Source organism: Erwinia sp. JUb26 (assembly GCF_003751505.1).
In the GTDB taxonomy this organism is placed as follows: Bacteria; Pseudomonadota; Gammaproteobacteria; order Enterobacterales; family Enterobacteriaceae; genus Erwinia.
In genome coordinates this window covers 748,419-805,911 of the sequence record NZ_RJVB01000002.1, presented here as the reverse complement: position 1 = coordinate 805,911, position 57,493 = coordinate 748,419, and the positions used below count along the sequence as shown (strand labels likewise).

The window sequence follows — 57,493 nt, the reverse complement described above, 5'->3', positions numbered from 1 at the left end:
AAATATCCGCGCATTCTGGAAGATGAGGTGGTGGGTGAAGAGGCGAAACGTCTGTTTGCCGACGCCAACGCCATGCTGGACCAGCTCAGCGCCGACGGCACGCTCAATCCGCGTGGCGTGGTGGGGATTTTCCCGGCCAACCGCGTGGATGACGACATTGAAATTTACCGCGATGAGTCACGTACCGAAGTTTTGCAAGTGAGTCATCACTTACGCCAGCAGACAGAGAAGACGGACTTCCCGAACTACTGCCTGGCCGATTATGTCGCGCCAAAATCCAGCGGAAAAGCCGATTACCTTGGTGCGTTTGCCGTGACCGGCGGGCTGGAAGAGGATGCGCTGGCGGAAGCCTTCGACGCGCAGCACGACGACTACAACAAGATTATGATTAAAGCCCTCGCCGACCGTCTGGCGGAAGGCTTTGCCGAATACCTGCATGAGCGGGTGCGTAAAGTGATCTGGGGCTTCGCGGCCACTGAGAACCTGAGCAACGACGAGCTGATCCGCGAAAACTATCAGGGTATCCGTCCCGCACCGGGCTATCCGGCCTGCCCGGAACACACCGAAAAGGCTACGATCTGGCAACTGCTGGATGTGGAAGCGCGAACCGGCATGAAGCTCACCGAATCCTTCGCCATGTGGCCGGGCGCTGCGGTGTCCGGCTGGTATTTCAGCCACCCCGACAGCAAATACTTTGCCGTGGCCCAGCTACAGCGCGATCAGATTGAAGATTACGCGAAGCGTAAAGGCATGTCGGTGAGTGAAGTGGAGCGCTGGCTGGCCCCGAACCTGGGTTACGACGCGGACTGATTTTTCTGCCGGGGTGAGTTATTCACCCCGATTAATTTTTTTATAAACGCTATTACCGCATCCATTAAAGTTAATTCTTAAATCCAGTTAAATACAACGTAGATCACATAAAACCAAATTATTTCTGGCTAGATTACCCCTGCTTACAGAAAGGAAAATAACTCAGGGAGAGTGAAATGACATGGGAATATTCGCAATCAACTGGCGTACTCAGGCACAACGGCAGCATTGTGGCGCGCGGGTATAGTGGGGTGGGTAATGGGCTTAATGCACCCTCCATGCAGCAAGTAGAAGGTGTAGGACCCATCCCGGAAGGGTTTTATCGTGTCAATGGCTATAATAATCATCGGGGTCCCTATACGGTGATTTTAGAACCAATAGCGGGAACAAATACTTTTGGTCGTTCTGCATTCAGAATACATGGTGATAATGCAAGTAAACCTCCTTATTCTTCCTCTGAGGGTTGTATTGTTATTAATGGTGCAGGGCTTCGTCAGTCAATAATAAATTCCGGAGATTCTATTCTACGGGTGGTCAAATGAAAGTATTACTGGCTCTGTTTTTTTCATTATATGTTACTTCGGCTTTCTCGTTTGGCCCTCTTCCATCATCGGTTTGTCAAAAGGTAACTGTTAGCGAAGTAAAAAATAAAATAAAAGAGTTAGGTTCTAAAGGGTATATAGATTATAGCCAGCCCGATGAACAATATAGTGAATGGGAATGTGTGATGGATAACATAACTAATGGATTGCCGGAGTGGCTTGATTTTGTACCGATACTTGCACCCTACACTGATGCTGGAACGGCAGAGGATTTGGGGCTGGTTCTCTCTATTGCGTTACAAACTAACCCAACCAGAGTATTGGATTTAATTGATAACCGAACTCAGGTTCTGAATGAAAGTGAGATATGCTCATTGCCTTTCTATGGCGGAACCAGGGAAGAGAGAAATCAGTATGTAGTTAATGTGATCGAAGCGCTTTATAAAGCCAGAAACGGAAAAAAATGCCTGTCTCACATTATCAGTGTGATAGGTAAGTCAACGGCTGAAGATTTTTATGAGGTGAATTAATATGGCTATTCCAGTCTATTTATTCTTGACTGATGACTGTGGTCGTATTGTTGAAGGTGGCGTCGATATTTCTGGTCGTGAAGGCAGTGTCGAAGTTCTGGGTGTTCATCACAGTATTACCCTGCCAACCGATGACTTAACAGGGCAAATAACAGGTAATCGCCAGCATCTGCCATTTATGATTGAAAAAGAAATCGACTGCTCTTCACCTTTACTCTATCGGGCTTTAACCAACGGCCGTGCGCTAAAAACTGTAGAAGCGAAATGGTATAACATTAATTATAACGGACAGGAAGTTGAATATTTTAATACGCTAATGGAAAATGTCAGGGTGGTCAGTATCTCCCCTGTGATGTTTGATATTAAAGATGTTAATAAAGAGAAATTCAATCATATGGAGCTGGTAGAGTTCCGTTACGAAAAAATCAGCTGGAAATTCATTGACGGAAATATCAGTCACACTGACGACTGGATTCGGAGATAGTCCATTGAGCATCAGGTCGTTACCGATGATTTACTCTGTACACCGTGTCAGTAAATTCACCGCACCGCCAATCTTAACGGGCTGGAGAGAACATTCGGGTAAGCGGGCCTTTTGAGCGCAAGGATGCGCGAGCCAGGCCCCCCTGTAAGGATTTACGGTGTGCCTGCGTACTGAATGATCTCTCCAGAGCCCGGCTGTAAACGGAAGTCACTAAAATCGACAACCGATCCGGTATGTCACATCACGCCGGTGGGAGCCTGATCCACCTCAACCGCGATATATAGCGCGTCGTAGCGCCAGTATTCGCAGTCGCAGTCTATCACCCGGTCGTGCTGGTCACGGTTAAGCCGGGTGATAAACAGCGCCGGGCTGCCCGCCGCTACCTTGAGCGCCGGTGCGGCAAAGTCCGGCAGCGGCGCGGGCAGCATGGTGAAGCCCACACGGCCATAGCGAATGCCGTACTCTTCCTGATAAAGCTGGGTCAGCGAGCGCGTTAAGTCGTGCTCCAGCAGCTGCGGGAAATAGCGCGGATTCAGATAGTGCTCCACGTACAGCACCGCGCGCTCGTCAATCCGCCGCAGGCGGCGAATGCGGTAAACGTCCTCTCCCTCCTGCATTTCCAGCCGTGCCGCCAGCCCGGCCTCTGCCGCTACCGTCTGCGCATCCAGCACCTCGGTGCGCGCGCTGCGCCCCTGACGTTCGGCCATCGCATGAAAATGGCTGCGTAAAAGCGGGTCATAGGCCAGCCGCGGCGGGGCGATAAACCAGCCCCGGCGCAGTTCGCGATAAATCATCCCTTCCGCTTCCAGCTGCCCCAGCGCCTCGCGCAGCGTAATGCGCGTGGTGGAGAACTGTTCGCTCAGGATGCGCTCGGCGGGCAGTCGGCCGCTGTCGGCGAAGTCGCCCTGACGAATACGGGCGGCCAGCGTCCGGCAAATGACATCCACAGTTAATGATTTCATCACATCAGAGCCTCAAATTAGTGCGAGCCTGCACATAAAACGCGCGCAGCCCGCCTTTCCGTACCGCTTACGATCCTGGCAGGTGTTGCTGGTCTAGTCCACAGCCTGCGCGTGCTGTCATAAAACATTCACTCTGCCAGGTTAGATTGGCTCGGTTCTTGCTGGACTAGTCCAGAAGGCCATTAACCCTATCACCTGGAGCATCAGTATGAAATCTTTGTTCGCATCCGTGTTAGCCAGTGCCATCGTTGTGTCGTTTTCGGCCAGCAGCTGGGCTGCCGACGCCGACCTGGCGGCGCTTGAAAAATCCGCCCGTGCGGAAGGTCAGGTCAACAGCGTCGGCATGCCAGACAGCTGGGCTAACTGGAAAGGCACCTGGGAAGATATCACCAGCAAGTACGGCATTAAACACAGCGACACCGACATGTCCTCCGCGCAGGAAATTGCCAAATTCGCCGCTGAGAAAAACAACGCCAGCGCCGATATCGGTGACGTGGGGGCTTCATTTGGTCCGTTAGCCGTGCAGAAGGGCGTTACCCAGCCGTACAAACCGAGCACCTGGGATCAAATCCCTGACTGGGCGAAGGATAAAGACGGCCACTGGGCGCTGGCCTACACCGGCACCATCGCCTTCATCATCAATAAAGACCAGGTGAAGGATATCCCGCACAGCTGGGCCGACCTGAAAAAAGGCAAATACGTCGTTACCATCGGTGATGTTGGCATCGCTGCACAGGCGGCGAACGGCGTGCTGGCGGCGAGCTACGCGCTTGGCGGCAACGAGAAGAACCTGAAACCGGCGCTGGACTTCTTTAGCGATCTGGCGAAAGAAGGCCGTCTGGGCGTGACCGATCCGGTGATCGCCAACATTGAAAAAGGTGAAATCCAGGTTGCCGTTGTCTGGGACTTTAACGGCCTGAACTACCGCGATCAGATTGACCGCAGCCGCTTTGAAGTGGTGATCCCATCCGACGGCTCCATCACTTCCGGCTACACCACCATCATCAACAAATTCGCCAAACACCCTAACGCCGCCAAGCTGGCACGTGAATATATCTTCTCCGATGCCGGTCAGATCAACCTGGCGCGCGGCTACGCCCGTCCAATCCGCGCCGAGCATCTGACCCTGCCGGAAGATGTGCAGGCCAAACTGCTGCCGGCCAGCGAGTACAAAAACGCTCACCCGATTGCCGACCAGGCCGCCTGGGATAAAGCCTCGAAAGCGCTGCCGCGTATGTGGCAGGAAAACGTCATCATTAACATGAAGCAATAAGGTCGGACGATGAAAACGATTCTGGTAGTGCTGGACGGTCTTAACTTTCAGGTTGCACGCGATGCAATGGGCTATCTTCATGCGGAATGTGCGCAGGGTAACGGGCAGCGCTACCAGATCACCTGCGAGCTGCCGTCGCTCTCGCGGCCGCTGTATGAATGCATTCTCACCGGCATTACGCCGGTGAAAAGCGGCATTATTCACAACGGCGTGAGCCGTCTGAGCACGCAGCAAAGCATTTTTCACTATGCCCGTGAGGGCGGCCTGACCACCGCAGCGGCCGCCTATCACTGGGTTAGCGAGCTGTATAACCGCACGCCGTTTGTGCCCGCTCGCGATCGCCATACGACAGCCGTTGAGCTGCCGATTCAATATGGCCATTTTTATTCCGATGATGTCTATCCCGATTCGCACCTGTTTGAAGATGCCGAAAGCCTGCGGCTGAACCATCAGCCCGACTTTCTGCTGATCCACCCGATGAATATCGACGATACCGGGCATAAGTTCGGTTTCTCTTCTTCGCAGTACCGCAACCGCGCGCGCATGGCCGACGGCTATCTGTCGCAGTGGATGCCGGAGTGGCTGCGCCAGGGCTACCAGGTAATCGTCACCGCCGACCACGGTATGAACGACGACCGCAGTCACGGCGGCACTCTGCCGGAAGAAACGCAGGTACCGCTGTTCGTCTTCGGCTCCGCGTTTTCCCTGCGCGAGGACGCCGCACCGAAGCAAACCGAGCTGTGCGGCACGGTGTGTCAGATCCTCGGTGTGCCGCACGATAAGCCGGTCTGTGCGCCGCTGCTGCGGTCGGGGGAGCTGGCATGACGAAAGGAAAGGGGCTTGCGCTGCTTTGCCTGCTGCCGTTTGCGGTGTTTTACATCGCGTTTCAGATCGCGCCGCTGGTCTGGATTGCGGTTAACAGCTTCTACAGTGAAATGAACGAGGCCTGGGGATGGGCCAACTACACCGACATCCTCACCTCCACGTTTTACCAGCAGGCGATACGCTTCTCGCTGGATATCTCATTCTGGTCAAGCGTGTACGGCCTGATTATCGCGCTGCTGGGCGGCTATTCGCTGCACCAGCTCGGCGGCGGCAGGCTGCACCGCTTCCTGATGTCGTTTACCAATATGACCAGCAACTTTGCCGGCGTGCCGCTGGCGTTTGCCTTCGTCATCCTGCTCGGTCTGAACGGCTGTCTGACGCTGCTGATGCGTAAATACGAAATCATGCAGGGCTTTAAGCTCTACTCTACCGACGGGCTGATCGTGGTGTACACCTGGTTCCAGATCCCGCTGGGCATTCTGCTGCTCTATCCGGCGTTTGACGCGCTGAAAAAGGAGTGGCAGGAATCGGCCGCCCTGCTCGGTGCCAGCCGCTGGCGCTACTGGCGTCATATTGGTCTGCCGGTAATGGCTCCGGCGCTGGTGGGCACCTTCGTGATCCTGCTGGCGAACGCCCTGGGCGCTTACGCCACGATTTATGCGCTGACCACCGGCAACTATAACGTCATCCCGGTACGTATTGCTGCGCTGGTTTCCGGCGATGTTTCACTCGATCCTAATATGGGCAGCGCGCTGGCGATGCTGCTGGTGGTGCTGATGTCGATTATCACCGTAGTTCATCAGTGGCTGGTGCGCCGCAGCTACCAGTACGCGCGCTGAGGCAGGAGGAACAATGTCGAAAAGTGAATACGTTTATCACCGGATCATCGTTTGGCTGGTGTTTGTTATCCTTGCGCTGCCGCTGGTGGCCACGCTGTTCTACGCGCTGGCAACCCGCTGGGGCGCAACGATTCTGCCCGACGGCTTAACCTTCAAATGGCTGATTCAGCTGTGGAGCGACCCGCGTTTTCTGATAGCGCTCTGGCATTCGCTGCTGATTTGCCTCGGCTCGCTGCTGTTCTCGCTGCTGCTGGTGCTGCCGACGATGTTTGTGATCGCTTACTATTTCCCGAAGCTCGACGCGGTGATGAATATCCTGATCCTGCTGCCGTTTGCTATACCGCCGGTGGTCTCTTCGGTGGGGCTGCTGCAGCTGTACTCTTCGCCGCCGCTGATGCTGACCGGCACGCCGTGGATCCTCATCGGTTGCTACTTCACCATCGCGCTGCCGTTCATCTATCGCGCCATCGCCAACAATATGCAGGCGATCAACCTGCGTGAGCTGATCGATGCCGCCCATCTGCTGGGTGCAAGCACCTGGCAGGCCGCGCTGCTGGTGGTGCTGCCTAACCTGCGCAAAGGCGCGACGATTGCCGTGCTGCTGTCGTTCTCTTTCCTGATCGGTGAGTTTGTCTTCGCTAACCTGCTGGTCGGCACCAGCTTTGAAACGCTGCAGGTCTATCTCTACAACGTGCGCAACAGCAGCGGGCATTTCAGCAGCGCGCTGGTGATCTCCTATTTCGTTGTTGTCCTGCTGGTCACCTGGCTGGCCAATACCCTGAATCGTGAACGAGGCTGAAGATGTCGTATTTAACTGTGACCCAACTGAATAAGAGCTACGGACCGACCAGCATCTTTCAGGATATTGAATTCAGCGCGGAAGAGGGCGAACTGGTGACGCTGCTGGGCCCCAGCGGCTGCGGTAAATCTACGCTGTTACGCTGCATCGCCGGACTGACCAGCGTAGACAGCGGCCGTATTCTGCTGAAGGGAGAGGATATTGTGCCGGTGACGCCGCAAAAGCGCGCCATCGGCATGGTGTTCCAGAGCTACGCGCTGTTCCCCAATATGACCGTTGAACGCAACGTCGCCTTCGGTCTGAAGATGCAAAAGCTGCCCGCCGCCGAGATCCAGCAGCGGGTAGCGGAAGCGCTGGAGCTGGTTGAGCTGCAGGATTTTGCCCGCCGCTACCCGCATCAGTTGTCCGGCGGCCAGTGTCAGCGGGTAGCGCTGGCGCGCTCGCTGGTGACCCGCCCGCGTCTGCTGCTGCTGGACGAACCGCTGTCGGCGCTGGATGCGCGTATTCGCCGCCATCTGCGCGATCAGATCCGCCGCATTCAGCAGGAGCTGAATCTGACCACGCTATTCGTCACGCACGATCAGGAAGAGGCGCTGACCATGTCCGACCGAATTGTGCTGATGAACAAAGGCAAAATCGTGCAGAGCGGCAACGCGGAAGCGCTGTACACCCAGCCCGCCGACCTGTTCGCCGCCGGATTTATGGGTAACTTTAATCTGCTCAGCGCCGAGCAGGCGCTGCAGCTGACGGGCCAGCGGTTCAGCGGTCAGGTCGCTATCCGCCCCGAGTCGATGCTGCTGTGCCCGCCGGGCCAGGGCATACCGGCGTCAATTCTCAGCCACAGCCTGCTGGGCAACGTGATTCGCTACCGGGTTCAGGCCGGAGATGTCGAGCTGCTGGTGGATGTGCTGAACCGCTCGGTCGACGATCTGCATCCGACTGGCTATCCGGTGGGGCTGGTGCTGGATACGCACACGATGCGGGAAGTCGCCTGATATCACGCTGATAAAAAAGATTTTTTCTGTATATCGGCTAAACTTAACGCTGTGAGACACAAAGCTTACGTGGCTTTGCGTTTGATATTGTTACAGACGTTGTGAGGTCGATATCCGGTGTTAACTCTGTTAAATCTTCTTTCTGCCGTCGCGCTACTGGTGTGGGGAACCCACATCGTGCGGACCGGCATCATGCGCGTTTACGGCGCCGATCTGCGGCGGGTGCTCAGCCGCAGCGTGGAAAAAAAACCGATGGCGTTCCTCGCCGGGATCGGTGTGACCGCGCTGGTACAAAGCAGCAACGCCACCACGCTGCTGGTCACCTCTTTTGTTGCCCAGGAGCTGGTCGGGCTGACGCCTGCGCTGGTGGTGATCCTCGGCGCGGATGTTGGTACGGCGCTGATGGCCCGTATCCTGACGTTCGATCTGTCGTGGCTGTCACCGCTGTTTATCTTCTTCGGTGTAGTGTTCTTCCTTGGCCGTAAACAGACCCGCGCCGGGCAGCTGGGGCGTGCCAGCATCGGCCTTGGGCTAATCCTGCTGGCGCTGCAGCTGATCGTGGCCGCCGCCGCGCCGATCACCCAGGCGTCCGGGGTGAAAGTGCTGTTCTCCTCGCTGACCGGCGATGTGATGCTGGATGCGCTGATCGGCGCGGTGTTTGCCATTATCAGCTACTCCAGCCTGGCGGCGGTGCTGATCACCGCGACGCTGACCGCCACCGGCGTGATTTCATTTAAGGTGGCGCTGTGCCTGGTGATCGGGGCCAATCTCGGCAGCGGGCTGCTGGCGATGCTCAACAACAGCACCTCGAACGCCGCCGGTAAACGGGTGGCCCTCGGCAGCCTGCTGTTTAAATTTATCGGTTCGCTGCTGGTGCTGCCGTTTATCGATCTGCTGGCGGACTGGCTGGCGAAGCTGCCGGTCAGCGATGAAGAACTGGTCATTTTCTTCCACGTTTTCTACAACCTAATCCGCTGTGTGATTATGGTGCCGTTTGCCGAGCCGATGGCCGGGCTGTGTAAGCGCCTGATCCGCGAGGAGCCGGAAAACGACCTGCGGCTGAAGCCAAAGCATCTGGATACCAGCTCGCTGGATACCCCGGCGCTGGCGCTGGCCAATGCCGCCCGCGAAACCCTGCGCATGGGCGACGTGCTGGAGCAGATGCTGGCGACGTTCAGCAAGGTGGTGCACGGCGAGCTGCGTGAGGATCGGGAGATCCGCAAGCTGGATGATGATGTCGACGTGCTGTACACGGCGATCAAGCTTTACCTGGCGCAGATGCCGAAGGAAGACCTGCCGGAAGAGGATTCGCGCCGCTGGGCCGAAATCATTGAAATGGCGCTGAACCTGGAGCAGTCCGGGGATATTCTTGAACGCATGAGCGGCGACGTGGCGGACAAATCGCTGGCCGCGCGGCGGGCGTTCTCGGTTGAAGGCATGCAGGAACTGGATGCGCAGCTTGAGCTGCTGACCAGCAATCTGCGCCTCAGCCTGTCGGTATTCCTCTCCCGCGATCTGACCAGCGCCAAACGGCTGCGCCGCTCCAAACATCGCTTCCGCATCACCAACCGCCGCTATTCCCATGCTCACGTCGACCGGCTGCATCAGCATAACGTGCAGAGTATCGAGACCAGTTCGCTGCACCTGGGGCTGCTGGGCGATATGAAGCGCCTGAACTCGCTGTTCTGCGCGGTGGCCTACAGCGTGCTGGAACAGGCGGATGATGATAAAGATGATGAGTAATACGATCGGATTCTGGTTCGGGGCACGTGGGGAAGGCGGTTGAATATCAGCGCACCGGCCCGCAGGGGGCGGTGCGCTGGGGTGATTGAGCGGCTAAATCAGCACCGCATACAATTCCATCAGGGCAAAATCGTTCACTTCCCTGTTGGCTGCTATGTCAGTCACGAAGTCGGGCACCAGTCCCGGTATCAGGCCTGGCGTTTCTGCGTATGCTCGGCCAGCTGCTGGTTGAAATGCACCGGCGTCCACTTCTCCTGCAACGCCTGTAACAGCAGGGCCTGCTGAGTCTGCGGCACCAGCCCGCCCAGCGGCGGATCGGTATCCAGATTGGTTGGAAATGAGTAGCCCTCCGCGGCGGATGCGATAACCGCACTGAGTTTATCTTCCGGCAGTTCGCGCTGAAGCAGGGCCGGATAGATACTCTGCAGCACCTTGATATGGTTGACCTTCTCCATGGCTTTGCCAAAGCTGGATGACACCTGCAGCAGGTTGGCGGTGCGCACGCGATCCTGCGTGACGTTATTGCCCGCCGCATGGAACAGCGCCGGGTTAAAGAACAGGCCGTCGCCCTTGTGCAGCGGCAGCTGGATGGCATGCTGCTGGAAATAATCAATAAACTGCGGATCCCGCCAGGCCAGATAGCCCGCCTGGTACTGCTGCGACCACGGCAGCAGCTGGGTCGGGCCGGATTCCAGCTGCATCTCGGTGTGCGCCACCGCACCCTGCAACGTCAGGTACTGTGACAGTTTTTGCAGCGGCAGCGGGAACTGCTCGACCACTTCGTTGCTCTGAAAACCGAGGTGATAATCGCGATGCGGCTGCTGTGCCTTACCGCCGGGACGCACCTGATTCACCTGGGCGGTGATCTCGTAGCCCGGCCCCAGCCAGCTTTCGCAGATAATTGCCAGCAGCGGATTGTCGTAGTAGTCAATAAAGGCGTCGGCGTCGCGCTCTGCCACCTTTTGCAGCGCGTTCCAGATGCGGCCGTTGCTGCCCGCTTTGGCGAAGTGATCGCCACCGCCGCCCGCTGCCGCTTCGTCTTGCAGAATCTCTTCGAAAAGCTGGCTGCTGCGGTCCACCGCCGCCAGGTTGTCATACAGCCCTTTCACCACGAACACGCCGGGTCCGGAAGAGAGCGCGCGGTGCAGCTCGCTCAGCACCGCTTTACGATCGTCGCGCGCGGCGCTTAACAGCGAATCGGCGCGGTAAATCAGCACGTTCAGCTCGCTGCTCTGTGCCAACGGATAATCGTCCTGGCGCAGCGTCTGGCGGCAAACCGCCGCAAAATCATCAACCTTCAGCTGCTTTTCCTGTAGATAGATAGCGTTCATAACGGCTCCTTACAGGCTCAGCGGCTGCTGGGGTTTTGGCGCGCCGTCGTCGCCACAGCCCACGACGTTCTGATCGAAATCGATCACCGCACCGGTCATCATCCCGGACTCTTCAGAGAGTAAAAACGCCACGCCGCGCGCCACTTCACGCGGCTTCAGCAGGCGGCCAAACGGCTGCTCGCGCTCGGCTTTCTCCAGCCAGCCATCGGAGGCCTGGTGATACTGCTTCTGAATATCATCCTCGTGCGGGGTATCCATCCAGCCGATGTTCAGGCCGTTGACCCGAATGCGGTTGCGCATGGCGCTGAATGCGACGTTTTTGGTCAGTGTCACCAGCGCGCCTTTGGAGGCAGCGTAGGTGGTGAGGAAGCTTTGGCCGCCGTGGGAGGTCATGGTGATGATGTTGACGATGCTGCCTTCCGTGCCGTTCGCCACCATCAGTTTGATCGCTGCCTGCATCAGGAAGAACGGTGCGCGGACGTTGACAGCAAAAATGGCGTCAAACAACTCCGGGGTGGTGTTGAGGATGGTGCCGCGATCGGACATCCCGGCGCAGTTGACCAGGCCGTGCAGCACGCCGAAGCGGCTTTCCGCGGCGGCGATCACCTGCTCGCAGGAGTGTGGATCGGTCAGGTCGGCGGCGACAAATCCGGCGTCGCAGCCCAGCGCACGCAGTTTCGCCACCTGCTCTTCACCTGCTCGCGCGTTACGCCCGCAGATAATCAGGCCGCGCGCGCCGCGTTCCGCCAGCAGCTCGGCCACCGCTGCGCCCAGGCCCTGGGTACCGCCGGTCACCACATACACTTTGTCCTGAAACTGCCTGTTGAAGTCTGAACTCATGATTAAGCGCCTTTATAGTTTTTTGTCGGATACAGGGTGAGGAACATTTGCTCTTAACCACCTTATCACTTACATTTTTTTAACAACACGCGCCGATGACCTCAAAAAGACCTCAAATTATGAAGTTCTCTATTAAACAGATCGCCGCGCAGTCGGGCGTCAGCAAGGCGACGGTGGATCGCGCGCTGCACAAACGCGGCAGCGTACATCCGCAGACCGAACGGCGAATTGCCGCCGCCATCCGCGATCTTGAGCTACAGCAGCGGGTGAATCTGGCCAGCGGCAGAACGCTGAATATCGACGTGGTGCTGCATACCCCCGAGCGCTTCAGTTCGCTGGTCAGCGCCGCGCTGCTCAGCCAGCTCGGCAGCCTGGCACCGTTTCGCCTGATGCTGCGCTTTCACGTCTTCGAGCAGATCGATGCAAAGTCGCTACGGCAGCTTTTACTGCGCTGTGGCAGCGACAGCTACGGGGTGATCCTCAAGGTCAGCGATGAGTCGCCGCTGAACGCCAGCGTGGAGGAGTTGCTGCATCAACGGGTGCCGGTGGTGACGCTGGTCACCGATCTGCCCGACAGCGCGCGTATTCGCTATGTGGGCATGGATAACGGCAGCGCGGGGCGCACGGCGGCTTATCTGCTGTCGCGCTGGCTGGGGCCGCAGCCTCATTCGGTAGCGGTGGTACTCAGCAGCGCGGGATTTCGCGGTGAAGAGGAGCGGGTGGCGGGGTTTAGCGACGGGCTGCGCCAGCTCGCGCCGCAGCATAATGTGGTGCGTATCAGCGAGGGCTACGGCGTCGACAGCCTGACGTTTGAGCGAGTGAGCGACGCGCTGGTCAGCGATCCGGCCATCAGCGCGGTTTACTGCGTCGGCGGTGGCAACCGGGCTATCTTTCGCGCGTTTACCAGCCAGCAGCGCTCGCTGCGCGCGTTTATTGCCCACGATCTGGATGAGGAAAATCGGGAAATGCTGGCCGAACGGCAGCTGGATGCGGTGATCGATCACGATCTGCGCGCCGATGCCCGCACTGCGCTCCAGGCGATCCTGCGCTTTCACGGCTTTTTGCCGCCGGAAGAGGAAGCGGGGGTGTTCTCGCGGGTGAACGTGGTGACGCCCTTTAACCTGTAGGCGTCACCCGCTGGATTCACTCTTTCAGACGCGCCATAAACAGCGCATCGACCTGCACGCCGTTGCGCACGCCGAAGCGAACGCCGCGGCCTTCGGTCACGAAGCCAAATTTCTCATACAGCGCGATGGCCGCCTGATTATCGGCGTACACGGTGAGTTCAATACGATCCACCTGCAGCCAGCTGTCGCAGAGATCGACTATCGCCGTCATCATCGCCTTCGCCACGCCCTTGCCACGATGGCGAGCGTCCACGCCCAGGCTAAATGTCGCCGTATGGCGGCGGCGCGCCGGGGTATTCAGCGCCACAAAGCACTGGCCGACGATCTGGCCGTCAATGCAGGCCACCAGCATATGCTGCCCGTCCGGCGTATTTTTTAGCTTCTCCTGCCAGCGCTGTAGTGAAGGGTAAGGGAGCTGAAGCGTATCGCTGTAGGTTTCCGGCTGGCTGTACATCTGATGCAGCGCCGCAGCGTCATCAGGCTCGGCGTGTCGAACGATAATCTCACTCACCTTTACTCTCCTTAGTGTTAGAAAACCTCTTTAAAATCAGGGTTTTTTATCATCAAATCAAGTAAAAATAATCAGAAAAGAGCTTTACAAGTGCGAATGATAATGATTATTATTGCTATGCGTTTTCAGCAGAGCTCTGCTACTGGCTGAGAAGGCACGACATTGCTCACATTGCTTCCAGTGTTTCTTAGCCAGCTCGGGTGCTGGCTTTTTTTTTGCCTGCGTTTCGCCCAACTCATCCAATCTTACCCAGTTACCCATTCCCAGTTACTCATTCCCGGTTCGGTGCAGATTTCCCTGCTGAAGCCATTTCTTCTGTCGTCGTGAATAGCGCTGTCGCTTTGTTGCCGCTATTCCAACCTGACTGATGCTATCGCCACTATTTCATCGAATAATTTGAACAGAGGAGACAATTTTCTCCGCTATCAACACGACCCGATCCGGCGCAGACTACGTTAAAACATTGAGGAGAATTGAATATGATCTACTTACGTAAAGCACAGGATCGGGGCCACGCAAACCACGGCTGGCTGGACAGCTACCACACGTTCTCTTTCGCTAACTATTACGATGCCAACTTTATGGGCTTCTCCGCGCTGCGGGTGATTAACGAAGACGTGATCGATGGCGGTCAGGGTTTTGGCACCCATCCGCATAAAGATATGGAGATCCTGACCTACGTGCTTTCCGGCACCGTGGAGCATCAGGACAGCATGGGCAATAAAGAGCAGATCCCGGCGGGTGAGTTCCAGATTATGAGTGCGGGCACCGGCGTACGTCATTCCGAGTACAACGGCAGCAAAGACGTGCCGCTGCACCTGTATCAGATCTGGATTATCCCGGAGAAAAACGGCATCGAACCACGCTACGCACAGCGCCGCTTTGATGATGTGCAGGGCCGTCAGCTGGTGCTGTCGCCGGATGCGCGCGACGGTTCACTGAAGGTTTACCAGGATATGACGCTGTCCCGCTGGGCGTTTAAAGCGGGCGAACAGGGCACGGCAGACGTCGCGGAAGGCCGCAAGATCTGGATCCAGGTGGTGAAGGGCGATGTCACCGTCAATGGAGAAGCGGCGACCACCAGCGATGCGTTTGCCATTTGGGATGAAGCGACTCTGGAGATTACCGCCAGCAGCGACGCTGAGATCCTGCTGTTCGATCTGCCGCCGGTTTAAGTTAGTCGAAGATAGCTGCATCACACTTTGGGCGCGGGGAACCGCGCCCTTTCTCTCTTTCCCCCGCATTTTTGTTACACTCAGCCGGATACCGACCAACCAGCTGAAGCCTAATGAAGAAAAAAAGACCGGTACTACAGGATGTTGCCGATCGCATCGGCATCACTAAAATGACCGTCAGCCGCTATCTGCGTAACCCCGAGCAGGTTTCCGCCGCGCTGCAGGGTAAAATTGCCGCCGCGCTGGACGAGCTGGGCTACATTCCTAACCGCGCGCCGGATATGCTTTCCAACGCCACCAGCCGGGCGATTGGCGTTCTGCTGCCGTCGCTGACCAACCAGGTGTTTGCCGACGTGCTGCGCGGCATTGAAACCGTGACCGATGCGGCGGGCTACCAGACGCTGGTCGGCCACTTCGGCTACAGTCCGGAGAAAGAAGAGCTGCAGCTGCGCTCCCTGCTGGGCTGGAATATCGACGGCCTGATCCTCACCGAACGCACCCATACCGCTGCCAGCCTGCGGATGATCGAAACCGCCGGGATTCCGGTGATTGAGATGATGGACAGCGTTTCTCCCTGCCTGGATATGGCGGTGGGATTCGACAACGTCGAGGCGGCGCGGCAGATGACCCAGGCCATTTTGCAGCGCGGCCACCGGCACCCGGTTTACCTCGGCGCGCGGCTGGACGAACGTACCCTGCAAAAAGAGCGCGGCTATGCGCAGGCGATGCGCGAAGCCGGGCTGGAACCCAAAACCGTGATGATGGAGGCCGCCTCGTCGTTTACCGCCGGCGCGATGCTGCTGCGCGAGGCGCAGAAGCGCTACCCGCAGACCGACAGCCTGTTCTGTACCAACGATGACCTGGCGGTGGGCGCGATGTTTGAGTGCCAGCGGCAGGGGCTGCGGGTGCCGGAACAGATGGCGATCGCCGGTTTTCACGGCCACGATATTGCCAAAGCGACCACGCCTCGTCTGGCTACCGTGCAGACCCCGCGCGAGCAGATGGGCAAAGAAGCCGCCACGATGCTGCTGGCGCGCATTCGCGGTGAAGAGGTCGATGGCGGTCCACGGGATATCGGCTTTACGCTCTCCGTCGGCGAAAGCATTTAACCCCAACGGGCGCATCCGCGTCCGTTATCTGTTTGTGCCTCTTTCCCTCTGAATTTACCGTTTCTTTGAAGTTCCTCACATTTACCAGCTTTTCCCGCCGCAGCTGTTGCCATAATTTGTACAGCACCAGACAATGTTACCGATAACAAATTGCCGTTCACACCTGCTATAGACTCTGACGGAGCAAAAATAATGACCTCATCGACCCCGTCCAATCACGTATTCGTACTGATGGGCGTATCCGGCAGCGGCAAATCCGCCGTGGCCAATGCCGTTGCACATGAACTGAAAGCCGCGTTCCTGGACGGCGATTTCCTGCATCCGCGCGCCAATATTGAAAAAATGGCCGGGGGCCATCCGCTGGATGACACCGACCGTAAACCTTGGTTGAAGTCGATTAACGACGCCGCGTTCGCCATGCAGCGCACCAACGACGTGTCGCTGATCGTCTGCTCGGCGCTGAAAAAGCACTACCGCGATATCCTGCGCGAAGGAAACCAGAACCTGTCCTTCGTCTACCTGAAGGGCGATTTCGACACCATTGAATCCCGCCTGCGCGCGCGCAAAGGCCATTTCTTCAAGCCGCAGATGCTGGTCACCCAGTTCGCTACGCTGGAAGAGCCGGGTAGCGAAGAGAAAGATGTGCTGGTTGTTGATATTAATCAGTCCCTTGATGACGTCATTGCCTCAACGCTGAAAGCCATTGACGGTGCCATCAACAAGACGAAGTAAGTAGGGTGTAATGAGTACTGCAACACTGGTTTTGACCGCAGCAGGTTCGGTATTACTGCTGCTGTTTTTAGTGATGAAGGCGCGCATGCACGCCTTCGTGGCGCTGATGTTAGTGTCGATTGGTGCCGGTGTGTTTTCCGGCATGCCGCTGGATAAAATCGCCCAGACGATGGAAAAAGGGATGGGCGGCACGCTCGGCTTCCTCGCCATCGTCGTGGCGCTGGGGGCGATGTTTGGCAAGATCCTGCATGAAACCGGCGCGGTCGATCAGATCGCCATCCGCATGCTGAAAGCCTTCGGCGAAAGCCGTGCGCACTATGCGATGGGCATTGCCGGACTGATCTGCGCTTTGCCGCTGTTCTTCGAAGTGGCGGTGGTGCTGCTGATCAGCATCGCCTTCGCCGTCGCGCGCCGCACCGGGGATAACCTGGTGAAGCTGGTGATTCCGCTGTTTGCCGGGGTTGCGGCAGCCGCGGCGTTCCTGCTGCCGGGGCCTGCACCGATGCTGCTGGCCTCGCAGATGCACGCGGACTTCGGCTGGATGATCCTGTTGGGGCTGTGTGCGGCAATCCCGGGCATGCTGATTGCCGGTCCGCTATTTGGCCGCTTGATCAGCCAGCACGTGCAGTTCACGCCGCCGGCGGAGAGCGAACATCCCGAATTTGATGAAAGTAAACTGCCGTCGTTTGGCTTCAGCCTGTCGCTGATCCTGTTCCCGCTGGTGCTGGTGGGGCTGAAAACCATCGGCGCACGCTTTACCGAATCCGGCTCCCGCCTGTATGAGTGGCTGGAATTTATCGGCCACCCGTTTACCGCGATCCTGCTGGCCTGCCTGGTGGCGATTTACGGCCTGGCCTACCGCCAGGGCATGGATAAAGAGCGCGTGATGCAGATCTGCGGCGCTGCACTGCAGCCGGCGGGGATCATCCTGCTGGTGATCGGTGCCGGTGGCGTGTTTAAACAGGTGCTGGTGGATTCCGGCGTCGGCCCGGCATTGGGCAATGCGCTGACCGGCGCGGGTCTGCCGGTTGCGCTGGCCTGCTTCGTGCTCTCCGGCGCGGTGCGTATTATTCAGGGCTCGGCGACCGTAGCCTGCCTGACCGCCGTCGGGCTGATTATGCCGGTGATTGAGCCGCTGCATTATTCCGGTGCGCAGCTCGCCGCGCTGTCGATCTGTATTGCCGGCGGCTCGATTATCTTTAGCCACGTCAACGACGCCGGTTTCTGGCTGTTTGGCCGCTTTACCGGCGCAACGGAAGGGCAAACGCTGAAGACCTGGACGATGATGGAAACCATCCTCGGTACCGTCGGGGCGATTATCGGCATGATCGCGTTCGAGCTGCTGTCGTAATTCATTCAGGGGCGGCGATTTTTTTGCTGCCCCTGCTGAATTCTGCATATTACCGCCGTATGACGAGGTTTCGGCTCCTGATACGCCAAAACCCCTATAATCCTCGGTAAAACCCGCTCTGAACGCTGATTTAACAACGATAATAGGGTTGTTGCCGTTATCAGACACCCCCGTTAATCCACCTGTCTCACGCCGTCTGCCGTGGATTATTAGTCCCTCTGCTAAAAAAATCCCCTCAATCGATTTAATTCACTTGCCACTTTTGCTGCACCTTGTAGATTTGGACAGAGTACATCCCGGTGAATTTAACTGAATTACGGGCGTTATCAGTGCGGGCCCGAGGTAAAGGTAGATATGAAAACTGTAGGACTTGTCGGTTGGCGTGGCATGGTTGGTTCCGTGCTGATGCAGCGTATGATCGAAGAGCGTGACTTTGACGTTGTGCGCCCGGTGTTTTTCTCCACTTCCCAGCACGGCCAGGCCGCGCCGGAGTTCGGCGGCCGCTCTGCCGGTACGCTGCAGGATGCGTTTGATATCGATGCGCTGAGCGCGCTGGATATCATCATCACCTGCCAGGGTGGCGATTACACCAGCGACGTTTATCCAAAACTGCGTGCCGCGGGCTGGCAGGGTTACTGGATTGACGCGGCTTCCACGCTGCGCATGAAGGACGATGCGATTATTATCCTCGACCCGGTAAACCACCAGGTTATCCACGACGGCCTGAACAACGGCATTAAAACCTTCGTCGGCGGTAACTGCACCGTCAGCCTGATGCTGATGTCGCTGGGCGGCCTGTTTGCCAACGATCTGGTGGAGTGGGCGTCCGTTGCTACCTATCAGGCGGCGTCCGGCGGCGGCGCGCGCCATATGCGCGAACTGCTGGCCCAGATGGGCATGCTGCATGACCACGTGGCAAAAGAACTGCACAACCCGGCATCGGCCATTCTCGATATCGAGCGCCGCGTGACCGAACTGACCCGCAGCGGCACCCTGCCAACCGATAACTTCGGCGTACCGCTGGCCGGCAGCCTGATCCCATGGATCGATAAGCAGCTGGATAACGGCCAGAGCCGCGAAGAGTGGAAAGGCCAGGCGGAAACCAACAAAATCCTGCGTACCGACAGCGTGATCCCGGTCGACGGCCTGTGCGTGCGCGTCGGCGCGCTGCGCTGCCACAGCCAGGCGTTTACGCTGAAGCTGAAGAAAGACGTGCCACTGGATGAGATTACCCAGCTGCTGTCTTCCCACAACGAGTGGGTGAAGGTGGTGCCGAACGATCGTGAGCTGACCATGCGTGAGCTGACGCCTGCTGCGGTTACCGGCACGCTGAACACCCCGGTGGGTCGCCTGCGTAAGCTGAATATGGGGCCGGAATATCTTTCCGCCTTCACCGTTGGCGATCAGCTGCTGTGGGGCGCGGCTGAACCGCTGCGCCGTATGCTGCGCCTGCTGGTCGGCTAAACGGCTGCGCGTTCCCCTGTCGCCTGCGGCAGGGGAACGTATCCTTTTGTTATATTTTAATTCAGTCATTATCACTTACGGCATTATTTGTTATTACCCGTTTTCTGAATATCCGATCCACCGTTTTGAGTTTTCCCGCCTGATTCGGGGCTTTCCCAACTGGCGTCTAAGAAGCTTCTGACGTTCCTGCCTTACGCCCTAACAGCAGTACAGTTTGATGTGAAAGAAATATTTTTACGCTTTCGTACCCGGCTATTGTTGTCACCTGGCTATGCTTAAATCAGTCGTTGTTCCACCAGCAAATAAAAGTTTCGCTTAAGGGTTTATTCTCGCGTGCTGCGGTGGTTTTTCCAGCGGATGGTCACCTCCCTGGCAGCATGCCATTAAGCTCAATGAAGAGCAGAGTATGTCCCGACGTTGTTAACACGTCCGGTCATCGCCTGCCGTCTATCAAGGGAAGAAAGTCATGTCAGAGCTTGCCGATCGTCGTGTGATTAATGCTTTACTTTCTGGTCACCTCGCTGACCCTTTTTCTCTTTTGGGTATGCATCAGACTGATAAAGGTCTGGTGGTTCGCGCACTGCTGCCGGACGCCAGTGAAGTCTGGGTGATTGAAACCAGCACCGGACGTAAATGCGCACAGCTGGAGTGCCTGGACGGACGCGGTTTTTTCCAGGCGGTGATCCCCCGCCGTAAGAATATGTTTCGTTATCAGCTGGCAGTGACGTGGCACGGCCAGCAAAACCTGATTGATGATGCCTACCGGTTTGGCCCGCTGCTGCCCGAAATGGACAGCTGGCTGCTGGCGGAAGGCACGCACCTGCGGCCCTACGAGAAAATGGGTGCGCACGCCGATGTGATTGATGGCGTAATCGGCACGCGCTTCGCCGTCTGGGCACCGAATGCCCAGCGCGTTTCGGTGGTGGGCGAGTTCAACTACTGGGACGGTCGCCGTCATCCGATGCGCTTCCGCCGTGAGCAGGGCGTATGGGAGCTGTTTATTCCGGCCGCCCGCCCGGGCCAGCTGTATAAATTCGAAATCGTTGATGCCCACGGCCAGCTGCGGATGAAGGCCGACCCGTACGCCTTTGAGGCCCAGATGCGGCCGCAGACCGCCTCAATGATTTGCGGCCTGCCGGAAAAGACCGAAATTTCCCCCGAACGCCAGCGTGCTAACGGCTTTGATGTCCCGATCTCAATTTATGAGGTGCATCTGGGGTCCTGGCGTCGCCATACTGATAACAACTTCTGGCTAAGCTACAAAGAGTTGGAGGAACAGCTGGTTCCCTATGCCGTGGAGATGGGGTTTACCCATCTGGAGCTAATGCCGATTAACGAGCATCCTTTCGACGGCAGCTGGGGCTATCAGCCGCTGGGCATGTACGCACCTACCCGGCGTTTTGGTACCCGCGACGAGTTCCGCTCGTTTGTCGCCGCGGCGCACAACGCCGGGCTTAACGTGCTGCTCGACTGGGTGCCGGGGCACTTTCCGTCGGACGAGTTTGGCCTGTCGAACTTTGACGGCACCCACCTCTACGAGCACAGCGATCCGCGCGAGGGCTATCACCAGGACTGGAATACCCTGATTTATAATTTTGGCCGCCGGGAAGTGAGCAACTACCTGGCGGGCAATGCGCTGTACTGGATCGAACGTTTTGGCATCGACGGCCTGCGCGTGGATGCCGTCGCCTCGATGATTTATCGCGACTACAGCCGCGCCGAAGGTGAATGGGTACCTAACTACTACGGCGGGCGGGAAAATCTGGAGGCGATCTCCTTCCTGCGCTACACCAACCGCACGCTGGGTCATGCCGCGCCGGGTTCCATCACCGTTGCTGAAGAGTCGACGGACTTTAACGGCGTCTCACGGCCGCCGGAAATGGGCGGTCTGGGCTTCTGGTTCAAGTGGAACCTCGGCTGGATGCACGACACGCTCGACTATATGAAGCTGGACCCGGTTCACCGCCGCTATCATCACGATTTACTGACCTTCGGCATGCTCTACAACTACACCGAAAACTTTGTGCTGCCGCTGTCGCATGATGAAGTGGTGCACGGCAAACGATCGATTCTCGACCGTATGCCGGGCGATGCCTGGCAGAAGTTCGCCAACCTGCGCGCCTATTACGGCTGGATGTTTGGCTTCCCCGGCAAAAAGCTGCTGTTTATGGGTAACGAATTTGCCCAGGGACGCGAGTGGGATCACGACAGCAGCCTGGACTGGCACCTGCTGGAGGGCGGCGATAGCTGGCATAACGGCGTGCAGCGGCTGGTGCGCGATCTTAACCATACCTACCGCGCGCAGCCTGCGCTTTATCAGCTCGACTTCGAACCCGCCGGGTTTGAGTGGCTGGTGGTGGATGACTTTGAAAACTCGGTGTTTGTGTATGTGCGCCGCGACCGCGACGGCAACGAACTGATCGTCGCCAGCAATTTTACCCCTGTACCGCGCTATGACTATCGCTTTGGCGTCTCGCAGGGCGGGCGCTGGCGTGAAGTACTGAACACCGATTCGGGCCACTATCACGGCGGCAATCTCGGCAACTGCGGCACCATCGAGACCGATGACTGGGGAAGCCATGGCCGCAGCCACTCGCTGAGCCTGACGCTGCCGCCGCTTTCCACCCTGTGGCTGGTGCGGGAGGCGTAATGGCACCGATACGCTCGGGTAAACCGCAGCCTCTCGGGGCCAGCTATGACGGCAAAGGCGTGAACTTTACGCTGTTCTCTCAGCACGCCGAGCGCGTGGAGCTGTGCCTGTTTGATGCCGGCGGTGGCGAAAAACGTATCGATCTGCCCGCGCGCACCGGCGACATCTGGCACGGCTATCTGCCGGCGATCCATCCGGGACAGCGCTACGGCTATCGGGTACACGGCCCGTGGGCGCCGGAGTTGGGCCAGCGGTTTAACCCGGCGAAGCTGCTGGTGGATCCCTGCGCGCACGAGGTGCAGGGTGAGGTGACCGACGATCCCCGCTTCCAGTGCGGCGAACAGGTGCCGGATGCCGTGGACAGCGGCTGCATTGCGCCGAAATGCGTGGTGCTGGCCGATGACTACGACTGGGAGGATGACACCGCGCCACGGGTTCCCTGGGGCAGCACGGTAATTTACGAGGCGCACGTTCGTGGCCTGACCTGCCAGCATCCCGATCTGCCGCCGGAGATCCGCGGTACCTACGCAGCGCTGGGGCATCCGGTGATGATTGCCTATTTTCAGCGGCTGGGGATCACCAGCCTTGAACTGCTGCCGGTCGCCTGCTTCGCCAGCGAACCGCGCCTGCTGCGCATGGGGCTGACCAACTACTGGGGCTACAACCCGCTGGCCTGCTATGCGCTGGATACGCGCTATGCTGCCGGGCATAACGCGCGCGAAGAGTTCCAGCAGGCGGTGAAGGCGCTGCATCGGGCGGGCATTGAGGTGATTCTGGACGTGGTGTTTAACCACACGGCGGAGCTGGAAGAAACCGGCCCGATGCTGTCGATGCGCGGCATTGATAACCCGAGCTATTACTGGCTGACCGGGCAGGGTGAATACCAAAACTGGACCGGCTGCGGCAATACGCAAAACCTCAGCCATCCGCAGGTGATGGCGTGGGTGCTCGACTGCCTGCGTTACTGGGTGGAGGTGTGCCACGTTGACGGCTTCCGCTTCGACCTGGCCACGGTGCTGGGCCGTACGCCGGATTATCGGCGCGATGCACCGCTGTTCCAGGCGATTGCCGCCGATCCGCTGCTCTCGCAGTGCAAAACGATCGCCGAACCCTGGGATATCGGGCCGGGCGGCTATCAGGTGGGGAATTTCCCTCCGCCGTTTGCCGAATGGAACGATCACTTCCGCGATGCCGCCCGCCGCTACTGGCTGCACGGTGAGCTGTCCAACGGCGAGTTTGCCCGGCGGTTTGCCGGTTCCAGCGATGTTTTCCAGCACGACGGGCGGCCGCCTTCCAGCAGCATTAATCTGATTACCGCGCACGACGGCTTTACCCTGCGTGATGTGGTCAGCTTCAACCAGAAGCACAATGAGGCCAACGGTGAAGACAACCGTGACGGCAGCAGCAGCAACTTCAGCCATAACCACGGCGTTGAAGGGCTGCGTGCGCCGCTGCTGATCGTGGAGCATCGCCGCCGCAGCGTACACGCGCTGCTGACCACGCTGCTGCTGGCGCAGGGAACGCCCATGCTGCTGGCGGGTGATGAACACGGCCACAGCCAGCACGGAAATAATAATGCCTATTGCCAGGATAACCCGCTGACCTGGCTTGACTGGCGGCATCACGATAGCGGGTTGTTTTCCTTCACCGCCGCGTTAATTCATCTCAGGCGTCGTATTCCGGCGCTACAGGTCGATCGCTGGTGGCAGGAGGGCGATGGAAACGTCGAGTGGCTGAATTACCAGGGTCAGCCGCTCAGCGCCAGTGAATGGCAGCAGGGAGCGCATCGTTTGCAGATCCGGCTTTCACAGCACTGGCTGATCGTGCTCAATGCCACCGAAGAAGTGTGCGATCTGGTGCTACCTCCGGGGCAATGGCGGGCCATACCGCCGTTTGCCGGGGAGGATAACCCGATACTGTCAACTGTCTGGCATGGTGCAGTGCATGGTGTGTGTGTGTTCCAGGAAAAATCATATCAGGAGTAAGGCATGGCCAAATTAGATAAGAATGATTCCCTGATGCTGGCAAGACAACTGCCAACGCAAACTGTTGCCCTCATCCTCGCGGGCGGACGCGGTACGCGACTGCGCGATCTTACCGCCAAGCGCGCCAAACCGGCGGTTCACTTCGGCGGGAAGTTTCGCATTATCGACTTCGCGCTCTCCAACTGCCTGAATTCAGGGATCCGCCGGATCGCGGTGATCACCCAGTATCAGTCGCATACGCTGGTACAGCACATTCAGCGCGGCTGGTCATTCCTGAATGAAGAGATGAATGAGTTCGTCGATCTTCTGCCTGCGCAGCAGCGGCTGTCGACCGAGCACTGGTATCGCGGCACCGCGGATGCGGTCACGCAGAACCTGGATATCATCCGACGCTATCGCGCACAGTACATCGTGATTCTGGCGGGTGACCATATCTACAAAATGGACTACTCGCGCATGCTGCTTGACCACGTCGAAAATGACGCGCGCTGCACCATTGCCTGCCTGCCGGTGCCGCTGGAAGAAGCCAGTTCATTCGGTGTGATGAAGGTGGATGAAAATAACCGCGTGGTGGAGTTTCTTGAGAAACCCGCCGATCCGCCGTCGATGCCCGGTGATGACAGCAAGGCGCTGGCCAGCATGGGCATCTATGTGTTTGACGCCGCCTATCTTTACGGTCTGCTGGAAGCGGATCAGGAGCTGCCGGAGTCCGACCACGACTTCGGCAAAGATCTGCTGCCGAAGATCGTGGCCAGCGGCGAAGCGCTCGCTCACTCCTTTAATCTTTCCTGCGTACAAAGTGGGGAACCTAGCGAGCCATACTGGCGCGACGTCGGTACGCTGGAAGCCTACTGGAAGGCGAATCTCGATCTGGCCTCGGTGACGCCGGAGCTGGACATGTACGACAGCACATGGCCGATTCGCACCCATATGGAACCCCTGCCGCCGGCGAAATTTGTCCAGGATCGCTCCGGCAGCCACGGTATGACGATGAATTCACTGGTGTCGGGGGGCTGCATTATCTCCGGCTCGGTGGTAGTGAACTCGGTGCTGTTCTCCCGCGTTCGAATTAACTCCTTCTGCAATATTGAGTCGTCGGTATTACTGCCGGATGTGGAGGTAGGACGATCCTGCCGCCTGCGCCGCTGCGTGATCGACCGCGCCTGCGTGCTGCCAGAAGGGACGGTGATTGGCGAAAACCCGGACGATGATGCCCGGCGTTTCCACCGATCGGAAGAGGGGATTGTTCTGGTCACAAGGACCATGCTGGCGAAGCTCGGCTGGATCAGCTAGGCGGAAACGCGTGGTGCCCTGACGGCATCACGCTCTGGCACTGTTAAGGAGCCGATAATGCAGGTGTTACATGTCTGTTCAGAGATTTTCCCGCTGCTGAAAACCGGCGGGCTTGCTGATGTTGTTGGGGCATTACCGGCGGCGCAGATTGCAGCGGGAATTGATACGCGCGTGTTACTTCCGGCCTTCCCCGATCTGAAAAAAGGGATTGTCGATGCGGTGGTGGTGGCGAAACTGCAAACCTTCGCCGGTTATGTCGAACTGCTGTTCGGGCATTATGACGGGGTGGGGATCTACCTGATCGACGCGCCGGGTCTTTACGACAGACCGGGCAGTCCGTATCACGACGAGTCACAGTTTGCCTACACCGATAACTATCTGCGCTTTGCGCTACTGGGCTGGATGGGCTGTGAAATGGCCTGTGGTCTGGACACATTCTGGCGTCCCGATGTGGTTCACGCCCACGACTGGCACGCCGGTCTGACGTGTGCCTATCTGGCCGCCCGTGGCCGCCCGGCGAAGTCGGTGTTTACCGTGCACAACCTGGCGTATCAGGGGCTGTTTAACGCAAACCATCTGGAGCAGATCCAGCTGCCGCGTTCGTTTTTCAATATGTACGGCCTGGAGTTTTTTGGCCAAATCTCCTATCTCAAAGCCGGGTTGTTTTACGCCGACCATATCACGGCGGTCAGCCCGACATATGCCCAGGAAATCACCCAGCCGGAGTTTGGCTACGGCATGGAAGACCTGTTGAAGCAGCGCCAGCTGGAAGGTCGGCTGAGCGGCATCCTGAACGGCGTCGATCCGGCTATCTGGGATCCGCAGCACGACCCGTTGCTGACGGCGCGCTACAACCGCGATGTTCTCGATTCGAAGGTGGAGAACAAGCGCCAGCTGCAAATCGCCATGGGTCTGAAAATTGACGAGAAGGCACCGATTTTTGCCGTAGTCAGTCGCCTGACCAAACAAAAAGGGCTGGATCTGGTGCTGGAGGCGCTACCGGGCCTGCTGGAGCAGGGCGGCCAGCTGGTGCTGCTGGGGGCCGGAGATGCGGTCCTGCAGCAGGGATTCCTGGCCGCCGCCGCCGAGTACCCGGGCCAGGTGGGCGTGCAGATCGGCTATCACGAGGCGTTCTCCCACCGCATTATGGGCGGCGCGGACGTAATTCTGGTGCCCAGCCGCTTTGAGCCCTGCGGCCTGACTCAGCTCTACGGACTGAAATACGGCACCCTGCCGCTGGTACGGCGCACTGGTGGCCTGGCCGATACGGTTAACGATTGTTCGCTGGAGAACCTGGCAGACGGGATCGCCAGCGGTTTTGTGTTCGAAGATAGCAACGCGTGGTCACTGCTGCGCGCTATCCGACGTGCTTTCGTCCTCTGGTCCCGTCCTTCGCTCTGGCGCTATGTTCAGCGCCAGGCCATGGGGATGGATTTTAGCTGGCAGGTGGCTGCTGTGGCCTACCGCGATCTCTATCAACGTTTGTTGTAACCTGATGAAGGGAAACTGATATGAACGCACCTTTCTCCTATGCCTCACCGACGCTCAGCGTGGATGCACTCAAGCACTCAATTGCCTATAAGCTGATGTTTACCATTGGTAAAGATCCGTCGATTGCCAATAAACACGAGTGGCTTAACGCCACATTACTGGCGGTACGCGATCGTATGGTGGAGCGCTGGCTGCGTTCAAATCGTGCCCAGCTGTCGCAGGATGTCCGGCAGGTTTACTACCTGTCGATGGAGTTTCTGGTTGGCCGCACCTTATCCAACGCTCTGCTGGCTATGGGGATTTATGAGGATGCGCAGACGGCGCTGGAAGAGATGGGCTTCAACCTTGAAGAACTGATCGAAGAAGAGAGCGATCCCGGACTGGGAAACGGCGGTCTGGGCCGCCTGGCGGCCTGTTTCCTGGACTCACTTGCCACGCTTGGCCTGCCGGGGCGCGGCTACGGCATCCGCTACGACTACGGTATGTTTAAGCAGAATATCGTCGACGGCCAGCAGGCGGAATCCCCGGACTACTGGCTGGAATACGGCAACCCGTGGGAGTTTCAGCGCTTCAACACCCGCTACAAGGTGCGCTTTGGCGGGCGTATCCAGCAGGAAGGCAGCCGTTCACGCTGGGTCGAAACGGAAGAAGTGCTGGCTATGGCCTACGATCAGATCATCCCCGGGTTTGATACCGATGCCACCAACACGCTGCGGCTGTGGGGCGCGCAGGCCAGTAACGAAATCAATCTCGGCAAGTTTAACCAGGGGGATTACTTCGCGGCGGTGGAAGATAAAAACCATTCGGAAAACGTGTCCCGCGTGCTGTACCCCGATGATTCGACCTATTCAGGCCGCGAGCTGCGCCTGCGTCAGGAGTATTTCCTGGTGTCCTCCACGGTGCAGGATATCCTCCATCGCCACTGGGCGATGCATCAGACCTTCGACAATCTGGCGGATAAAATCGCCATCCACCTGAATGATACCCATCCGGTGCTGGCCATCCCTGAGCTGATGCGCGTGCTGATCGATGAGAGCAAATTCAGCTGGGACGACGCGTTCGGCGTGGCCTGCCAGGTGTTTTCCTACACCAACCACACGCTGATGCAGGAAGCGCTGGAAACGTGGCCGGTGGATATGATTGGCAAGATCCTGCCGCGCCATCTGCAGATTATCTTTGAGATTAACGACTACTTCCTGAAAACTATTCAGGATCAGTACCCGGAGGACTGGGAGCTGCTGTCGCGCATCTCGATCATTGATGAAAATAACGGCCGCAAGGTACGTATGGCGTGGCTGGCGGTGGTGGTGAGCCACAAGGTGAACGGCGTCTCAGAGCTGCACTCTAACCTGATGGTGCAGTCACTGTTTGCCGATTTCGCCAAACTCTTCCCGGGCCGTTTCTGCAATAAAACCAACGGCGTGACGCCGCGCCGCTGGCTGGCGCTGGCTAACCCGGCGCTGTCCAACGTGCTGGACGAGGCGATTGGCCGCACCTGGCGCACCGAGCTCAGCCAGCTGGAAGAGCTGAAGCAGCATATTGATTACCCGAATTTCATTGGCAAGATTCGCGATGCCAAACTGGCAAACAAAAAACGGCTGGCGGTGTTTATCGCCCAGAAGCTGGATATCGTCGTCGACCCGCACGCCATGTTCGACGTGCAGATCAAGCGCATCCACGAATACAAGCGGCAGCTGTTGAATGTGCTGCACGTGATCACCCGCTACAACCGCATTAAAGCGGATCCGGATGCCGACTGGGTGCCGCGCGTCTGCATCTTCGCCGGTAAAGCCGCCTCGGCCTATTACATGGCCAAGCACATCATTCATCTGATTAACGATGTGGCGAAGGTGATCAACAGCGATCCGCAGGTGAAGAACCGGCTGAAGGTGGTGTTTATTCCTAACTACGGCGTCAGCCTGGCGCAGATCATCATTCCGGCGGCCGATCTCTCCGAGCAGATTTCGCTGGCCGGTACGGAGGCCTCCGGCACCAGTAATATGAAGTTTGCTCTGAACGGTGCACTGACCATCGGCACGCTGGACGGCGCTAACGTCGAGATGCAGGAGCACGTGGGGGAAGAGAATATCTTTATCTTCGGCAACACCACGCCGCAGGTCGAGGCGTTGCGCAATAATGGCTACAGCTCGCATAAATACTACGAGCAGGATGCGGAGCTGCATCAGGTATTGACGCAGATCGCCACCGGAACGTTCAGTCCGCAGGAGCCAAACCGCTACCGTAATATTTTCGATTCACTGGTTAACCTCGGCGATCACTATCAGCTGCTGGCCGACTACCGCAGCTACGTCGATACCCAGGATAAGGTCGATAAGCTGTATCGCAATAAGGACGAGTGGACGCGACGGGCGCTGATTAATATCGCCGGTATGGGATATTTCTCTTCGGATCGCACCATCCAGGAGTATGCGGACGAAATTTGGGGCATTCAGCCCATCCGTCTGTAGAGCGTCGGGGAAAAAAAGGCGACCGCTGTCTGGCGGTCGCCCTTTTTGTTTGCAGCGCTCAGCCCCTTATCAGATAAGGGGAGCGTGATTCGGTTCTGGTACGCCAGCCGATTTCAACCGGCAGCGTTCAGGACACCAGCGACAGTACAGGCTTGGCGTGCTGTTCCAGCCACTCGGCAACGCGCGCCTGCTGCTGCGCGTTCAGCCACATACCTTCTTTCGTCCGGCGCCATATTGCATCTTCTTTAGTGCGAACCCACTCTTTCTGCACCAGATAACGCAGCTCCGCCTCGTAGAAGTGGTGGCCAAACAGCTCGCCCAAATCATCCAGGCTTTTCGCCTCTTTCAGGAACAGCTCGCTGCTGCTGCCGTAGGTGCGGGCATAGTGACGGGCCATCTCTTCGGTGATAAACGGATAGCGGCGGCGCAGGCTGGCCGCGTAATCTTCACGGCTGCCGGCAAAATCCCCGCCCGGCAGCACGCAGGTTTTGGTCCATGCGGCACCGATACCCGGGTAGTATTTGCTGAGCTTCTCCATCGCATGCTCGGCCAGCTTGCGGTAGGTAGTCAGCTTGCCGCCGAATACCGACAGCAGCGGCGCCTGTCCCTGCTCGTCGTGCACGTCCAGCGTATAGTCGCGGGTAATCGCCTGCGGAGAATCGGACTCGTCATCGCACAGCGGGCGCACGCCGGAATAGGTCCAGACGATATCGTCCTTCGCCAGCGTTTTCTTAAAGTGGGCGTTGAAAACCTTCAGCAGATAGTCGATCTCGTTGTCGTCGATTTTGACGTCTTTCGGATCGCCCTTGTACTCCACGTCGGTGGTGCCGATGATCGAGAACTCATCCATCCATGGGATGACGAACACAATGCGGTGATCTTCGTTCTGCAGGATATAGGCCTGCTTCTGGGTATGCACGCGCGGCACCACGATATGGCTGCCTTTAATCAGGCGGATACCGTAAGGGGATTTCAGCTTCAGCCCGTCATCGAACAGCTGTTTTACCCACGGACCGGCGGCGTTGACCAGGCCCTTCGCCTGCCAGGTGTGAACTTTACCGCTGTCGATATCTTCGGCTTCCACGGTCCACAGGCCGTTTTCACGCCAGGCTTTGGTCACGCGGGTGCGGGTGCGCACTTCTCCGCCGCGTTTCTCAATTTCCTGAGCGTTGAGCACCACCAGGCGGGCATCGTCCACCCAGCAGTCGGAATATTCGAAACCGCGCACGATTTCAGTGTTAAGTACCGATTCTGCACCAAAACGCAAACCTTTACTTCCCGGCAGGCTGGTACGCTTACCGAGATGATCGTACATAAACAGGCCAATACGGATCATCCAGGCCGGGCGCAGATGCGGGCGGTGCGGCAGGCGGAAGCGCATCGGGAAGGCGATATGCGGGGCCATCTTGAGCAGGACTTCACGCTCGGCCAGCGCTTCGCTGACCAGACGGAATTCATAGTGTTCCAGATAGCGCAGGCCACCGTGGATGAGTTTAGAACTGGCGGAAGAGGTAGCGCAGGCGAGGTCCTGGGCCTCCAGCATCAGCACCGACAATCCGCGTCCGGCTGCATCGGCCGCAATACCCGCGCCGTTAATACCGCCGCCGATTACGATCAGGTCTTTGATTTCCACGTCATCTCCTCCGATGTTCGGAATCGTTCAATAATGTTCGTTTTCGAGCATTATAGTAATCGCAAACCAACATTGACGCCAGCGTTAACCGGATAAAAACATTTATGCGTGATGCAGGTAACATAATTGTATTAACAATTACGCAAATTACTCAGGATAAGTCTGGTTAAAGCGTGCCTGCTTCAGGCTACAATAGGATTTATTTTGCGATTTTTGACTGTTAACGAGACCCCACCATGGAACAATTTGAGTGTATCAACGTCCAGGAAGCCCGGCAGAAGCTGGCCGAAGGTCAAACCCTGCTGGTTGATATCCGCGATCCGCAAAGCTTCTCTGCGGCGCATGCGACCGGCGCTTTCCACCTGACCAATGACTCGCTGCCCGCCCTGATGGCCACTGCCGATCTGAGCGGTGCGGTGCTGGTGATGTGCTACCACGGTAACAGCAGCAAGGGGGCCGCCCAGTATCTGCTGAACCAGGGGTTTGCTGAGGCCTACAGCATCGACGGCGGTTTTGACGCCTGGTACACCGCGTTTCCGCAGCAGGTAGAATCTGACGCTCGCTGACCGACGTGCGGCGGTGGAAGCCGTTGATCCTGCACGCGTCGGTGTGACCGGGTATACTGCCGCTCTCGTTTTAAACCACAGGGAATCTGCCTTCAATTATGCGCATCACCCAATTTACCCATCTGCGCCTGGCGCAGGCGTTTGTTGACTACATGGCGACGCGCGGCGTTACGCTGCGTATTGAGCAGGAAGGCGGCTACACGCTGTGGCTGGATGATGAATCTCAGTTAAGCGTGGTCGAAAACGAACTTAACCAGTTTATTCGCGAGCCGGATCATCCGCGCTATCAGGCGGCGAGCTGGAAAACCGAAAACACCGACAGTGGCATTCAGTACGTCAGGCCTGCCGGACCGCCGCTGAAAGAACGGCTGAAGGAGATGGCCGGGCCCCTAACCATCGGTGTGAGTGTGGCATCCATACTGGTCTACCTGCTGATTGCGCTGGGCGGCTATGCACAGGCGATTGCCTGGCTCGGCTGGCCGAAAGACAGCATGCAGCATTTCCAGGTATGGCGCTGGTTCAGCCACGTGCTGATGAACTTCTCGCTGCTTGCGCTGCTGATTAACCTGCTGTGGTGGTTTTATATCGGCGGGCGCATCGAAAAACAGCTCGGCAGCGGTAAGCTGTTTACCATCGCGCTAATCTCCGCGCTGCTGTGCGGCTTCGCGCAGTCCCGCTTTAACGGCTTCTGGTTCGGCGGGCTGTCTGGCGTTGATCATGCGCTGGTTGCCTATGCCTGGCTGCACGCGATGCGCGACGAGCGCAGTCCGCTAAATATCGGCGGCGGGCTGATGGGCATCTTTGTCGTGTGGGTGGTGCTGGAAGCAACGGGCGTATTTGGGGCGAATACCGGCCTGCCAAGCCACATTGCCGGGCTGCTGGTGGGGCTGGCAATGGCGTTTGTCGACACCCGTCAGAAAAAACGATAACAGGGGAACTCTTTTGAAGCAGACACAGCGTCATGACGCGATTATCGAGCTGGTGCGTCGCCAGGGTTATGTCAGTACCGAAGAGCTGGTGGAGCATTTTGCCGTCAGTCCGCAAACTATCCGCCGTGATTTAAACGATCTGGCCGAGCAGAATAAAATTCATCGCCACCACGGCGGTGCTGCACTGCCGTCCAGCTCGGAAAATACCGCCTGGCAGGATCGCAAAATGATGTGGTCTGCGGAGAAAGCGCGCATCGCCCAGCGAGTTGCCAGCCAGATCCCCGATGGGGCTTCGCTGTTTATCGATATCGGCACCACGCCGGAAGCGGTGGCCCACGCGCTAATGAACCACAGCAATCTGCGCATCGTCACCAACAATCTGAACGTGGCGGTGCTGCTGATGGCCAAGCCCGATTTCCGCCTGATCCTCGCTGGGGGCGAAGTGCGCACCCGCGATGGCGGGATTATGGGTGAGGCAACGCTCGACTATATTTCCCAGTTCCGCCTGGATTACGGCATTTTGGGCATCAGCGGCATCGATCTGGACGGTTCACTGCTGGACTTTGACTACCACGAAGTGCGCACCAAGCGGGCGATTATTGAGAACTCACGCTGCGTGATGCTGGTAGCGGACCACTCCAAGTTTGGCCGTAACGCGATGGTGAATCTGGGCAGCATGAATCTGATTGATTATCTGTTTACCGATGAAGCGCCGCCGCCGGAAATCATGAAAACCATTGAGCAGCATGAGGTGCATCTGGAACTGTGCTGAGCGGGTCAGCGAGGAAAGGGTGCTGAAGCAGGCCACTCTCACCCGGAGAGTGGCCCGTTGTGAAGGGCCGTTACTTCTTCTTGTCTTTGATCGTTTTGCCTGACCAGTAACCGGCCAGCAGCGAACCAGACAGGTTGTGCCAGACCGAGAACAGCGCGCCCGGCAGGGCCGCCAGCGGGGAGAAGTACAGCTTGCCCAGTGTTGCCGCCAGGCCGGAGTTCTGCATCCCCACTTCCAGCGCCAGCGTGCGGCAGGTGGACTCATCGAAGCCAAACAGCTTGCCGCCCCAGTAGCCGCCCAGCAGGCCAATGGCGTTGTGCAGGATCACCGCAATAATCACCACCAGACCAACCGAGCCGATAAAGCTCTGGCTGCCTGCGACCACCGCGCTGATAATCAGCAGAATACAGACCATCGAAAACGCCGGCAGATACGGTTCCACGCGCTTCACCACGCCGTTCAGGGTGTGATGGATAATCAGACCCAGGCCAATTGGTACCACCACGATTTTCACGATGCTGAGCAGCATGCCCACCACATCGACCTGAATATGCGTATCGACGTAGAACTTGGTCAGCAGCGGGGTGGCAAACACGCCCACCAGCGCGGAGACGGAAGAGATGGTCACCGACAGCGCCACATCACCCTTCGCCAGATAGATCATCACGTTTGACGCCGTACCGCTCGCCACGCTGCCCACCAGAATCATCCCGGCAGAAAGATCGGGCGGCATATTAAAGAGTTTGGCCAGCGCCCATGCCGCCAGCGGCATCACCAGATAGTGCAGGAAGGTGCCGGCAATCACCGGGGCCGGGCGGGTCAGCACGCGCTTAAAATCATCCACGTTCAGCGTCACGCCCATGCCGAACATAATCAGCATCAGCAGATAGGTGACGTAAGGCCCGATGCCGGTAAAGGTGGTCGGCGTGTAATAGGCGGCGACGGAGAGCAGGACTGCCCAGAGGGGGAACAGTCGGGTAACAGTAGCAAGCATAGAAAAGCATCCTTTTAACCCCTTGAACTCCCTGGCCGCACCAGCGGAATAAGCCGATCCGAAAATCAGCCGCGATGTTCCGCCAGCCGTCGCTGAGAGGAGAGTGGGGCGTTTATGTTGTGTTATTTACCTGAAAATTTGCCATAGCACAGCCGTACTGACCGGAACGAGGACAATACGGCCCGCCGCATCATAGCATCAAACAAATGGGGTGTCGGGCCAGCCGTGACTGGCCCGATGAGAGGTTACTCGAACAGATTGCGGTGCAGCGCCTGCACCACTTGTTCCGCATCCTGGCCCGGCACCAGGAAGCACAGGTTGTAGCTGCTGGCCCCGTAGCAGATCAGGCGCAGGCTGAACGGCTCAAGCACGCTGAAGACGTCTTTACCGACGCCGCAGGCTTTGGATAGCTCGTTACCGATAATGGCGACCAGCGCCAGATTCTCTTCCACTTCCACGCGGCACAGCGAGGAAAGCTCGGTCAGCAGCGCCTGAGTCAGCAGGCTGTCGCCGGTCGAGGTTGAACCGGTGGTGTCCAGCGTCAGCGCCACGCTCACTTCGGAAGTGGTGATCAGATCGACAGAGATATTGTGGCGCGCCAGGATGTTGAACACCTCGGCGAGGAAGCCACGGGCGTGCAGCATATTCAGGCTGGTCAGCGTTAACAGAGTCTGCTTGCGGCGCAGGGCCAGCGCGCGGAACAGCGGCGGATTCTGGGTTTTGTTGCTCACCATGGTGCCGCCCGCAGACGGATCCTTGCTGGAGCCGACAAACACCGGAATATCGCTACGCACCGCAGGCAGCAGGGTGGCCGGATGCAGAATTTTCGCCCCGAAGGTGGCCATTTCTGAGGCTTCTTCGAAGGTAATCACATCAATGCGTTTCGCGGCAGGCACCACGCGCGGGTCGGTGGTGTAGATGCCCGGAACGTCGGTCCAGATATCCACTCGGGCGGCATGCAGCGCTTCGCCCAGCAGCGCGGCGGTATAGTCGCTACCGCCGCGGCCGAGCGTGGTGGTGCGGCCCTTTTCTTCGCTACCAATAAAGCCCTGAGTGACGATCAGCGCTTCGGCAATACGGGGTTTAAGCTGCGCGGCTGCCAGCTCGGCCAGCGTGGCCACTTCCGGCTCGGCGCGGCCAAAGCGGTCGGTGGTGCGCATCACCTTACGCACGTCAAACCACTCGGCGGTCACCGCGCGCTCGCGCAAAATTTCCACGAACAGCAGGGTAGACATCAGTTCACCGTGGCTAACCAGTTCGTCGGTCAGCGCGGCAGAGGTCGCCAGCGCGGCGCCTTCGGCCAGCGTGGCAATATTGTCCAGCATGCGGTCGATCTCTTCACGGATCACCTGGCTTTGCTGCAGTTCATCCAGAATGGCGTACTGAATACGGCGAATATCGTCCAACAGCGCGGCGCGCTGCTCCAGCGGCTGGCCTTCAGCCAGGGAAACGAGCAAATTGGTGACGCCCGCAGAGGCGGAAAGCACCACCAGACGAACGTCAGGATTGGATAACACCACATCGGCGCTGCGGTTCATAGCGGCAAAGTCGGCAACGCTGGTGCCGCCAAATTTCGCCACGATCAGATTTTGAGACATTACGATGACTACCTTCGTGTCAGGATTTATTCCATCAGCTTGGCACAAGGTAAGGGCAGGAAAGGGATATAGCGTAGAGCAAGCCGCTACGCGTCACCCAGAAGCGCCCCACCTCGCCGCCCGACTACCGGACGTTGCTGGTGACAACCCAGAGGATTCAGCCCCTGCAGTCGATACGCCCCACTCCGCGTGGTTTATACCTCGGCGTCGCTCCCCCTGATGTGTTATCTACGGATACGGATCCTCAAACACACTGCCTGGGCGACGCGCCTCTTCTGGCTTGCGCGCAGATGCACGCGTTATTCAGGCGTGTAGAAATATCGGGTTATGTCGCTGGTGTCAACGCCGGGAGGCTGATGATTATTCATTTTCCTTATTACCCCGGTCGTATCAATCTTACTAATCATCCGCGGCTAAAAAAGCGCCGTCGATTGACGCCGGGGGCATTTATAAGCACGGTACGGGCTGTAAATTTTTTTCTTTCATCGTCATACTGAAATGCTTAGTGTGAATCATCCTCACCGACAGAATGCGAAATAGCGCCCGGGCAAACCGCAGTTTTTCCGCTGTTGATAGCCGAAACCTGTTACAGGAAAAGGGGAGACGATCCCCGCAAACAGGTACGATGTTGTCCGGTCTGATTTACGATTCTTAAATAAAAAGAGTGTGTTGCTATGAAAAATATCAATCCGACACAAACCGCTGCCTGGCAGGCTCTGCAGCAGCATTTTGAACAAATGAAAGACGTTCAGATTGCTGACCTTTTCGCCAGGGATAACAACCGGTTTGCCACGTTCTCTGCGACCTTTGACGACCAGATGTTGGTCGACTTCTCCAAAAACCGCATCACCGCTGAAACGCTCAGCAAGCTGCAGGCGTTGGCCAAAGAAACCGACCTGCAGGACGCCATCAAATCGATGTTCTCCGGCGAGAAAATCAACCGTACTGAAGATCGCGCCGTGCTGCACGTTGCGCTGCGTAACCGCAGCAACACCCCAATTGTGGTCGATGGCAAAGATGTGATGCCGGAAGTTAACGCGGTGCTGGCGAAGATGAAAAGCTTCTCCGAACGCATCATCGGCGGTGAGTGGAAAGGCTTTACCGGTAAAGCGATCACCGACGTGGTGAATATCGGTATCGGCGGTTCTGACCTCGGCCCGTTTATGGCCACCGAAGCGCTGCGCCCGTATAAAAACCATCTGAAAATGCACTTCGTTTCCAACGTTGACGGCACGCATATCGCCGAAACGCTGAAGGGCCTGAGCCCGGAAACCTCCCTGTTCCTCGTGGCGTCTAAAACCTTCACCACTCAGGAAACCATGACCAACGCCCATAGCGCGCGCGACTGGTTCCTGACTTCAGGCGAGCAGGGCGACGTGGCGAAACACTTCGCGGCGCTGTCGACCAACGGACAGGCGGTGGCGGAGTTCGGTATTGATACCGACAACATGTTTGAGTTCTGGGACTGGGTGGGCGGCCGCTATTCACTGTGGTCGGCGATTGGCCTGTCGATCGTACTGTCCATCGGCTTCGATAACTTCGAGAAGCTGCTGAGCGGTGCACACGCCATGGACCGCCACTTCGCCGATACGCCGGTGGAGAAAAACCTGCCGGTGCTGCTGGCGTTGATTGGTATCTGGTACAACAACTTCTTCGGCGCTGAAACCGAAGCGATTCTGCCGTACGATCAGTACATGCACCGCTTTGCGGCTTACTTCCAGCAGGGCAACATGGAGTCCAACGGTAAGTACGTTGACCGCAGCGGCAACCCGGTTTCCTACCAGACCGGTCCGATTATCTGGGGCGAGCCGGGCACTAACGGCCAGCATGCCTTCTACCAGCTGATTCACCAGGGCACCAAGATTGTGCCATGCGACTTTATCGCCCCGGCGATCTCGCATAACAAACTGGGCGATCACCACAGCAAGCTGCTGTCTAACTTCTTCGCTCAGACCGAAGCGCTGGCGTTTGGCAAGTCACGCGACGTGGTGGAAAAAGAGTTTGCCGATGCCGGTAAAGCCGCCAGCGCCGTTGAGCACGTGGTGCCGTTCAAGGTGTTTGAAGGCAACCGTCCAACCAACTCCATCCTGCTGCGCGAAATCACCCCGTACAGCCTGGGTGCGCTGATTGCCCTGTACGAGCACAAGATCTTCACTCAGGGCGCCATTCTGAACATCTTCAGCTTCGATCAGTGGGGCGTGGAGCTGGGTAAACAGTTGGCTAACCGCATTCTGCCGGAGCTGGAAGATGCGAAAGACGTCGACAGCCACGACAGCTCGACCAACGGCCTGATCAACCGCTATAAAACCTGGCGTTAATTTTCGTATTCAGTGCTAAAACCCCCGGTTTTTCGGGGGTTTTTTATGGGCAAATGAAAGCTGTTTTACACAGTCGCTCACTGTCGTTTCCCCGTATTGCCCCCTCAATCTCGCCTTTTCCTGCTCCACTGCCCTGAGGTTTTTCCTGAAAACAGCGAAAGTTCATCCCGTATGGGTGAGATTAATCCTAAAAAAATCGCGTCAGAATGGATTACTTCACTGAATTACTTGAGAAAAAAACGGCAATAACACCATGATTTAAAACATTTTTGTTTATCTTTAGCCTGTTTGAAAATACGATATTACACTCTGCGCCTGTTTTAACGGCATAGTGCTGGTTTTTAGTACAAATCAGCATTATGTTCTGCCCATGGTGCTTGATGGCATGTTACAAACTTGAAAATATCTTTTTCTAAAAAATAGAAGTGTAAAAAACTATTTTATCAATACCTGGAACGGGCGCTGATTTCTGGGAGTTATTTCCCCATAATGAAGATGCCAGGAACCATCCAGGCCCTGGTGTCCATTCATACTGTGAAGGGAAAGTGTAATGAAAAAAGTCTTATGTGCTACTGCAGCCATACTGTACTTAGCAACCGCTTCAGCTGCTTTCGCCGCTCCTGGCGATGTCGCTGCAACAACAACTGCGACTGACACCACTGGCGGCACCGCTGCTGGTGTTGAAGCGGCAGCACTGTCTGCTGGCGCATCTACTGCCATCGGTATCGGTGCGGTAGCGGCGTTTGCAGGTGTTGCGCTGGCTGCGTCAGGCGGCGGCGATGGTTCCAACACCGGAACCACGACCACCACGACCACCAGAACTCGCTAAGTATCAACATTAAACATAACCACACGAAAGTGTGGTTATTTTCACACTGCTTTCTTTAGCTCAGGGATCCCACTGGTGCGAAACCTACCATTGCTGCTGCTTTGCCTGTTGCTTCAGGCCTGTACACAAACTCAAAAAGGATTGGGTGAAACCTTTAAGCTGGCTGTGCTCGGCGAAGACGACATTCAGTTAACCAATCAACAGATCGCTAAAATTCCCTACGCCAGCATGTATCTGCGCCTTAACGGCGGTCAGCAAATCTTCGTGGTGATGGGCTTTAGCGAAGATGGTCAGCAGAAATGGATCACTCAGGATCACGCGACGGTGGTCACGCAAAGCGGCCGCTTGGTGAAAACCCTGGGCCTGACGGATAACCTCAACGAGGTGACCAATCTGCAACAGGATCCGCTGCGCGATGCGCTGCGCCTGACGGACGGCGCCGGCTGGACTCGCGTGATGAGCTGGACGGAAAAAGGCCAGCTGCGCACCGGCACCGCGGTCTCTCACTTCACCCGCCTGAAAGATGAAGTCCTGCAGCTGGGCGGCCGTCAGGTTGCCAGCCGCGTCTGGCAGGAAGAGGTCGAGCTGACGGAGAGTGGTAAAACCTGGCGCAACACCTTCTGGGTGGATACCTCGAGCGGACAGGTACGCCAGGCCGTGCAAATGTTGGGAGCGGACTACTTCCCTGTGGCAACCACTATTCTGAAGCCTGCGAAACCATGAAAAAAATCACAACTCTTCTCGCAGGGATAGTGGCATCGCTGTCGCTGCAGGCCATGGCGGACAGCCAGGTCACGGTGTTTTATCCGGGGCAGTCGCAAACTGCCGTCGTCAGCCACGCGGAAAATCTGGCACAGCTGGTCGCCAGCCCGGCGCTGCAGGGAAAAACCTGGTGGCCCGGTACGGTGATCGGCGAAAAGCTGGCCACGGCGGTGGCGCTTCGCCAGCAGCAGGAACTGGTCGCTCGCTTACAGGTGTGGCGCGATAACCTGCGCAGCGATAACGATCTGGCCGAAGCCGCGGTGGTCGACAATGTCCGCCAGCAGGTTGCCTCGCTGAAGGTGACCGGGCGCCAGCTGGTCAACCTCGATCCCGACTGGGTACGTACCCGACCGCAGGCCAATCGCCGCCTGGTCGGAGAATACAGCGTTTATACCGTCGCTAAACCGACCTCGGTCAGACTGGCCGGCGCCGTCGATGGTGCGGGCACCACGCCGTGGGTTGCCGGACGCCCGGTAGCGGATTATCTCGACTCACGCGCGCATCAAAGCGGCGCAGAGCGCAACGTGGCGCTGGTAATCTCCCCGGCCGGTGAGGTAACTGAGGTTCCCGTTGCCTACTGGAATCGCCGCCACGTTGAGCTGGAGGCGGGCAGCACTATCTTTATTGGTTTCTCATCCTGGGCGCTGCCGAGCGACCTTGCCGACCTTAACCAGCAGATCGTTTCTGTTTTGACGCACCGGATCCCTGACTGATGAAAAAACGTTATCTTCTCAGCCTGCTTTCATTTTCCGTTGCCTGTGCCTGCCAGGTTCAGGCGGCTTCCTATCCCGAGCCGGTTGGACCCTCGCAGTCCGACTTCGGCGGTATTGGCCTGCTGCAGGTGCCAACGGCGCGTATGGCCAAAGAGGGCGAATTCAGCCTGAACTACCGCTATAACGACCAGTACCGCTTTTACTCCACCTCGCTGCAGTTGTTTCCATGGCTGGAGGCTACAGTACGTTATACAGACGTCAGAACTCGTTTGTATAACCCTGTTGAAAGTTTTAGCGGACATCAGACGTATAAAGATAAAGCCTTCGATCTGAAACTGCGTCTTTGGGAAGAGGGCTTCTGGCTGCCGGAAGTCTCTGTGGGCAAGCGGGATATCGGCGGTACCGGCCTGTTTGACAGCGAATACGTGGTGGGCACCAAGGCCTGGGGGCCGTTTGACTTCACCCTTGGCGTCGGCTGGGGCTATCTCGGCAACAGCGGCAACGTCACCAACCCGTTCTGTACCGCCAGTGAAAAGTACTGCTACCGCTCTGAAGGCAACGGGTCGGCGGGATCGATAAGCCTGGGCGATTCCTTTAAGGGCCCGATGGCGGTATTCGGCGGGATTGAATACCAGACCCCGTGGCAGCCGCTGCGCCTGAAAATGGAATATGAAGGCAACGACTATCAGGGCGATTATGCCGGCAAGCTGGAGCAGAGAAGCAAGGTTAACGTCGGTGCCATCTACCGGATTACCGACTGGGCGGACGTCAACGTCAGCTACGAGCGCGGCAATACCTTTATGGCCGGCTTCACCCTGCGCACCAACTTTAACGAGCTGACCCAGCCGCACCTTGATACGCCGAAGAAAGCCTACGATCCGCAGCCGCAGGGCCGCTTCCTTGATTCGACGGTGACCGCCAGCCAGCTGACCGACCTGAAGTACAACGCCGGCTTTGACGCGCCGCATATTCAGCTGAAGGGCGATACGCTGTACGCCAGCGGCGAGCAGACCAAGTATCGTGATAACCAGGAAGCGGTTGAGCGCGCCAACGTCATTCTGGCCAATCATCTGCCGGCAGGCGTGAAGACCATTGAGCTGACCGAACAGCGTCAACATATGCCGCAGGTGACCACCAAAACCGACGTGGCCAGCCTGCAGCGCCAGCTGGAAGGCTACCCGCTGGGGCGTGAAGAGACGCTGCAGCAGCAGCGGATCAACCCGGTTGCCCCGGAGCACACCGAACAGGGTTACTTTATTGATGGCCGACGCCTCGATTATGGTTTGGCACCTGTTCTGAGCCAATCATTTGGTGGCCCGGAAAGCTTCTACATGTACCAGATTGGCGTCATGGCTAATGCCAATCTTTGGGCCACCGAGCACCTGCTGCTCGACGGCAGCCTGTTCTTTAACGTGGTGAATAACTACGACAGATTTAATTTTAATGGTCTGCCGGGTGACTCTACATTACCTCGTGTACGTACCCACATTCGTCAGTACGTTGAAAACGACGTCTACGTGAACAACCTGCAGGCCAACTACATGCACTACCTGGGCGGTGATTTCTACGGCCAGGTGTACGGTGGTTATCTGGAAACCATGTACGGCGGAGCCGGTGGTGAACTGCTGTATCGTCCTCTGGATTCCAGCTGGGCGGTGGGCGTCGATGCCAACTACGTGAAGCAGCGTGACTGGGACAATATGATGAAGTTCACCGACTACAGCGCGAAAGTCGGCAACCTCACCGTCTACTGGCAGCCGACGTTTATCGATCAGGTGCTGGTGAAGGCCAGCGTCGGTCAGTACCTCGCCGAGGATAAAGGCGTGACGCTGGATGTTTCTAAACAGTTCGACAGCGGCGTCAGAGCGGGCGTCTACGCAACCAAAACCAACGTCTCGTCGAAAGACTACGGCGAGGGTGACTTCACCAAGGGCTTCTATATCTCGGTGCCGATGGATCTGTTCAGTATTCGCCCAACCCGCAGCCGCGCAAACATCAACTGGACACCGTTGACGCGTGATGGCGGCCAGCAGCTGGGACGTAAGTACGAGCTGTATGATATGACTACCGACCGCGATCGCAATTTCCACTAACTGCACGCGCGATAGATAAAGGGCCGTTAACCGGCCCTTTATCTTTTTCATATCTAAATCCAGAATCCACTATCTTGTGATCTGCATCACACTAAAGCATAGTGTTATCTGTCGGCATATCCGACAGATAACAACTATTTAGAGGTGTGAACATGACTCCCCCCGTACGAAATACTCCGGCCACCCGTCTGGCCTTTGCACTACAGATGGTGCTGAACGCTGGCCTGATTGCGCTGGCCGTTATCCTGGTGATCTTCCTCGGCAAGGAGACGATTCATCTGGCGAACGTCCTGCTGAACACCGGGGAGCAGACGTCGTCGTATCTGCTGATTGAAGGCATCGTGATCTATTTTCTCTATTTCGAGTTTATCGCGCTGATCGTCAAATACTTCCAGTCGGGCTACCACTTCCCGCTGCGCTACTTTGTCTATATCGGCATTACTGCGATTATCCGCCTGATCATCGTCGATCATAAAAACCCGTTCGATACCCTGGCCTACTGCCTGGCGATTCTGATCCTGGTGGTTACGCTATGGCTGGCGAACAGCAACCGGTTGAAGCGTGAATAAAAAAACAGGCGGCCGTCGGGCCGCCTGAAACACAGGATGTAACGAAGCAAAAAACAGCAGCAGTGGCAAATAAATCGGACTAGCCCTTCACGCCCCCGGCGGTTAAGCCGTTAACCAGCCAGCGTTGAGCGATAATAAACACCAGGGTAATCGGCAGCGCCGACAGCACGGCGGCCGCGGCAAAATCACCCCATAAATAGTTCTGCGGATTGAGATACTGCTGCATTCCCACCGCCAGCGTGTAGCTGTTCACGTCGCGCAGCAGCAGCGACGCCACCGGCACTTCGGTAACGGCCGCAATAAACGACAGAATAAATACCACCGCCAGAATCGGCACCGACAGCGGCAGCAGGATCAGACGGAATGCCTGCCACGACGTGGCACCGTCCAGCGCCGCCGCCTCTTCCAGCGAGCCGTCAATCGTTTCGAAATAGCCCTTAATCGTCCACACGTGCAGCGCAATCCCACCAAGGTAGGCGAAGATCAGACCCGCGTGGGTATTCAGCCCGATAAACGGCAGATACTGTCCCAGCCTGTCGAACAGCGCATAGAGCGCCACCAGCGACAGCACCGCCGGGAACATCTGGAAAATCAGCATCCCTTTCAGCAGGCTGGACTTGCCGCGAAAGCGCATGCGGGCAAAGGCATAGGCGCAGGTGGTGGAGAGGGCGACAATGCCGACCGCGCTGATGGCCGCTACCTTAATTGAGTTCCACAGCCACAGCAGCACCGGAAACGGCGGCGGCGTCACGCTGCCGTTTTCATGCACCACCGGAATACCCAGCGCCAGCTTCCAGTGGTCCCAGGAAATATGCTCCGGCAGCAGTGAGCCGATGGCGTAGTTGCCCGGGCGCAGCGAGATAGCCAGCACCATCAGCAGCGGATACATAATGACGGCCACAAAGCTCAGCAGCAGCAGATGGCTGAACAGCAGGCGCAGTTTCTGCGATTTCGGTTGTACGATAGCCATGTTTACCTCAGTCGACTTTAATGCGGGTGGCTTTGAGATTCAGCACGGCCAGTCCGCCTACCAGCAGGAAAATCAGCGTAGCAATCGCTGCAGCCAGGCCGAAGTCCTGCCCGCCGCCGCCTTCAAAGGCGATGCGCCAGGTATAGCTGACCAGCAGGTCGGTATAGCCCGCCGGCGTGGTGGTGCCAAGACGGTCCGGTCCGCCGTTGGTCAGCAGCTGGATCAGCACGAAGTTGTTAAAGTTAAAGGCAAAGCTGGCGATCATCAGCGGTGCCAGCGGCTTCAGCAGCAGCGGCAGCGTGATGCGGAAGAAGTTCTGTACCGTGGTGGCACCGTCCAGCGCCGAAGCCTCATACAGGTCGTCCGGAATCGCCTTCAGCAGCCCCATACAGAGGATCATCATGTAGGGATAGCCAAGCCAGGTATTCACCACCACCAGCATGCTGCGCGCCAGCGTCGGGTCACTGAACCAGGCGGGCTTCAGGCCAAACAGGGCGTTGAGCATGATGTTGATTTCACCGAAGCTCTGGTTAAACAGCCCCTTGAAAATCAGAATAGAGATAAAGGCCGGTACCGCATAGGGCAGGATCAGCAGCAGACGATACACCGCACGCCCCTTTAACGCCTCCCACTGCATCAGACAGGCCAGCACCATTCCGACGGCCGTGGTCAGGATCACGGTCAACAGCGCGAACACAATCGTCCAGATAAAGATGCCGATAAACGGTTTCTGAATGCCGTCGTCGGTCATCACGCGCAGGAAGTTTTTCCAGCCGATGCTCACCGTGTAGCCGGGGCTGAGACGCTCGCCGCTCCACTGCTGGCTGGCATCCTTCGCCTGATAGAAACCAATCTCATCGTTCGGCCAGTAAACCGTGCCGGTTTGCTGATTGGCCAGGCTGCCGTCCGCCGCCAGCTTATACAGCGGCTGCGTGCCGGAAAACTGGCGCAGCGAGCTCATCCGCACGCTGCTACCGTCGGGCAGGGTGGCGGTAATCAGCCCCAGCGCCTGGCGGTTCTGCGTCACGACGCGCAGCATCGCGCGTTCGCCCTGAGGGGTTTCCGCGCTCTCTTTCAGCGTCAGGGTTTGTGGCGTTTTATCATCGAAGCTGAACGGCTCGGAGAGATAGCCGGGCTTGCCGTCGGCGGTCAGCTGCAGGACCCACTGATTGCCCTGCGGCCACAAATTGAAGTTATAGCGCTCTCCCGCCTGATACTGGCGGTCCAGCAGCACCGTCTGCGCCCGTTCAAAGGTCAGCTGATTGGTACTGCTGTAGTTGGTAAAGGAAATGGCGATGGTCGCCGCCAGCGGGAAGAGGACAAACAGCGCCATGCCCGCCAGTCCCGGATAGACATAACGCCAGGCGCTGGCCCGACGCTGAGCAAAAATCACCAGCCCAACGCTGAGTACAATCAGCGTCAGCGCGGCGAACAACACTTCACCCTGCGCATACATCAGCACCACGAGGTAGCCGGTAAACAGCGCAAACAGGGTAACGATCAGCCACTTCAGGCCATGCTTACCGGCAACGTTCGCCATAGAAATTCCTTACAGCAGCGGCGGGCGCTTCCGCCCGCCTGGCAGACAACGGGGATTATTTAGTGATACGCGCCTGGGCGTCCTTCAGCGCGGCATCAACCGTCTGACGGCCGTTGATCGCGTTCAGCACCGCGGTGCGTTCCGCGTACCAGAATGCGCTCATCTGCGGCACGTTTGGCATCACTTCACCCTTCTGCGAGTTCTCCATGGTGGCGGCAATCTTCGGATCCTTCGCCAGCTTCTCCTGCATCGATTTCAGCGCCACCGCGCCCAGCGGCTTATCGGCATTGACCTTCGCCAGTCCGTCATCGGTCAGCAGGTAGTTTTCCAGGAACTCTTTCGCCAGCTCCTTATTCGGGCTGGCGGCATTAATGCCCGCGCTCAGCACGCCCACGAACGGTTTCGACGGCTGGCCTTTGAAGGTCGGCAGCAGGGTCACGCCGTAGTTAATCTTCGCGCTCTCGATATTGCCCCACGCCCACGGACCGTTGATGGTCATCGCGGTTTCGCCCTTGTTAAAGGCCGCTTCGGCAATGGCAAAATCGGTATCGGCATTCAGGTGCTTGTTCTTAATCAGATCGACGAGGAACTGTAATCCTTCCTGCGAGCCTTTATTCGCCACGCCAACATCCTTCAGGTCATAGCTGCCGTCGGCGAGTTTCTTGAAGGCGTAACCGCCGTTGGCGGCGGTGAGCGGCCAGGTGAAGTACGGTTCCTGCAGGTTAAACATGATGGCGCTTTTGCCTTTGGCCTTGAGCTTTTTATCCAGCGCCGGGATCTCTTCCCAGGTTTTTGGCGGCTCGGGCAGCAGGTCCTTGTTGTAAATCAGCGACAGCGCTTCGGCGGCGATCGGATAGCCGATCAGCTTGCCGTTATAGCGCACCGCGTCCCAGGTGAAGGGATAGAGCTTGTCCTGGAAGGCTTTATCTGGGGACACTTCGGCCAGCAGGCCGGACTGGGCATAGCCGCCGAAGCGATCGTGCGCCCAGAAAATAATATCCGGGCCGTCACCGGTGGCCGCCACCTGCGGGTACTTCTCTTCCAGCTTGTCCGGATGCTCTACCGACACTTTGATACCGGTATCCTGCTCAAACTTCTTACCAACTTCCGCCAGGCCGTTATAGCCTTTATCGCCGTTAATCCAGATAACCAGCTTGCCTTCTTCAATCTTTGCCTGCGCCAGCGCAGGGAGTAACAGGCTGGAAAGGGTACACAGCAGCAGTGTTTTACTCGCTAATCTGAACTTCGCCATTATTCGTTCCTCTAAGGGTATGAAGTCGGGATGTGGATGCAGTCTGCTGTTAAGCAAGGGGAACTGCGTCATCCCCGGCTCTACTCCCCCCAATCACTTTCTGTGATCGAACTAGCAAAAAATCCATTTCTGCGTTCCCGGCCACAAAAAACACCCATTATTTTTGCCAGTGACGTCACGAAATTCGCCTGCCGACCCAATGACGGATGTCGGGTGCGTTTTTCTCATCCTCCTTTCTCCTCCCCCATAAAAAATCCAGCGGTGGAGGAGTTACCTTGCCGCGCGCTGCCGCACACTCCGGCCATCAACAGTCAGTGGACGGGAGAAGCGGATGGCCAGCGTAGTGCTGAATAATGTCACCAAAGCATGGGGTGACGTGGTGGTATCAGATGCGATTGACCTGACGATTGCCGAAGGGGAGTTCGTGGTATTCGTGGGGCCGTCGGGCTGTGGCAAATCAACGCTGCTGCGCATGATTGCCGGGCTGGAGGAGATTACCTCGGGCGAGCTGCTGATCGGCGATCGGCGAATGAATGATGTTCCTCCCGCCGGGCGCGGCGTCGGCATGGTGTTCCAGTCCTACGCCCTGTATCCCCATCTTTCCGTCGCGGAAAATATGTCCTTCGGCCTCAAGCTGGCCGGCGTGGCGAAAGCCGAAATCCAGCAGCGGGTGAATAAAGTGGCCGAGGTCCTGCAGCTGGCCCACCTGCTGGACCGGCAGCCAAAGGCGCTCTCCGGCGGCCAGCGCCAGCGCGTGGCGATCGGCCGTACGCTGGTGGCGGAACCGCAGGTGTTTTTGCTCGACGAACCGCTGTCCAACCTGGATGCCGCGCTGCGTGTTCAGATGCGCATTGAGATCTCCCGCCTGCACAAGCGCCTGCAGCGCACGATGATTTACGTCACCCACGATCAGGTCGAGGCGATGACCCTCGCCGACAAAATCGTGGTACTGGAAGGGGGGCGCATTGCCCAGGTTGGTAAACCGCTTGAGCTTTACCACTATCCCGCTAACCGCTTCGTCGCCGGATTTATCGGCTCGCCAAAGATGAATTTCCTGCCGGTCAAAGTCACCGCCACCGCCATCGACCAGGTGCAGGTGGAGCTGCCGAATCGTCAGCAGATCTGGCTGCCGGTAGACAGCGCTGACGTCCAGCCCGGTAGCAATATGTCGCTCGGCATTCGTCCCGAACATCTGCTGCCCAGCGACGTCGCCGACGTCAGTCTTTCCGGCGTGGTGCAGGTCGTCGAACAGCTTGGCCACGAAACCCAGATCCATATCCAGATCCCCGCCCTGCGTCAGAACCTGGTGTACCGCCAGAATGACGTGGTGCTGGTAGAAGAAGGTGCCCATTACGCCATCGGCCTGCCGCCGCAGCGCTGCCATCTTTTCCGTGAAGATGGAAGTGCCTGCCGTCGGCTGCATCAGGAACCGGGTGTAGAAGCACTCCAGCTAAAGCAGTGATAACAGGAGCACAATAATGATTAAGCTGAAATATCCTCTGGCAGTGGCCATTGCGATGGCCATCTCCGGCCAGGCGGCAGCGGTTGATTTTAAAGGCTATGCGCGTTCGGGTATCGGCTGGACCGGTAGCGGCGGCGAGCAGCAGTGTTTTCAGGCGACCGGTGCCAACAGCAAATACCGTCTGGGTAACGAATGTGAAACCTATGCGGAGCTGAAACTGGGTCAGGAACTGTGGAAAGAAGGTGACAAGAGCTTCTACTTCGATACCAACCTGGCATATGCCGTTTCTCAGCGTTCAGATTTCGAAAGCGTCGACCCGGGCTTTCGTGAGGTGAACATTCAGGGTAAAAACCTGATCGACTGGCTGCCAGGTTCTACCCTGTGGGCCGGTAAGCGTTTCTACCAGCGTCACGATGTTCATATGATCGACTTCTACTACTGGGACATCTCCGGTCCGGGTGCAGGTGTGGAAAACATCGATCTGGGCGCGGGTAAACTGTCCATGGCGGTGACCCGCAACGGTGAAGCGGGCGGCTCCTACGGCTTTATCGATAACCAGCAGAAACAGGTTCCGACCGTTAACGACACCTTCGACGTGCGCGTGGCCGAGCTGAACGTGAACCCGGGCGGCGTGCTGGAGCTGGGCGTTGACTACGGTCGCGCTAACGTGCAGGACGGCTATTCTCTGGCGGACGGCGCCACCAAAGATGGCTGGATGGTGACGGGTGAACATACCCAGACCATCTACAACGGCTACAACAAGTTTGTCGTGCAGTACGCCACCGATGCGCTGACCTCCCAGCGTAACGGCCGCTCGGAAGGTTCGAGCATCGATAACAACGGCCATATGCTTCGCGTCATCGACCACGGTGCGCTGGACTTTAACGACAAGTGGGGCCTGATGTACGTCGCGATGTTCCAGGACCTGGATCGCGACAATAAAAACGGCACCACCTGGTACACCGCCGGCGTGCGCCCGATGTACAAATGGACGCCGATCATGAGCACCCTGCTGGAAGTGGGCTACGACAACGTCAAGTCGCAGGAAACCGGCGAGCGCAACAGTCAGTATAAAGTGACTCTGGCCCAGCAGTGGCAGGCCGGTGACAGCATCTGGTCGCGCCCGGCGATCCGCGTGTTTGCTACCTACGCCAAGTGGGATGAGAAATGGGGTTACGCCACCTCTGACGATACCGGATACACCTCCGGCACCGCCTACAGCGATACCAGCGCCAAAACCTTCAGCCGCGGCAACGACGATGAAGTCAGCTTCGGCGTGCAGATGGAAGCCTGGTGGTAACAGTCAGTCGCGGGTGGGCCAGCTCAGGCCCGCCCGAATCTCTTTAGCCCCGAAACTGCATTGCCTGGCGGGATCGGGGTGGCCCGTTTAAGGAACATACAATGAAAAAAAATCTGCTGTCACTCTGCCTGCTTGCGGGACTGGTTTCCGCATCGATTCTGCCCGCTACGGCGGCAACCTTTACTTCGCCACAGAACGTGGCGGTGGCCCCGGCCATTCCGGCTTCTGCACTGCAGCGCCTCTCCTGGCTACCGATCACGCCACCGGCCAGTAACGACATTGCACTGAACGCGTCTTCCCAGAGCCTGAATCAGGGCGAAGTGACCGGCCCGGTTGCGGCCGTTACGCTGCCAGCCGATCGCGGTTCGCTGGAAATTACCCTCACCAGCGTGGTGAAAGATCGCCGCGTCTATGTGCCGAATGTCCTGGTGCTGGACGAACAAATGCGCCCGGCTGCCTTCTATCCCGGCAGCTACTTCCCGTATCAGAAACCGGGTGTTGTCTCGCAGGATCGGCTGGAAGGGACACTCAAACTCACGCCTGCACTGGGGCAAAAACAGATTTACCTGCTGGTGTACACCACCCGTCAGGATCTCACCACCACGACTCAGCTGAAAAATCCGGCGAAGGCCTATGCTGAAGGCGTGGGTAACGCCGTGCCGTCGATTCCCGATCCCGTTGCCACTCATGTGAGTGACGGCCAGATTACGCTGAAGGTGAAAGCGGAGCAGGGCAGCGGCAACGTGATGATCGGCCAGGTGTTTAACCAGCCGCAGCCTCAGCCGGTAGTCGTCGGCAGTACGACCGCACCGGCAGCCGTCGCGGCGGCACCGGCACCGGCTGCGCCAGCGGCGAAAGCGGAGCCGATGCTGAGCGACACCGAAACGTACTTCAACCAGGGTATCCGTCAGGCGGCGAAGGCGGGTGATATCGACAAAGCGCTGCGTTTGATGAATGAAGCCGAGCGTTTGGGCTCCACATCGGCACGGCAAACCTTTATCAGCAGTGTGAAAGGCAAGGGATAATATCCCCATATTGCTGGGCTGGCTCCATGACTGGTGCGCCGTGCGGCGCACCTTTTTTCCTTCCCGCCGTGCTACCCATAAATTTCTGCGTAATTGCCCCGCTTTGATAGGTTTGGCTCCGGTGTCTGCGTTACACTCTGCTTCTGAATTTTTTGCGGAGAAGTGCTATGGCTGAGAACGCGCTGCCGCTGTTGCGCGCTATCGACTGGCTACCCGAATCATCGCCCCTGTTAACCGCTTCCCTGCTCGACTGGCTGATGGAAGAAGACTCGATGACCCGGCGTTTTGAGCGCCACTGTCAGCAGGTGACCGTAAACCTGCTGCGTGAAGGATTTATTACGGCCCACGAGGCCGGAAGCGAGGCTAAACTGTTGCCCGCAGACCGCCGTTTCTGGCTGCGCGAGATCGAACTCTGTGGCGACGGTATCCCCTGGCTGGTGGCACGCACACTGGTGCCGGAATCCACCCTGATCGGTCCGGAGCAGAAGCTGCAGCAGCTGGGCACCGTGCCCCTCGGGCGCTATCTGTTTGCCAGCTCAACCTTAACCCGCGACTTTATTGACGTTGGCCGCAGCGGAAATCTGTGGGCGCGGCGCTCGCGCCTGCGCCTGTCGGATAAACCGCTGCTGCTGACGGAACTGTTTTTACCGGCATCTCCCCTGTATGCCCATCCGAACGCTGAGGAGAATCAGTAGCGTGGAGACCAGTCTGCAAATGAGTAAGCTTTCTGCCTATATCCGCCTGATGCGGGTTGATAAACCGATTGGCACGCTGCTGCTGCTGTGGCCGACGCTGTGGGCGCTGTGGCTGGCGGGAATGAAGATACCGCCGCTTAACGTGCTGATTGTCTTTGTACTGGGCGTGATTTTTATGCGTGCGGCAGGCTGCGTGGTCAATGACTTCGCCGACCGAAAAATTGACGGCCACGTAAAACGTACACGAGGTCGCCCGCTGCCGAGCGGCGCGGTCACCAGCAATGAAGCCAAAGTGCTGTTTATCGGCCTGGTACTGGTTTCCTTCCTGCTGGTGCTGACCATGAACAGCATGACCATCTGGCTGTCGCTGGGCGGGCTGCTGCTGGCGTGGATGTATCCGTTTATGAAGCGCTACACCCATCTGCCGCAGGTGGTGCTGGGCGCGGCGTTCGGCTGGGCCATTCCGATGGGCTGGGCGGCAGTAAACGAAACCCTGCCGTTAACCTGCTGGCTGCTGTTCCTGGCCAATATTTGCTGGACGGTGGCGTACGACACGCAGTATGCGATGGTCGACCGCGACGACGACCTGAAGATTGGCGTGAAGTCGACGGCAATTCTATTCGGCCGCCAGGATAAGCTGATTATCGGGCTGCTGCAGCTGGCTACGCTGGTCCTGCTGGCGCTGACCGGCTGGCTAAGCGGTTTAGGCGGCATCTTCTACTGGGGGCTTTTACTGGCTGCCGTACTGTTTGTACACCAGCAGAAGCTGATTGCCGACCGCCAGCGCGAGAAGTGCTTCCAGGCGTTTCTGAACAACAACTATGTTGGGCTGGTGCTGTTTGTCGGGATTGCACTGAGTATCTGGTAACAGCAATCATTCTGCATAGCTATGTGATGGGTGCTGCTCGGTAGCAAAGCAGCGATGGCACGGCAGAAGACGCTTTCACATAATAAAAAAGGGGCAGACCGCAAGGTCGCCCCTTTTTTCATGCTCAAACTCACCGGCTTTATCAGTCGTGTGCGACGGCACTCTCAATCGTCATGCGAACATCCTGTGTCACCAGCTCTGCGAGTAGCTGATAAACCTTCTGGGTCTGCTCAACCTGCGCATCACCGGAATCGCTGATATAGCTTTCGTCTCGCAGCGTCAGCACCAGCGAGGTGAACACCGCTTTATCAAAGAACTCAGGGGCATTGATGCCGTGCAGCACCGACAGGCGCTGAGCCATGGTCCGGCTCTCTTTCTCCAGCGTACCGCGGTTAATCGCCGGGTTAGCGCTGAGGATTGAGAAGGTAATGGCATAGCGCTGCAGGGTTTCACGCACGCCAGCGGCCAGCAGCTGCAGCGTACGGAAGCGGCCCGGCGTCAGGCGCAGGCTGCTCTCTTCGGCCAGCAGCAGTCCCTGACGTGCCATTTCGGCGACCAGCGCATCCAGCACGGCAGGCAGCTCGCTGGTTTCCCAGCGCAGGAACAGCTCACTCTTCAGCATTGGATAAACCACGCTGACCTGGCGCAGCAGCTCCTCGCGGCTTACTTCACGATGCTGCATCAGGATGGCGGCAATCAGCGACGGCATCACCAGCATGTGGTGAATGTTGTTACGGTAATAGGTCATCAGTACCGCCTGCTCGCGCGGCAGAATGACGATCTCACCGATGCTGTCCTGCTCCAGCTCGAACTTGTTCATGCTCAGCGCGTGTTCAAGCAGGGCTTCAGCGCTGACGTCCGGCACGGTAGAGTCGCTGGAATAAGGCACGTTGCGCAGCAGTTGCAGGTAGCAATCCAGCTGCTCGGTCAGCTGCTCGCGGGTCATAGAGCGCTGGCGTGATGCCAGCAGCGCCGTGACGCACAGGTTGATGGCGTTCGCCGCACCGGCATTGTTGATACGCACCATCACTTTCTGGGCAATATCGTTGACCGCCGGGGTCAGCCACGCCGGGCGCTGGGCCTCAATCGGATCGATAGAATCACGCCATTCCGGCACGCGCTGGTTCAGATAGGTCACCAGCGGCAGAGGTTCACCAAAGTTGACGTAGCCCTGGCCGAGGTTGCGCAGCTTGCGTAGGCCGCGAACCATCGACATAAAGCCTTCTTTCTCTTTGGTCGCACCGCGCAGCTCTTTCGCATAGGTACCCACCTCCATCACGTGCTCGTAGCCGATGTAGATCGGCACCAGCGTGATAGGGCGGTTGCCGCCGCGCAGCATGGCCTGAATGGTCATCGACAGCGTGCCGGTTTTCGGATCGAGCAGGCGTCCGGTGCGCGAGCGGCCACCTTCCACGAAGTACTCAACCGAATAGCCTCGGGTAAACAGCTCACCCAGATACTCACGGAATACCGTTGAGTAGAGCTTGTTGCCCTTAAAGGTACGGCGAATAAAGAACGCGCCCAGACGGCGGAAAATCGGGCCGGCAGGCCAGAAGTTCAGGTTGATACCGGCGGCAATATGCGGTGGCACCAGGCCCTGGTGATAAAGCACGTAGGAGAGCAGCAGATAGTCCATATGGCTGCGGTGGCAGGGCACATAGACGATTTCATGACCGTCCTGCGCCAGCTGGCGCACGCGCTCGCCGCCGCTGACGTTAAGGCCCTGATACAGCTTGCTCCAGGTCCAGCCCATCACGCGATCGGTCAGGCGGATAGCCTCATAGGAGAAGTTCGCCGCAATTTCTTCCATTAGTTCAACGGCGTTCTGCTGGGCCTTCTCATGGGAGATTTTCTTGCTGCGCGCTTCATCCTCCACCGCTTTGGCGATGGCTTTGGACTGCAGAAGCTTATTGAACAGGTCCTGACGCACCGGCAGACGTGGGCCGACGGCGGCCAGGCGCTGACGGGCGAAGTGCATACGCGCCACGCGGGCCAGTTTCTGCGCGATGGTCTTATCGGTACCGTGCTCGGTCGCCATGCGGCGCAGGGAGACGATAGGCGAGAAGCGTACAAAGCTGTCGCGGCCCAGCCAGATCACCGCAAAGAACTTCTGGATGCCGTTCAGCACGCGCAAATGCGGCTGCTCAACACCCTGCACTTCACGGCCCGGCGCACGGCCAAACATCACCGAGACCGGCACCATCTGCACATCCAAATCGGGATGATTGCGGTGCAGGTCCAGATAGTCATGGAACAGCTTGACCGACTCAAGGTTCGGAACGAAATAAGGGAATACGCGCGGACCGTCATGGATAAACACATAACGGGGCAGCACGGTGCCGTCGATCTCCAGTGGATGCAGGGGATCGGGGAGATCCTGTTTGCGGCACTGTTCGCGCAGAGCCAGGAGATCGGCCTTTGAATCATAAGGCAGCACATACATAATAGGGCGAGAAGTATCCAGCCCAAGTTCGGCAACCGGTTCGGCCGGGATTGCCTTACTTTTTACCAGGAATTTCACTGGCAGATTCAACATTTTATAATATAAATTACGCCAACCTGACATAGACAACATGAAGCCTCTTGTTAGCAAAGCGCGGCAAGCATACCAGAAAGCGCTAGCAGAATCTGTGGTGTTGCAAAATGTGCTACACCCTCTCATTGACGTTAAACTTCCCAAAGGGTTCCCTGATTATGGCAAATAACGCCACCGGACTGACTCGAATTGTAAAAGCAGCAGGCTATTCCTGGAAGGGGATCCGTGCTGCCTGGCAGCATGAAGCGGCATTTCGTCAGGAAGCCATTGCCGCCATCATCGCCATCCTTATTGCCTGCTGGCTGGACGTTGACGCCGTCACCCGCGTGCTGCTGATCGGCTCGGTGGTGATGGTGATTATCGTCGAAATTCTCAACAGCGCGATTGAAGCGGTGGTTGACCGTATCGGCAGTGAAATTCATCCCCTGGCCGGACGGGCGAAAGATATGGGATCGGCTGCCGTCTTGCTCAGTATCTTATTGGCAATCTTCGTGTGGGTAATGCTGCTGATTTCACATTTGCGATAGGTTTTCCAAAAATCAACAAACTGCTGTTTTTTAGCCAGCTTTGGGTTTTCAACGCGCAAATACCTGTATATACTCACAGTCGACTGTATAAACAACCAGGGGGCGGGATGAAAGCACTAACGGCACGGCAGCAGCAGGTTTATGACCTGATTCGCGACCACATTAACCAGACCGGTATGCCGCCAACGCGGGCAGAAATTGCCTCGCAGCTCGGCTTCCGTTCCCCTAATGCTGCTGAAGAACACCTGAAAGCGCTGGCCAGAAAGGGCGTGATTGAGATCGTTTCCGGCGCTTCACGCGGCATTCGTCTGATGATGGAAGAACCCGATGGCCTGCCGCTGATTGGCCGCGTTGCCGCTGGCGAACCCCTGCTGGCCGAGCAGCATATCGAAGGCCATTACTCGGTTGACCCGGAACTCTTCAAACCGAATGCGGATTTCCTGCTGCGCGTCAGCGGGATGTCGATGAAGGATATCGGTATTATGGACGGCGATCTGCTGGCGGTGCATAAAACGGAAGATGTGCGTAACGGCCAGGTGGTTGTCGCGCGTATTGACGACGAAGTGACCGTTAAGCGCCTGAAGAAGCAGGGCAACATCGTTCACCTGCTGCCGGAAAACAGCGAATTTCAGCCGATTGTCGTCGATCTGCGTCAACAGACGCTGACCATTGAAGGTCTGGCCGTCGGTGTTATCCGCAACGGCAACTGGCTGTAATCCCCCACAGAATCTGACGCGTCGCACTCTGCGGCGCGTTTTTGCGATCCCTCATCTCTCCCTGCTTCCGGTTGAAAACAATGCGACTGCTGACGGCTGCCGATAAAAATCTCTGGCGGCTGGCGCTGCCGATGATCCTCTCCAATATTACCGTGCCGCTGCTCGGGCTGGTGGATACCGCCGTCATTGGCCATCTCGACAGCCCAACCTATCTCGGCGGCGTGGCGATTGGCACCACCATCACCAGCTTCCTGTTTATGCTGCTGCTGTTTTTACGCATGAGCACCACCGGGCTGACCGCGCAGGCGTTCGGCGCTAACGACAAGCCCGCACTGGCGCGGGCGCTCATGCAGCCGCTGCTGCTGGCGCTGCTGGCCGGTATTACCTTTATTGTGCTGAAAGCGCCGCTGACCCATCTGGCGTTAGGGCTGACCGGCGGCAGCAAGGACGTGCTGCATCAGGCCGATTTATTTATGCAGATTCGCTGGCTCAGTGCACCGGCCACGCTGGCGAACCTGGTTCTGCTCGGCTGGTTGCTGGGTGTGCAGTATGCCCGCGCGCCGGTTATCCTGCTGGTGGTAGGTAATCTGGTGAATATCCTGCTGGATCTGTGGTTTGTCATCGGCCTTAAGTGGGGCGTGCAGGGCGCCGCGGCGGCGACCGCTATCGCGGAATACGTCAGCCTGCTGGTCGGGCTACTGTTGGTGTGGCGAGTGATGGTGATGCGCGGCCTCTCGCTCCGCCTGCTGATCAGCGCATGGCGCGGTAATCTGGCACGCCTGCTGCGGCTGAACCGCGACATTATGCTGCGTTCGCTGCTGCTGCAGGTGTGCTTTGCCTCTCTGACTATCTTCGGTGCCCGGCTCGGCAGTGATATTGTTGCCGTCAATGCGGTTCTGCTGATGTTTCTGACCTTCACCGCCTACGCGCTGGACGGTTTCGCCTATGCGGTCGAGGCCTGCTCTGGTGAGGCCTACGGTGCAGGCAACAGTCAGCAGCTGCTCAGCGTCTGGCACGCCGCCTGCCGCCAGTCCGGGGTTGTGGCGCTGGCGTTCTCGCTGATTTATGCCTTCGGCGGCGAGCATATTGTGGCGCTGCTCACCTCCCTTGAACCGCTACAGGAGCTGGCCGATCGCTATTTAGGGTGGCAGGTGGTGATGCCGTTAGCTGGCGTGGGCTGCTATCTGCTGGACGGGATGTTTATCGGTGCCACCCGCGCCAGCGAAATGCGCAACAGCATGGTGGTGGCCGCTGCGGGGTTCGGATTGACACTGTTCACCGTTCCACTATTGGGCAATCACGGTCTCTGGCTGGCAGTGACGGTGTTCCTGCTGCTGCGCGGTGTTAGCCTGTGGTTTATCTGGCGGCGACACTGGCGTAACGGCACCTGGTTTGACTCATCACGCTGACGGACATATTTGCTTACGTATTCCGTCGTCATCGTCAGCCTGCTGAACGGGCAGGCTTTTTTCTGTATTCTGCGGCAAATCTTCGATC

Annotated in this window: 50 protein-coding genes and 1 riboswitch (1 of these 51 running past the window's edge); of the genes, 39 read left to right on the top strand and 11 right to left on the bottom strand. The window is 57.7% G+C overall.

The features are described 5' to 3' along the window. The 4 genes from metH to EC836_RS08730 all read left to right on the top strand — a co-directional run. Positions 1 to 810: the 3' end of a methionine synthase gene (gene metH, locus EC836_RS08745; RefSeq protein WP_123332101.1), read on the top strand. The gene continues 2,874 nt to the left of window position 1, outside the view; only the last 810 of its 3,684 coding nucleotides appear in the window; its start codon lies off the left edge, out of view; the stop codon is at positions 808 to 810. A 176-nt stretch (positions 811 to 986) separates the two neighbouring features. Then, positions 987 to 1,352, top strand: a complete 366-nt coding sequence (locus tag EC836_RS08740) for a tlde1 domain-containing protein (RefSeq protein ID WP_123332099.1) — start codon at positions 987 to 989, stop codon at positions 1,350 to 1,352. Then, positions 1,349 to 1,882: a hypothetical protein gene (locus EC836_RS24590; RefSeq protein WP_148050357.1), complete on the top strand. Its 534-nt coding sequence runs from the start codon at positions 1,349 to 1,351 to the stop codon at positions 1,880 to 1,882. Before EC836_RS08740 ends, EC836_RS24590 begins: the two co-directional genes overlap by 4 nt. A gap of 1 nt (position 1,883) precedes the next feature. After that, a complete protein-coding gene (locus EC836_RS08730) occupies positions 1,884 to 2,366 on the top strand; it encodes a type VI secretion system tube protein TssD (RefSeq protein ID WP_123332095.1) in 483 nt (160 codons plus the stop codon). A 236-nt stretch (positions 2,367 to 2,602) separates the two neighbouring features. Here the strand turns inward: EC836_RS08730 and EC836_RS08725 are convergent, their stop codons facing one another. Then, the gene (locus EC836_RS08725; RefSeq protein WP_123332093.1) at positions 2,603 to 3,328 is read right to left on the bottom strand and encodes a UTRA domain-containing protein; all 726 of its coding nucleotides are present in this window, start codon (positions 3,326 to 3,328) and stop codon (positions 2,603 to 2,605) included. Between the two features lie 208 nt (positions 3,329 to 3,536). Here EC836_RS08725 and EC836_RS08720 point away from each other — a divergent pair, with 208 nt between their 5' ends. From EC836_RS08720 to EC836_RS08695, 6 genes are all read left to right on the top strand, one after another. Next, on the top strand, positions 3,537 to 4,601 hold the full coding sequence (locus tag EC836_RS08720) for an ABC transporter substrate-binding protein (protein ID WP_123332091.1): 1,065 nt from the start codon (positions 3,537 to 3,539) through the stop codon (positions 4,599 to 4,601). Between the two features lie 9 nt (positions 4,602 to 4,610). Then, complete coding sequence (locus EC836_RS08715) at positions 4,611 to 5,426, top strand: alkaline phosphatase family protein (RefSeq protein ID WP_123332089.1); 816 nt, start codon at positions 4,611 to 4,613, stop codon at positions 5,424 to 5,426. Further along, positions 5,423 to 6,265 carry an ABC transporter permease subunit gene (locus EC836_RS08710; protein ID WP_123332088.1) on the top strand — a complete coding sequence of 281 codons (843 nt, stop codon included), beginning with the start codon at positions 5,423 to 5,425 and terminating at the stop codon, positions 6,263 to 6,265. The genes EC836_RS08715 and EC836_RS08710 overlap by 4 nt, the downstream gene beginning before the upstream one ends. Positions 6,266 to 6,278: 13 nt before the next feature. After that, a complete protein-coding gene (locus EC836_RS08705; protein ID WP_123332086.1) occupies positions 6,279 to 7,064 on the top strand; it encodes an ABC transporter permease in 786 nt (261 codons plus the stop codon). A 2-nt stretch (positions 7,065 to 7,066) separates the two neighbouring features. Continuing rightward, positions 7,067 to 8,059, top strand: a complete 993-nt coding sequence (locus EC836_RS08700) for an ABC transporter ATP-binding protein (protein WP_123332084.1) — start codon at positions 7,067 to 7,069, stop codon at positions 8,057 to 8,059. A gap of 117 nt (positions 8,060 to 8,176) precedes the next feature. After that, positions 8,177 to 9,802 carry a Na/Pi cotransporter family protein gene (locus EC836_RS08695; RefSeq protein ID WP_123332082.1) on the top strand — a complete coding sequence of 542 codons (1,626 nt, stop codon included), beginning with the start codon at positions 8,177 to 8,179 and terminating at the stop codon, positions 9,800 to 9,802. 188 nt (positions 9,803 to 9,990) lie between these two features. On the opposite strand, the gene EC836_RS08690 is transcribed toward EC836_RS08695, so the two are convergent. Both EC836_RS08690 and EC836_RS08685 read right to left on the bottom strand, forming a co-directional pair. Beyond that, entirely contained in the window at positions 9,991 to 11,133 is a 1,143-nt protein-coding gene (locus EC836_RS08690) for a phytanoyl-CoA dioxygenase family protein (RefSeq protein WP_123332080.1), read from the bottom strand. Positions 11,134 to 11,142: 9 nt separating this feature from the next. Then, positions 11,143 to 11,973 (bottom strand): SDR family oxidoreductase, encoded by an 831-nt coding sequence (locus EC836_RS08685; protein ID WP_123332078.1) that lies wholly within the window; start codon positions 11,971 to 11,973, stop codon positions 11,143 to 11,145. Between the two features lie 119 nt (positions 11,974 to 12,092). Between EC836_RS08685 and EC836_RS08680 the strand changes: the two genes are divergently transcribed. Next, complete coding sequence (locus EC836_RS08680; RefSeq protein ID WP_123332076.1) at positions 12,093 to 13,100, top strand: LacI family DNA-binding transcriptional regulator; 1,008 nt, start codon at positions 12,093 to 12,095, stop codon at positions 13,098 to 13,100. Between the two features lie 16 nt (positions 13,101 to 13,116). On the opposite strand, the gene EC836_RS08675 is transcribed toward EC836_RS08680, so the two are convergent. Beyond that, positions 13,117 to 13,611: a GNAT family N-acetyltransferase gene (locus EC836_RS08675; RefSeq protein ID WP_123332074.1), complete on the bottom strand. Its 495-nt coding sequence runs from the start codon at positions 13,609 to 13,611 to the stop codon at positions 13,117 to 13,119. A 479-nt stretch (positions 13,612 to 14,090) separates the two neighbouring features. Here EC836_RS08675 and EC836_RS08665 point away from each other — a divergent pair, with 479 nt between their 5' ends. The 10 genes from EC836_RS08665 (at position 14,091) to glgP (ending at position 29,329) form a co-directional block, all read left to right on the top strand. Continuing rightward, a complete protein-coding gene (locus tag EC836_RS08665; protein ID WP_123332068.1) occupies positions 14,091 to 14,786 on the top strand; it encodes a pirin family protein in 696 nt (231 codons plus the stop codon). Positions 14,787 to 14,899: 113 nt separating this feature from the next. Beyond that, complete coding sequence (gene gntR, locus EC836_RS08660) at positions 14,900 to 15,895, top strand: gluconate operon transcriptional repressor GntR (protein WP_123332067.1); 996 nt, start codon at positions 14,900 to 14,902, stop codon at positions 15,893 to 15,895. Positions 15,896 to 16,087: 192 nt separating this feature from the next. Next, complete coding sequence (gene gntK, locus EC836_RS08655) at positions 16,088 to 16,627, top strand: gluconokinase (RefSeq protein WP_123332065.1); 540 nt, start codon at positions 16,088 to 16,090, stop codon at positions 16,625 to 16,627. A gap of 10 nt (positions 16,628 to 16,637) precedes the next feature. After that, a complete protein-coding gene (gene gntU / locus EC836_RS08650; protein WP_123332063.1) occupies positions 16,638 to 17,978 on the top strand; it encodes a gluconate transporter in 1,341 nt (446 codons plus the stop codon). 354 nt (positions 17,979 to 18,332) lie between these two features. After that, on the top strand, positions 18,333 to 19,442 hold the full coding sequence (gene asd / locus EC836_RS08645; RefSeq protein WP_123332061.1) for an aspartate-semialdehyde dehydrogenase: 1,110 nt from the start codon (positions 18,333 to 18,335) through the stop codon (positions 19,440 to 19,442). Between the two features lie 466 nt (positions 19,443 to 19,908). Next, a complete protein-coding gene (gene glgB, locus EC836_RS08640; protein ID WP_123332059.1) occupies positions 19,909 to 22,092 on the top strand; it encodes a 1,4-alpha-glucan branching enzyme in 2,184 nt (727 codons plus the stop codon). Further along, complete coding sequence (glgX, locus tag EC836_RS24825) at positions 22,092 to 24,077, top strand: glycogen debranching protein GlgX (protein ID WP_199735088.1); 1,986 nt, start codon at positions 22,092 to 22,094, stop codon at positions 24,075 to 24,077. Before glgB ends, glgX begins: the two co-directional genes overlap by 1 nt. A 3-nt stretch (positions 24,078 to 24,080) precedes the next feature. Then, a complete protein-coding gene (gene glgC, locus EC836_RS24820; protein ID WP_199735081.1) occupies positions 24,081 to 25,370 on the top strand; it encodes a glucose-1-phosphate adenylyltransferase in 1,290 nt (429 codons plus the stop codon). Positions 25,371 to 25,427: 57 nt separating this feature from the next. Then, positions 25,428 to 26,861 (top strand): glycogen synthase GlgA, encoded by a 1,434-nt coding sequence (gene glgA / locus EC836_RS08630; protein WP_123332057.1) that lies wholly within the window; start codon positions 25,428 to 25,430, stop codon positions 26,859 to 26,861. A 20-nt stretch (positions 26,862 to 26,881) separates the two neighbouring features. Beyond that, complete coding sequence (gene glgP, locus EC836_RS08625) at positions 26,882 to 29,329, top strand: glycogen phosphorylase (RefSeq protein WP_123332055.1); 2,448 nt, start codon at positions 26,882 to 26,884, stop codon at positions 29,327 to 29,329. Positions 29,330 to 29,456: 127 nt separating this feature from the next. On the opposite strand, the gene glpD is transcribed toward glgP, so the two are convergent. Then, the gene (glpD, locus tag EC836_RS08620) at positions 29,457 to 30,962 is read right to left on the bottom strand and encodes a glycerol-3-phosphate dehydrogenase (RefSeq protein ID WP_123332053.1); all 1,506 of its coding nucleotides are present in this window, start codon (positions 30,960 to 30,962) and stop codon (positions 29,457 to 29,459) included. Between the two features lie 236 nt (positions 30,963 to 31,198). On the opposite strand from glpD, the gene glpE reads away from it, so the two are divergent. The 3 genes from glpE (at position 31,199) to EC836_RS08605 (ending at position 33,229) form a co-directional block, all read left to right on the top strand. Beyond that, positions 31,199 to 31,528 (top strand): thiosulfate sulfurtransferase GlpE, encoded by a 330-nt coding sequence (glpE, locus tag EC836_RS08615; protein WP_123332051.1) that lies wholly within the window; start codon positions 31,199 to 31,201, stop codon positions 31,526 to 31,528. Between the two features lie 98 nt (positions 31,529 to 31,626). Beyond that, positions 31,627 to 32,457, top strand: a complete 831-nt coding sequence (glpG, locus tag EC836_RS08610) for a rhomboid family intramembrane serine protease GlpG (protein WP_123332049.1) — start codon at positions 31,627 to 31,629, stop codon at positions 32,455 to 32,457. Positions 32,458 to 32,470: 13 nt separating this feature from the next. Further along, positions 32,471 to 33,229 carry a DeoR/GlpR family transcriptional regulator gene (locus EC836_RS08605; RefSeq protein ID WP_123332047.1) on the top strand — a complete coding sequence of 253 codons (759 nt, stop codon included), beginning with the start codon at positions 32,471 to 32,473 and terminating at the stop codon, positions 33,227 to 33,229. 70 nt (positions 33,230 to 33,299) lie between these two features. Here the strand turns inward: EC836_RS08605 and panS are convergent, their stop codons facing one another. Together panS and lysC are read right to left on the bottom strand one after the other, a co-directional pair. Continuing rightward, positions 33,300 to 34,223, bottom strand: a complete 924-nt coding sequence (panS, locus tag EC836_RS08600) for a ketopantoate/pantoate/pantothenate transporter PanS (protein ID WP_123332045.1) — start codon at positions 34,221 to 34,223, stop codon at positions 33,300 to 33,302. A gap of 245 nt (positions 34,224 to 34,468) precedes the next feature. After that, entirely contained in the window at positions 34,469 to 35,821 is a 1,353-nt protein-coding gene (gene lysC, locus EC836_RS08595; protein WP_123332043.1) for a lysine-sensitive aspartokinase 3, read from the bottom strand. Positions 35,822 to 35,914: 93 nt separating this feature from the next. Beyond that, positions 35,915 to 36,104, bottom strand: a riboswitch (Lysine riboswitch). A 391-nt stretch (positions 36,105 to 36,495) separates the two neighbouring features. On the opposite strand from lysC, the gene pgi reads away from it, so the two are divergent. The 6 genes from pgi to psiE all read left to right on the top strand — a co-directional run bounded on the left by pgi (position 36,496) and on the right by psiE (position 43,105). Then, positions 36,496 to 38,139: a glucose-6-phosphate isomerase gene (gene pgi / locus EC836_RS08590; protein WP_123332041.1), complete on the top strand. Its 1,644-nt coding sequence runs from the start codon at positions 36,496 to 36,498 to the stop codon at positions 38,137 to 38,139. 550 nt (positions 38,140 to 38,689) lie between these two features. Further along, positions 38,690 to 38,968 carry an exopolysaccharide production protein YjbE gene (yjbE, locus tag EC836_RS08585; protein ID WP_123332039.1) on the top strand — a complete coding sequence of 93 codons (279 nt, stop codon included), beginning with the start codon at positions 38,690 to 38,692 and terminating at the stop codon, positions 38,966 to 38,968. A gap of 75 nt (positions 38,969 to 39,043) precedes the next feature. Next, positions 39,044 to 39,691 carry a YjbF family lipoprotein gene (locus EC836_RS08580; RefSeq protein WP_123332037.1) on the top strand — a complete coding sequence of 216 codons (648 nt, stop codon included), beginning with the start codon at positions 39,044 to 39,046 and terminating at the stop codon, positions 39,689 to 39,691. After that, positions 39,688 to 40,443 (top strand): capsule biosynthesis GfcC D2 domain-containing protein, encoded by a 756-nt coding sequence (locus EC836_RS08575; protein WP_123332035.1) that lies wholly within the window; start codon positions 39,688 to 39,690, stop codon positions 40,441 to 40,443. The genes EC836_RS08580 and EC836_RS08575 overlap by 4 nt, the downstream gene beginning before the upstream one ends. Next, on the top strand, positions 40,443 to 42,536 hold the full coding sequence (locus EC836_RS08570; RefSeq protein ID WP_123332034.1) for a YjbH domain-containing protein: 2,094 nt from the start codon (positions 40,443 to 40,445) through the stop codon (positions 42,534 to 42,536). The genes EC836_RS08575 and EC836_RS08570 overlap by 1 nt, the downstream gene beginning before the upstream one ends. A 152-nt stretch (positions 42,537 to 42,688) precedes the next feature. After that, positions 42,689 to 43,105: a phosphate-starvation-inducible protein PsiE gene (gene psiE, locus EC836_RS08565; protein WP_123332032.1), complete on the top strand. Its 417-nt coding sequence runs from the start codon at positions 42,689 to 42,691 to the stop codon at positions 43,103 to 43,105. Between the two features lie 79 nt (positions 43,106 to 43,184). Here psiE and malG read toward each other — a convergent pair whose 3' ends face one another. From malG to malE, 3 genes are read right to left on the bottom strand one after another with little or no spacing between them, the layout of a single operon-like run. Next, positions 43,185 to 44,075 carry a maltose ABC transporter permease MalG gene (gene malG, locus EC836_RS08560; RefSeq protein WP_123332030.1) on the bottom strand — a complete coding sequence of 297 codons (891 nt, stop codon included), beginning with the start codon at positions 44,073 to 44,075 and terminating at the stop codon, positions 43,185 to 43,187. A 7-nt stretch (positions 44,076 to 44,082) separates the two neighbouring features. Continuing rightward, positions 44,083 to 45,615 carry a maltose ABC transporter permease MalF gene (gene malF / locus EC836_RS08555; RefSeq protein ID WP_123332028.1) on the bottom strand — a complete coding sequence of 511 codons (1,533 nt, stop codon included), beginning with the start codon at positions 45,613 to 45,615 and terminating at the stop codon, positions 44,083 to 44,085. Between the two features lie 55 nt (positions 45,616 to 45,670). Further along, complete coding sequence (gene malE / locus EC836_RS08550) at positions 45,671 to 46,867, bottom strand: maltose/maltodextrin ABC transporter substrate-binding protein MalE (protein ID WP_123332026.1); 1,197 nt, start codon at positions 46,865 to 46,867, stop codon at positions 45,671 to 45,673. A 30-nt stretch (positions 46,868 to 46,897) separates the two neighbouring features. On the opposite strand from malE, the gene EC836_RS24585 reads away from it, so the two are divergent. The 6 genes from EC836_RS24585 (at position 46,898) to ubiA (ending at position 52,217) form a co-directional block, all read left to right on the top strand. Beyond that, positions 46,898 to 47,221, top strand: a complete 324-nt coding sequence (locus EC836_RS24585; RefSeq protein ID WP_148050356.1) for a hypothetical protein — start codon at positions 46,898 to 46,900, stop codon at positions 47,219 to 47,221. After that, complete coding sequence (malK, locus tag EC836_RS08545) at positions 47,199 to 48,329, top strand: maltose/maltodextrin ABC transporter ATP-binding protein MalK (protein ID WP_123332024.1); 1,131 nt, start codon at positions 47,199 to 47,201, stop codon at positions 48,327 to 48,329. The genes EC836_RS24585 and malK overlap by 23 nt, the downstream gene beginning before the upstream one ends. 16 nt (positions 48,330 to 48,345) lie before the next feature. Next, positions 48,346 to 49,629 (top strand): maltoporin, encoded by a 1,284-nt coding sequence (locus EC836_RS08540; protein ID WP_123332022.1) that lies wholly within the window; start codon positions 48,346 to 48,348, stop codon positions 49,627 to 49,629. A gap of 101 nt (positions 49,630 to 49,730) precedes the next feature. Continuing rightward, positions 49,731 to 50,654 carry a maltose operon protein MalM gene (malM, locus tag EC836_RS08535; protein ID WP_123332020.1) on the top strand — a complete coding sequence of 308 codons (924 nt, stop codon included), beginning with the start codon at positions 49,731 to 49,733 and terminating at the stop codon, positions 50,652 to 50,654. Positions 50,655 to 50,821: 167 nt separating this feature from the next. Next, on the top strand, positions 50,822 to 51,349 hold the full coding sequence (gene ubiC, locus EC836_RS08530; protein ID WP_123332018.1) for a chorismate lyase: 528 nt from the start codon (positions 50,822 to 50,824) through the stop codon (positions 51,347 to 51,349). Positions 51,350 to 51,368: 19 nt separating this feature from the next. After that, complete coding sequence (ubiA, locus tag EC836_RS08525; protein WP_370347123.1) at positions 51,369 to 52,217, top strand: 4-hydroxybenzoate octaprenyltransferase; 849 nt, start codon at positions 51,369 to 51,371, stop codon at positions 52,215 to 52,217. 142 nt (positions 52,218 to 52,359) lie between these two features. On the opposite strand, the gene plsB is transcribed toward ubiA, so the two are convergent. Beyond that, the gene (plsB, locus tag EC836_RS08520) at positions 52,360 to 54,783 is read right to left on the bottom strand and encodes a glycerol-3-phosphate 1-O-acyltransferase PlsB (RefSeq protein ID WP_123332014.1); all 2,424 of its coding nucleotides are present in this window, start codon (positions 54,781 to 54,783) and stop codon (positions 52,360 to 52,362) included. 128 nt (positions 54,784 to 54,911) lie between these two features. Between plsB and EC836_RS08515 the strand changes: the two genes are divergently transcribed. The 3 genes from EC836_RS08515 (at position 54,912) to dinF (ending at position 57,405) form a co-directional block, all read left to right on the top strand. Next, on the top strand, positions 54,912 to 55,280 hold the full coding sequence (locus EC836_RS08515) for a diacylglycerol kinase (RefSeq protein ID WP_123332012.1): 369 nt from the start codon (positions 54,912 to 54,914) through the stop codon (positions 55,278 to 55,280). Between the two features lie 107 nt (positions 55,281 to 55,387). Continuing rightward, complete coding sequence (lexA, locus tag EC836_RS08510; RefSeq protein WP_123332010.1) at positions 55,388 to 55,996, top strand: transcriptional repressor LexA; 609 nt, start codon at positions 55,388 to 55,390, stop codon at positions 55,994 to 55,996. A gap of 80 nt (positions 55,997 to 56,076) precedes the next feature. Then, positions 56,077 to 57,405, top strand: coding sequence for an MATE family efflux transporter DinF (gene dinF / locus EC836_RS08505; RefSeq protein ID WP_123332008.1), 1,329 nt, complete (start codon positions 56,077 to 56,079; stop codon positions 57,403 to 57,405). Positions 57,406 to 57,493 lie beyond the last annotated feature (88 nt).

What these genes read in the sequence shown, in the direction of transcription:
- EC836_RS08740 (WP_123332099.1), top strand. Translation starts at nt 987, where the DNA reads ATGACATGGGAATATTCGCAATCAACTGGCGTACTCAGGCACAACGGC.
- EC836_RS24590 (WP_148050357.1), top strand. Translation starts at nt 1,349, where the DNA reads ATGAAAGTATTACTGGCTCTGTTTTTTTCATTATATGTTACTTCGGCT.
- EC836_RS08730 (WP_123332095.1), top strand. Translation starts at nt 1,884, where the DNA reads ATGGCTATTCCAGTCTATTTATTCTTGACTGATGACTGTGGTCGTATT.
- EC836_RS08725 (WP_123332093.1), bottom strand. Translation starts at nt 3,328, where the DNA reads ATGAAATCATTAACTGTGGATGTCATTTGCCGGACGCTGGCCGCCCGT.
- EC836_RS08720 (WP_123332091.1), top strand. Translation starts at nt 3,537, where the DNA reads ATGAAATCTTTGTTCGCATCCGTGTTAGCCAGTGCCATCGTTGTGTCG.
- EC836_RS08715 (WP_123332089.1), top strand. Translation starts at nt 4,611, where the DNA reads ATGAAAACGATTCTGGTAGTGCTGGACGGTCTTAACTTTCAGGTTGCA.
- EC836_RS08710 (WP_123332088.1), top strand. Translation starts at nt 5,423, where the DNA reads ATGACGAAAGGAAAGGGGCTTGCGCTGCTTTGCCTGCTGCCGTTTGCG.
- EC836_RS08705 (WP_123332086.1), top strand. Translation starts at nt 6,279, where the DNA reads ATGTCGAAAAGTGAATACGTTTATCACCGGATCATCGTTTGGCTGGTG.
- EC836_RS08700 (WP_123332084.1), top strand. Translation starts at nt 7,067, where the DNA reads ATGTCGTATTTAACTGTGACCCAACTGAATAAGAGCTACGGACCGACC.
- EC836_RS08690 (WP_123332080.1), bottom strand. Translation starts at nt 11,133, where the DNA reads ATGAACGCTATCTATCTACAGGAAAAGCAGCTGAAGGTTGATGATTTT.
- EC836_RS08685 (WP_123332078.1), bottom strand. Translation starts at nt 11,973, where the DNA reads ATGAGTTCAGACTTCAACAGGCAGTTTCAGGACAAAGTGTATGTGGTG.
- EC836_RS08680 (WP_123332076.1), top strand. Translation starts at nt 12,093, where the DNA reads ATGAAGTTCTCTATTAAACAGATCGCCGCGCAGTCGGGCGTCAGCAAG.
- EC836_RS08665 (WP_123332068.1), top strand. Translation starts at nt 14,091, where the DNA reads ATGATCTACTTACGTAAAGCACAGGATCGGGGCCACGCAAACCACGGC.
- gntR (WP_123332067.1), top strand. Translation starts at nt 14,900, where the DNA reads ATGAAGAAAAAAAGACCGGTACTACAGGATGTTGCCGATCGCATCGGC.
- gntK (WP_123332065.1), top strand. Translation starts at nt 16,088, where the DNA reads ATGACCTCATCGACCCCGTCCAATCACGTATTCGTACTGATGGGCGTA.
- gntU (WP_123332063.1), top strand. Translation starts at nt 16,638, where the DNA reads ATGAGTACTGCAACACTGGTTTTGACCGCAGCAGGTTCGGTATTACTG.
- asd (WP_123332061.1), top strand. Translation starts at nt 18,333, where the DNA reads ATGAAAACTGTAGGACTTGTCGGTTGGCGTGGCATGGTTGGTTCCGTG.
- glgB (WP_123332059.1), top strand. Translation starts at nt 19,909, where the DNA reads ATGTCAGAGCTTGCCGATCGTCGTGTGATTAATGCTTTACTTTCTGGT.
- glgX (WP_199735088.1), top strand. Translation starts at nt 22,092, where the DNA reads ATGGCACCGATACGCTCGGGTAAACCGCAGCCTCTCGGGGCCAGCTAT.
- glgC (WP_199735081.1), top strand. Translation starts at nt 24,081, where the DNA reads ATGGCCAAATTAGATAAGAATGATTCCCTGATGCTGGCAAGACAACTG.
- glgA (WP_123332057.1), top strand. Translation starts at nt 25,428, where the DNA reads ATGCAGGTGTTACATGTCTGTTCAGAGATTTTCCCGCTGCTGAAAACC.
- glgP (WP_123332055.1), top strand. Translation starts at nt 26,882, where the DNA reads ATGAACGCACCTTTCTCCTATGCCTCACCGACGCTCAGCGTGGATGCA.
- glpE (WP_123332051.1), top strand. Translation starts at nt 31,199, where the DNA reads ATGGAACAATTTGAGTGTATCAACGTCCAGGAAGCCCGGCAGAAGCTG.
- glpG (WP_123332049.1), top strand. Translation starts at nt 31,627, where the DNA reads ATGCGCATCACCCAATTTACCCATCTGCGCCTGGCGCAGGCGTTTGTT.
- panS (WP_123332045.1), bottom strand. Translation starts at nt 34,223, where the DNA reads ATGCTTGCTACTGTTACCCGACTGTTCCCCCTCTGGGCAGTCCTGCTC.
- lysC (WP_123332043.1), bottom strand. Translation starts at nt 35,821, where the DNA reads ATGTCTCAAAATCTGATCGTGGCGAAATTTGGCGGCACCAGCGTTGCC.
- pgi (WP_123332041.1), top strand. Translation starts at nt 36,496, where the DNA reads ATGAAAAATATCAATCCGACACAAACCGCTGCCTGGCAGGCTCTGCAG.
- yjbE (WP_123332039.1), top strand. Translation starts at nt 38,690, where the DNA reads ATGAAAAAAGTCTTATGTGCTACTGCAGCCATACTGTACTTAGCAACC.
- EC836_RS08575 (WP_123332035.1), top strand. Translation starts at nt 39,688, where the DNA reads ATGAAAAAAATCACAACTCTTCTCGCAGGGATAGTGGCATCGCTGTCG.
- EC836_RS08570 (WP_123332034.1), top strand. Translation starts at nt 40,443, where the DNA reads ATGAAAAAACGTTATCTTCTCAGCCTGCTTTCATTTTCCGTTGCCTGT.
- psiE (WP_123332032.1), top strand. Translation starts at nt 42,689, where the DNA reads ATGACTCCCCCCGTACGAAATACTCCGGCCACCCGTCTGGCCTTTGCA.
- malG (WP_123332030.1), bottom strand. Translation starts at nt 44,075, where the DNA reads ATGGCTATCGTACAACCGAAATCGCAGAAACTGCGCCTGCTGTTCAGC.
- malF (WP_123332028.1), bottom strand. Translation starts at nt 45,615, where the DNA reads ATGGCGAACGTTGCCGGTAAGCATGGCCTGAAGTGGCTGATCGTTACC.
- malE (WP_123332026.1), bottom strand. Translation starts at nt 46,867, where the DNA reads ATGGCGAAGTTCAGATTAGCGAGTAAAACACTGCTGCTGTGTACCCTT.
- EC836_RS24585 (WP_148050356.1), top strand. Translation starts at nt 46,898, where the DNA reads ATGTGGATGCAGTCTGCTGTTAAGCAAGGGGAACTGCGTCATCCCCGG.
- malK (WP_123332024.1), top strand. Translation starts at nt 47,199, where the DNA reads ATGGCCAGCGTAGTGCTGAATAATGTCACCAAAGCATGGGGTGACGTG.
- EC836_RS08540 (WP_123332022.1), top strand. Translation starts at nt 48,346, where the DNA reads ATGATTAAGCTGAAATATCCTCTGGCAGTGGCCATTGCGATGGCCATC.
- malM (WP_123332020.1), top strand. Translation starts at nt 49,731, where the DNA reads ATGAAAAAAAATCTGCTGTCACTCTGCCTGCTTGCGGGACTGGTTTCC.
- ubiC (WP_123332018.1), top strand. Translation starts at nt 50,822, where the DNA reads ATGGCTGAGAACGCGCTGCCGCTGTTGCGCGCTATCGACTGGCTACCC.
- ubiA (WP_370347123.1), top strand. Translation starts at nt 51,369, where the DNA reads ATGAGTAAGCTTTCTGCCTATATCCGCCTGATGCGGGTTGATAAACCG.
- plsB (WP_123332014.1), bottom strand. Translation starts at nt 54,783, where the DNA reads ATGTCAGGTTGGCGTAATTTATATTATAAAATGTTGAATCTGCCAGTG.
- EC836_RS08515 (WP_123332012.1), top strand. Translation starts at nt 54,912, where the DNA reads ATGGCAAATAACGCCACCGGACTGACTCGAATTGTAAAAGCAGCAGGC.
- lexA (WP_123332010.1), top strand. Translation starts at nt 55,388, where the DNA reads ATGAAAGCACTAACGGCACGGCAGCAGCAGGTTTATGACCTGATTCGC.
- dinF (WP_123332008.1), top strand. Translation starts at nt 56,077, where the DNA reads ATGCGACTGCTGACGGCTGCCGATAAAAATCTCTGGCGGCTGGCGCTG.